At 73.0% G+C, this 55,703-nt stretch carries 52 protein-coding genes (2 of these 52 running past the window's edge); 28 read left to right on the top strand and 24 right to left on the bottom strand.

Features of this window, described 5'->3' with window-relative positions:
• The 7 genes from ACZ7JA_RS04310 to ACZ7JA_RS04280 form a co-directional block, all read left to right on the top strand.
• Positions 1–1,244, top strand: the 3' portion of a protein-coding gene (locus ACZ7JA_RS04310) for a glutamyl-tRNA reductase (protein WP_450743116.1). It extends 472 nt beyond the left edge of the window; 1,244 of the gene's 1,716 nt are visible here — the last part of the coding sequence; the start codon falls outside the window, past its left edge; the stop codon is at positions 1,242–1,244.
• Positions 1,241–2,200 (top strand): hydroxymethylbilane synthase, encoded by a 960-nt coding sequence (gene hemC / locus ACZ7JA_RS04305; RefSeq protein ID WP_389305185.1) that lies wholly within the window; start codon positions 1,241–1,243, stop codon positions 2,198–2,200. The genes ACZ7JA_RS04310 and hemC overlap by 4 nt, the downstream gene beginning before the upstream one ends.
• Positions 2,197–3,903, top strand: a complete 1,707-nt coding sequence (locus ACZ7JA_RS04300) for a bifunctional uroporphyrinogen-III C-methyltransferase/uroporphyrinogen-III synthase (protein WP_351667514.1) — start codon at positions 2,197–2,199, stop codon at positions 3,901–3,903. The genes hemC and ACZ7JA_RS04300 overlap by 4 nt, the downstream gene beginning before the upstream one ends.
• A gap of 103 nt (positions 3,904–4,006) precedes the next feature.
• Complete coding sequence (locus tag ACZ7JA_RS04295; protein ID WP_389305188.1) at positions 4,007–4,411, top strand: hypothetical protein; 405 nt, start codon at positions 4,007–4,009, stop codon at positions 4,409–4,411.
• Between the two features lie 207 nt (positions 4,412–4,618).
• On the top strand, positions 4,619–5,053 hold the full coding sequence (locus ACZ7JA_RS04290; protein ID WP_351667518.1) for a VOC family protein: 435 nt from the start codon (positions 4,619–4,621) through the stop codon (positions 5,051–5,053).
• Positions 5,054–5,126: 73 nt separating this feature from the next.
• Positions 5,127–6,119, top strand: a complete 993-nt coding sequence (gene hemB / locus ACZ7JA_RS04285; RefSeq protein ID WP_470807098.1) for a porphobilinogen synthase — start codon at positions 5,127–5,129, stop codon at positions 6,117–6,119.
• A gap of 278 nt (positions 6,120–6,397) precedes the next feature.
• Positions 6,398–6,763 (top strand): DUF805 domain-containing protein, encoded by a 366-nt coding sequence (locus ACZ7JA_RS04280; protein ID WP_351667522.1) that lies wholly within the window; start codon positions 6,398–6,400, stop codon positions 6,761–6,763.
• A gap of 123 nt (positions 6,764–6,886) precedes the next feature.
• On the opposite strand, the gene ACZ7JA_RS04275 is transcribed toward ACZ7JA_RS04280, so the two are convergent.
• Complete coding sequence (locus tag ACZ7JA_RS04275; RefSeq protein WP_470807096.1) at positions 6,887–7,729, bottom strand: DUF4253 domain-containing protein; 843 nt, start codon at positions 7,727–7,729, stop codon at positions 6,887–6,889.
• 62 nt (positions 7,730–7,791) lie between these two features.
• Positions 7,792–9,021 carry a GNAT family N-acetyltransferase gene (locus tag ACZ7JA_RS04270; protein ID WP_470807095.1) on the bottom strand — a complete coding sequence of 410 codons (1,230 nt, stop codon included), beginning with the start codon at positions 9,019–9,021 and terminating at the stop codon, positions 7,792–7,794.
• Between the two features lie 141 nt (positions 9,022–9,162).
• Here ACZ7JA_RS04270 and ACZ7JA_RS04265 point away from each other — a divergent pair, with 141 nt between their 5' ends.
• A complete protein-coding gene (locus tag ACZ7JA_RS04265) occupies positions 9,163–11,148 on the top strand; it encodes a P-loop ATPase, Sll1717 family (protein WP_470807093.1) in 1,986 nt (661 codons plus the stop codon).
• 13 nt (positions 11,149–11,161) lie between these two features.
• On the top strand, positions 11,162–12,790 hold the full coding sequence (locus ACZ7JA_RS04260; protein WP_450743108.1) for a serine/threonine-protein kinase: 1,629 nt from the start codon (positions 11,162–11,164) through the stop codon (positions 12,788–12,790).
• 30 nt (positions 12,791–12,820) lie between these two features.
• On the opposite strand, the gene argS is transcribed toward ACZ7JA_RS04260, so the two are convergent.
• A complete protein-coding gene (argS, locus tag ACZ7JA_RS04255) occupies positions 12,821–14,584 on the bottom strand; it encodes an arginine--tRNA ligase (RefSeq protein ID WP_351667530.1) in 1,764 nt (587 codons plus the stop codon).
• Between the two features lie 140 nt (positions 14,585–14,724).
• Between argS and lysS the strand changes: the two genes are divergently transcribed.
• Positions 14,725–16,467 carry a lysine--tRNA ligase gene (gene lysS / locus ACZ7JA_RS04250; RefSeq protein ID WP_351667532.1) on the top strand — a complete coding sequence of 581 codons (1,743 nt, stop codon included), beginning with the start codon at positions 14,725–14,727 and terminating at the stop codon, positions 16,465–16,467.
• 108 nt (positions 16,468–16,575) lie between these two features.
• Here the strand turns inward: lysS and ACZ7JA_RS04245 are convergent, their stop codons facing one another.
• The 3 genes from ACZ7JA_RS04245 to ACZ7JA_RS04235 form a co-directional block, all read right to left on the bottom strand.
• Positions 16,576–17,832, bottom strand: a complete 1,257-nt coding sequence (locus ACZ7JA_RS04245; RefSeq protein WP_351667534.1) for a DUF2637 domain-containing protein — start codon at positions 17,830–17,832, stop codon at positions 16,576–16,578.
• A gap of 99 nt (positions 17,833–17,931) precedes the next feature.
• Positions 17,932–18,834: a DUF3558 family protein gene (locus ACZ7JA_RS04240; protein WP_351667536.1), complete on the bottom strand. Its 903-nt coding sequence runs from the start codon at positions 18,832–18,834 to the stop codon at positions 17,932–17,934.
• A gap of 128 nt (positions 18,835–18,962) precedes the next feature.
• On the bottom strand, positions 18,963–19,787 hold the full coding sequence (locus ACZ7JA_RS04235; protein ID WP_404024682.1) for a DUF3558 domain-containing protein: 825 nt from the start codon (positions 19,785–19,787) through the stop codon (positions 18,963–18,965).
• A gap of 227 nt (positions 19,788–20,014) precedes the next feature.
• Between ACZ7JA_RS04235 and ACZ7JA_RS04230 the strand changes: the two genes are divergently transcribed.
• Complete coding sequence (locus ACZ7JA_RS04230) at positions 20,015–21,208, top strand: RtcB family protein (RefSeq protein WP_351667540.1); 1,194 nt, start codon at positions 20,015–20,017, stop codon at positions 21,206–21,208.
• A 43-nt stretch (positions 21,209–21,251) separates the two neighbouring features.
• Here ACZ7JA_RS04230 and ACZ7JA_RS04225 read toward each other — a convergent pair whose 3' ends face one another.
• From ACZ7JA_RS04225 to ACZ7JA_RS04205, 5 genes are all read right to left on the bottom strand, one after another.
• Positions 21,252–22,085, bottom strand: a complete 834-nt coding sequence (locus ACZ7JA_RS04225; RefSeq protein WP_470807090.1) for an LAGLIDADG family homing endonuclease — start codon at positions 22,083–22,085, stop codon at positions 21,252–21,254.
• Between the two features lie 223 nt (positions 22,086–22,308).
• Entirely contained in the window at positions 22,309–23,931 is a 1,623-nt protein-coding gene (locus tag ACZ7JA_RS04220; RefSeq protein ID WP_470807088.1) for an alpha/beta hydrolase, read from the bottom strand.
• Between the two features lie 158 nt (positions 23,932–24,089).
• Positions 24,090–24,236, bottom strand: a complete 147-nt coding sequence (locus ACZ7JA_RS04215; RefSeq protein WP_351667546.1) for a hypothetical protein — start codon at positions 24,234–24,236, stop codon at positions 24,090–24,092.
• Positions 24,236–25,012, bottom strand: coding sequence for an SDR family NAD(P)-dependent oxidoreductase (locus ACZ7JA_RS04210; protein WP_351667548.1), 777 nt, complete (start codon positions 25,010–25,012; stop codon positions 24,236–24,238). Before ACZ7JA_RS04210 ends, ACZ7JA_RS04215 begins: the two co-directional genes overlap by 1 nt.
• 52 nt (positions 25,013–25,064) lie before the next feature.
• Positions 25,065–25,403 carry a YnfA family protein gene (locus ACZ7JA_RS04205; protein WP_351667550.1) on the bottom strand — a complete coding sequence of 113 codons (339 nt, stop codon included), beginning with the start codon at positions 25,401–25,403 and terminating at the stop codon, positions 25,065–25,067.
• A 115-nt stretch (positions 25,404–25,518) separates the two neighbouring features.
• Between ACZ7JA_RS04205 and ACZ7JA_RS04200 the strand changes: the two genes are divergently transcribed.
• The 7 genes from ACZ7JA_RS04200 (at position 25,519) to ACZ7JA_RS04170 (ending at position 31,440) form a co-directional block, all read left to right on the top strand.
• Entirely contained in the window at positions 25,519–25,989 is a 471-nt protein-coding gene (locus ACZ7JA_RS04200; RefSeq protein ID WP_351667552.1) for a hypothetical protein, read from the top strand.
• 182 nt (positions 25,990–26,171) lie between these two features.
• The gene (locus ACZ7JA_RS04195; protein ID WP_351667554.1) at positions 26,172–26,651 is read left to right on the top strand and encodes a MarR family transcriptional regulator; all 480 of its coding nucleotides are present in this window, start codon (positions 26,172–26,174) and stop codon (positions 26,649–26,651) included.
• 93 nt (positions 26,652–26,744) lie between these two features.
• Entirely contained in the window at positions 26,745–27,830 is a 1,086-nt protein-coding gene (locus tag ACZ7JA_RS04190; protein WP_389305211.1) for an LLM class flavin-dependent oxidoreductase, read from the top strand.
• A gap of 8 nt (positions 27,831–27,838) precedes the next feature.
• A complete protein-coding gene (locus ACZ7JA_RS04185) occupies positions 27,839–28,435 on the top strand; it encodes a CE1759 family FMN reductase (RefSeq protein ID WP_389305406.1) in 597 nt (198 codons plus the stop codon).
• Positions 28,436–28,532: 97 nt separating this feature from the next.
• Complete coding sequence (locus ACZ7JA_RS04180; RefSeq protein ID WP_351667560.1) at positions 28,533–29,267, top strand: response regulator transcription factor; 735 nt, start codon at positions 28,533–28,535, stop codon at positions 29,265–29,267.
• Positions 29,267–30,700, top strand: coding sequence for a sensor histidine kinase (locus tag ACZ7JA_RS04175; RefSeq protein WP_351667562.1), 1,434 nt, complete (start codon positions 29,267–29,269; stop codon positions 30,698–30,700). Before ACZ7JA_RS04180 ends, ACZ7JA_RS04175 begins: the two co-directional genes overlap by 1 nt.
• A gap of 173 nt (positions 30,701–30,873) precedes the next feature.
• Complete coding sequence (locus ACZ7JA_RS04170) at positions 30,874–31,440, top strand: GNAT family N-acetyltransferase (protein ID WP_470807082.1); 567 nt, start codon at positions 30,874–30,876, stop codon at positions 31,438–31,440.
• On the opposite strand, the gene ACZ7JA_RS04165 is transcribed toward ACZ7JA_RS04170, so the two are convergent.
• The 3 genes from ACZ7JA_RS04165 to ACZ7JA_RS04155 form a co-directional block, all read right to left on the bottom strand.
• Entirely contained in the window at positions 31,424–33,202 is a 1,779-nt protein-coding gene (locus tag ACZ7JA_RS04165) for a phosphatidylglycerol lysyltransferase domain-containing protein (RefSeq protein WP_470807080.1), read from the bottom strand. The two genes, ACZ7JA_RS04170 and ACZ7JA_RS04165, sit on opposite strands and share 17 nt — an antisense overlap.
• 98 nt (positions 33,203–33,300) lie before the next feature.
• Positions 33,301–33,582, bottom strand: a complete 282-nt coding sequence (locus ACZ7JA_RS04160) for a hypothetical protein (protein WP_351667568.1) — start codon at positions 33,580–33,582, stop codon at positions 33,301–33,303.
• 135 nt (positions 33,583–33,717) lie between these two features.
• Positions 33,718–34,203, bottom strand: coding sequence for a hypothetical protein (locus ACZ7JA_RS04155; protein ID WP_351667570.1), 486 nt, complete (start codon positions 34,201–34,203; stop codon positions 33,718–33,720).
• A 215-nt stretch (positions 34,204–34,418) separates the two neighbouring features.
• On the opposite strand from ACZ7JA_RS04155, the gene ACZ7JA_RS04150 reads away from it, so the two are divergent.
• The 7 genes from ACZ7JA_RS04150 (at position 34,419) to ACZ7JA_RS04120 (ending at position 43,819) form a co-directional block, all read left to right on the top strand.
• Positions 34,419–35,852 (top strand): chloride channel protein, encoded by a 1,434-nt coding sequence (locus ACZ7JA_RS04150; RefSeq protein ID WP_470807078.1) that lies wholly within the window; start codon positions 34,419–34,421, stop codon positions 35,850–35,852.
• Complete coding sequence (locus ACZ7JA_RS04145; protein ID WP_470807076.1) at positions 35,849–36,814, top strand: cyclase family protein; 966 nt, start codon at positions 35,849–35,851, stop codon at positions 36,812–36,814. The genes ACZ7JA_RS04150 and ACZ7JA_RS04145 overlap by 4 nt, the downstream gene beginning before the upstream one ends.
• A gap of 112 nt (positions 36,815–36,926) precedes the next feature.
• Positions 36,927–38,507, top strand: a complete 1,581-nt coding sequence (locus ACZ7JA_RS04140) for a GMC oxidoreductase (protein ID WP_389445732.1) — start codon at positions 36,927–36,929, stop codon at positions 38,505–38,507.
• A gap of 174 nt (positions 38,508–38,681) precedes the next feature.
• Complete coding sequence (locus ACZ7JA_RS04135) at positions 38,682–39,521, top strand: SDR family oxidoreductase (protein ID WP_470807074.1); 840 nt, start codon at positions 38,682–38,684, stop codon at positions 39,519–39,521.
• Positions 39,522–39,557: 36 nt separating this feature from the next.
• The gene (locus tag ACZ7JA_RS04130) at positions 39,558–40,979 is read left to right on the top strand and encodes a cytochrome ubiquinol oxidase subunit I (RefSeq protein WP_470807072.1); all 1,422 of its coding nucleotides are present in this window, start codon (positions 39,558–39,560) and stop codon (positions 40,977–40,979) included.
• Positions 40,976–42,016: a cytochrome d ubiquinol oxidase subunit II gene (locus tag ACZ7JA_RS04125; protein ID WP_389445739.1), complete on the top strand. Its 1,041-nt coding sequence runs from the start codon at positions 40,976–40,978 to the stop codon at positions 42,014–42,016. Before ACZ7JA_RS04130 ends, ACZ7JA_RS04125 begins: the two co-directional genes overlap by 4 nt.
• Positions 42,017–42,052: 36 nt before the next feature.
• Positions 42,053–43,819 (top strand): cation:proton antiporter, encoded by a 1,767-nt coding sequence (locus ACZ7JA_RS04120; RefSeq protein ID WP_351667584.1) that lies wholly within the window; start codon positions 42,053–42,055, stop codon positions 43,817–43,819.
• A gap of 12 nt (positions 43,820–43,831) precedes the next feature.
• Here the strand turns inward: ACZ7JA_RS04120 and ACZ7JA_RS04115 are convergent, their stop codons facing one another.
• Both ACZ7JA_RS04115 and ACZ7JA_RS04110 read right to left on the bottom strand, forming a co-directional pair.
• Positions 43,832–45,670 carry a glycoside hydrolase family 15 protein gene (locus ACZ7JA_RS04115; RefSeq protein WP_470807070.1) on the bottom strand — a complete coding sequence of 613 codons (1,839 nt, stop codon included), beginning with the start codon at positions 45,668–45,670 and terminating at the stop codon, positions 43,832–43,834.
• Positions 45,671–45,783: 113 nt separating this feature from the next.
• A complete protein-coding gene (locus tag ACZ7JA_RS04110; protein ID WP_450743089.1) occupies positions 45,784–46,308 on the bottom strand; it encodes a gluconokinase in 525 nt (174 codons plus the stop codon).
• Positions 46,309–46,529: 221 nt separating this feature from the next.
• Here ACZ7JA_RS04110 and ACZ7JA_RS04105 point away from each other — a divergent pair, with 221 nt between their 5' ends.
• Positions 46,530–46,865, top strand: a complete 336-nt coding sequence (locus ACZ7JA_RS04105; protein ID WP_351667590.1) for a hypothetical protein — start codon at positions 46,530–46,532, stop codon at positions 46,863–46,865.
• Positions 46,866–46,891: 26 nt separating this feature from the next.
• On the opposite strand, the gene ACZ7JA_RS04100 is transcribed toward ACZ7JA_RS04105, so the two are convergent.
• The 8 genes from ACZ7JA_RS04100 to ACZ7JA_RS04065 form a co-directional block, all read right to left on the bottom strand.
• On the bottom strand, positions 46,892–47,881 hold the full coding sequence (locus ACZ7JA_RS04100) for a CorA family divalent cation transporter (protein ID WP_351667592.1): 990 nt from the start codon (positions 47,879–47,881) through the stop codon (positions 46,892–46,894).
• 139 nt (positions 47,882–48,020) lie between these two features.
• Complete coding sequence (locus tag ACZ7JA_RS04095; RefSeq protein ID WP_450748932.1) at positions 48,021–48,689, bottom strand: response regulator; 669 nt, start codon at positions 48,687–48,689, stop codon at positions 48,021–48,023.
• Entirely contained in the window at positions 48,686–49,981 is a 1,296-nt protein-coding gene (locus ACZ7JA_RS04090; protein ID WP_351667596.1) for a sensor histidine kinase, read from the bottom strand. Before ACZ7JA_RS04090 ends, ACZ7JA_RS04095 begins: the two co-directional genes overlap by 4 nt.
• 26 nt (positions 49,982–50,007) lie before the next feature.
• Complete coding sequence (locus ACZ7JA_RS04085) at positions 50,008–50,877, bottom strand: ABC transporter permease (RefSeq protein ID WP_389445751.1); 870 nt, start codon at positions 50,875–50,877, stop codon at positions 50,008–50,010.
• A complete protein-coding gene (locus ACZ7JA_RS04080; protein WP_401137548.1) occupies positions 50,874–51,812 on the bottom strand; it encodes an ABC transporter ATP-binding protein in 939 nt (312 codons plus the stop codon). The genes ACZ7JA_RS04085 and ACZ7JA_RS04080 overlap by 4 nt, the downstream gene beginning before the upstream one ends.
• Before the next feature lie 288 nt (positions 51,813–52,100).
• The gene (locus tag ACZ7JA_RS04075) at positions 52,101–52,802 is read right to left on the bottom strand and encodes a phosphatase PAP2 family protein (RefSeq protein WP_470807066.1); all 702 of its coding nucleotides are present in this window, start codon (positions 52,800–52,802) and stop codon (positions 52,101–52,103) included.
• Positions 52,799–53,407, bottom strand: coding sequence for a phosphatase PAP2 family protein (locus ACZ7JA_RS04070; RefSeq protein ID WP_351667604.1), 609 nt, complete (start codon positions 53,405–53,407; stop codon positions 52,799–52,801). Before ACZ7JA_RS04070 ends, ACZ7JA_RS04075 begins: the two co-directional genes overlap by 4 nt.
• Complete coding sequence (locus tag ACZ7JA_RS04065; RefSeq protein ID WP_470807063.1) at positions 53,404–54,075, bottom strand: DedA family protein; 672 nt, start codon at positions 54,073–54,075, stop codon at positions 53,404–53,406. The genes ACZ7JA_RS04070 and ACZ7JA_RS04065 overlap by 4 nt, the downstream gene beginning before the upstream one ends.
• A 148-nt stretch (positions 54,076–54,223) precedes the next feature.
• On the opposite strand from ACZ7JA_RS04065, the gene ACZ7JA_RS04060 reads away from it, so the two are divergent.
• Together ACZ7JA_RS04060 and ACZ7JA_RS04055 are read left to right on the top strand one after the other, a co-directional pair.
• Entirely contained in the window at positions 54,224–55,063 is an 840-nt protein-coding gene (locus tag ACZ7JA_RS04060) for a COG4705 family protein (RefSeq protein ID WP_470807062.1), read from the top strand.
• 157 nt (positions 55,064–55,220) lie between these two features.
• Positions 55,221–55,703, top strand: the 5' portion of a protein-coding gene (locus tag ACZ7JA_RS04055) for a COG4705 family protein (RefSeq protein ID WP_470807060.1). It continues 426 nt past the right edge of the window; 483 of the gene's 909 nt are visible here — the first part of the coding sequence; it begins with the start codon at positions 55,221–55,223; the stop codon falls past the right edge of the window.

Raw genomic sequence — 55,703 nt, 5'->3', positions numbered from 1 at the left:
TCGACCGGGCCGGCCAGTCGCTGGTCACCTTCGGCCTCGAACAGCTGGCCGCGGGCGGCGCCGTCGAGGAATGGGCCGCGGGACGCAGGGCGCTGGTCATCGGCGCCGGGTCGATGTCCTCGCTGGCCGCCGCCACGCTGGCCCGCGCCGGCGTCGGCGAGATCGTCGTCGCCAACCGCACCTTCGAGCGCGCCGAGCGCCTCGCCCGGATACTCACCGAGGGCGACGACACCGCGGTGTCCGCCCGCGCGGTGCGGATGGACGCCGTGCCGGGCGAGCTGACACGTGCCGACGTCGTCGTCTCCTGCACCGGGGCGACGGGCCTGGTGCTGACGGCGGACTCGGTCGCGCAGGCGGTCGAGGGCCGGGTCGTGGGCGGGACCGTCGACCCCGTGGCCGACGCCGCCGCCCGTCCGGCCGCGCGGACCGCTCCGGCGGCCGCCGCCTCCGGCACGGCCGCCGCCGAGGAGAACTGCCCGCTGGACCTGGCCGCCGTGCAGGGCTCGACCGGCTTCTCCGTGCACGGCGAGGCCGCCGTCGCCGGACTGGACGCGGCCACCCTGGAGCAGCACGGGGCCTGGGTCGCGGGCGGCACCGTGGACCGCCGGGACACCGCCCGGCGCAGCCCCGAGGCCGACGCCGAGCTGATCACCGCGCTCGCCGCGACCGCCGCCACCGTCGGCCGCATCCCCGAGCTCCGCAGGCCCGAACCGGTCGCCGTGATCCCGCGCCCGGCCCCGGCCCTGTTCCTCCTCGACCTCGCCATGCCCCGTGACATCGACGCGGCCGTGCACCGGCTGGCCGGGGTGCGCCTGGTGGACATCGAGTCCCTCGCCGAGGCCTCGGCCGACGCGCCGATGGCGGCCGACGTGGACCAGGTCCGGCGTATCGTCTCGGACGAGGTCGCGGCCTTCGGCGCGGCCCAGCGGGCGGCGCACATCACGCCTACCGTGGTCGCGCTGCGCACCATGGCCGCCGATGTCGTCGCCGGTGAGATCGCGCGGCTCGACGGCCGCCTGCCCGACCTGGACGAACGCCAGCGCGGCGAGATCCGGCAGGCCGTGCACCGGGTCGTCGACAAGCTGTTGCACGCGCCGACCGTCCGGGTCAAGCAGCTCGCGGCCGAGCCCGGCGGCGCCGGGTACGCGGACGCGCTGCGCACCCTGTTCGACCTCGACCCCGAGACGGTGGCCGCCGTCTCCCGGGCCGGGGACAGCACAGACAAGAAGGACCGACCGGCATGACAGAGAAGGCTTTGAGGCTGGGGACGCGGCGCAGCAAGCTCGCCATGGCCCAGTCCGGGCAGGTTGCGGACGCCGTCCGCCGGGTGACCGGGCGTCCCGTCGAGCTGGTCGAGATCACCACGCACGGCGACGTCTCCCGCGAGCACCTCACGCAGATCGGCGGCACCGGCGTGTTCGTCACGGCGCTGCGCGACGCCCTGGTCGGCGGCGAGGTGGACTTCGCGGTTCATTCGCTCAAGGACCTGCCGACCACGCAGCCCGGGGAACTGGCCCTGGCCGCCGTACCGGTGCGCGAGGACCCCCGTGACGTGATCGTCGCCCGGGACGCGCTGAAGTTCACCGACCTGCCGCGCGGCGCCCGCATCGGCACCGGGGCGCCGCGCCGCATGGCGCAGCTCAACGCGTACGCCCGCGCCCACGGACTGGACATAGAGACGGTCCCGATACGCGGCAACGTCGACACCCGGATCGGTTTCGTGCGGGACGGTGAGCTGGACGCGGTCGTCCTGGCCGCCGCCGGACTGAACCGCATCGGCCGGATCGACGAGGTGACCGACTTCCTGTCGGTCGACACGGTTCTGCCCGCCCCCGGCCAGGGGGCCCTGGCGATCGAGTGCACCGCGGACGCCGCGGACCTCGTCGCCGCACTCGGCGAGCTCGACGACCCGCTCACCCGGGCCGCCGTGACCGCCGAACGGTCCCTGCTCGCCGCCCTGGAGGCCGGTTGCAGCGCACCCGTGGGTGCGTTGGCCGACCTCGTGGCCGACGGGCAGATTGTCAAGGAAATGCGCCTGCGGGGCGTCGTCGGCACGACCGACGGCACCCGCATGGTGCAGCTGTCCACCACCGGTCCCGTGCCCCGAACGCACGACCAGGCGATGGCACTCGGACGCGAACTCGCGACCGAGATGCTGAACCAGGGCGCGGCCGGTCTGATGGGGGAGCGAGCACATTGAGCCCCACCACCCTTCCCACCGGCCTTGAACACGGGCACGTCACCTTCCTGGGTGCCGGACCCGGGGATCCGGGGCTGCTGACTCTGCGCGCCGTGGAGGCGCTGTCGAACGCGGATGTCCTGATCGCCGAGCACGACGTGCTCGATGTGATCCGGACGCACGCCCGGCAGGGCGTGTCCGTCGTGCCGATGGACGCGGACTCCTCGGTGTCACCGCCGGGCACGGGCGCGCCGCAGCTCACGGTCGTTGACGGCGCGTCAACACCCGCTGCGGTCCCGACTCCTGCCCGGGATGCCGCTCATCTTGTCATGGAGGCCACGCGGGGCGGCAGGCGGGTCGTCCGTGCGGTTGCCGGGGACCCGGGACTTGATACGTACGCGGCCGAGGAAATGCTCGCCTGCGCCGCCGCCGGTGTGCCCTTCGAGGTCGTACCGGGTGTGGCGGCCGCCGTCGGCGTCCCCGCGTACGCCGGTGTGCCGCTGCGCGACCCGCACGGCGCGGACGTCCGGTTCGTGGACGCCCGTACCGCCTCCGACCGCTGCTGGACGGAGGTGGGCGCCTCCGACGGCACGGTGGTGGTCTCCACGACGCTGGACTCGGTGGCCGCCGCGGCCGGCGAACTGGTGTCCTCGGGCCGCAAGCCGGACACCCCGCTGACCGTCACCGTCGCCGGCACGACGACCCGGCAGCGCACCTGGACGGCGACGCTCGGCACCATCGCGCAGACGCTGAAGCAGGCGAAGGTCCTGCCGTCCCCGGACGGCGGCCGGCCCGTGATAGCCGTGGTCGGCGAGCGAAGCGCGGCCGCCCAGCGCGACCAGCTGTCGTGGTTCGAGTCCAAGCCCCTGTTCGGCTGGAAGGTGCTCGTGCCGCGCACGAAGGAGCAGGCGGCTTCGCTCTCCGACCAGTTGCGGTCCTACGGCGCGGTGCCGCACGAGGTCCCCACGATCGCGGTGGAGCCCCCGCGCACCCCGCAGCAGATGGAACGCGCGGTCAAGGGCCTGGTCACCGGCCGGTACGAGTGGATCGCCTTCACGTCCGTCAACGCGGTCAAGGCGGTGCGCGAGAAGTTCGAGGAGTACGGCCTCGACGCCCGTGCCTTCGCGGGCATCAAGGTCGCCGCGGTGGGCGAGCAGACGGCCAGGGCGCTGATCGCCTTCGGTGTGAAGCCCGACCTGGTGCCGAGCGGTGAGCAGTCGGCGGCCGGCCTCCTGGAGGACTGGCCCCCGTACGACCCGGTCTTCGACCCGATCGACCGCGTCTTCCTGCCCCGGGCCGACATCGCCACCGAGACCCTGGTGGCCGGTCTGATCGAGCTGGGCTGGGAGGTCGACGACGTCACGGCCTACCGGACCGTGCGCGCCTCGCCGCCTCCGGCGGAGACCCGCGAGGCCATCAAGGGCGGTGGCTTCGACGCGGTGCTGTTCACGTCGTCCTCGACCGTCCGGAACCTGGTGGGCATCGCCGGCAAGCCGCACAACGTCACGGTGATCGCCTGCATCGGTCCGGCGACGGCGAAGACGGCCGAGGAACACGGTCTGCGCGTCGACGTGATGGCCCCCGAGCCCTCGGTCCACAAGCTGGCCGAGGCGCTGGCCGACTTCGGCATGAAGCGCCGGACGGCCGCCCTGGAGTCCGGCGACCCGGTGACCCGCCCGAGCGAGCGGCGCCCGGGGGCGCGCAGGCGTCGTTCGACGACGTGAGCGCGCGGAGACGATGAGGTGACGGGACGTGCCCTGCGGGCGCGTCCCGTCGCTGCGTGACGGCCCCTGCCTGGTGCGTTGTGTGCATGCCATGATCGGGTGCATGAGCGAGCACGCTGGATACGCGGGGATCGTCTACTGGCGGCGGAGTCTGTGGAACGGCGCGCGGTGCGTGCCCGTCGTCCTGAGCCTGACCCCGGAGGAACTGCGGGCTCAGGACCGGGACGGGCAGGTCGTCTTCCGGGGCGATCCCCGGAAGGTCGACGGGCGGCTGACCCGGCTCGGCACTCTGGTGGTCAACGTCGAGGGGAAGCGCTACGCGCTCGTCGGGCGGGGCAGTGACCTGTCGCCCGCGCCGACGTCCGGGCAGCACGCGGCCGTGAGCGGCTACCGGCCCCCGTCGGACGTGTCCGCCGGCGCGTTCGACCAGATCATGAACGGCGGCGCCATGGCGCGGATGCGCGGCTGGCACTCCTGGCTCGGCGCGGCCGGGGCGCGGCTGCGCTGACCGGCGCGTGGGGAATTCGGCCGATTCCGGCGTCCGCCGCATCCGGCAGCGGCCGAACGGGCGAATCACCGGTGGGTTCCCCGTTCTGTGACCTTCCCCGAGGCGGGACGGGGAGCCCGCCCGGCGCCGTCGTCCACGAGTCGCCCTCACCTTCAACGCTCGGGATAATCGGGTGAGTTGGTGATCGGCGGCTGTTAGGGTGCGCCGATGCCATCGATCAAGCAGTTCCAGGTCACCTTCGACTGTGCGGAACCCGAGCGCGTCGCCCGCTTCTGGTGCGAGGTGCTGGGGTACGTACTTCCACCGCCCCCGGAAGGGTTCGCCACCTGGGACGACTACGGCCGCTCGCTGCCGCCGGAGGAGCAGGGCTCGTGGGCCGCCTGCGTCGATCCCTCGGGTGCGGGCCCTCGGCTGTACTTCCAGCGCGTCCCCGAGGGCAAGGTCGCCAAGAACCGGGTGCATCTCGACGTGCGGGCGGGCACGGGACTCGTGGGGGACGAGCGGCTCGCCACGCTCCAGGCCGAGTGCGCACGGCTGGTCGCGCTCGGCGCGGTCTGCGTGCGGGTGCTGGTCGCCGACGAGCACAACGAGTCGTGCATCGTGATGCAGGACGTCGAGGGCAACGAGTTCTGTCTCGACTGAGCGCCCGGGCCGGCGGCCGGCGCCGACGGGCCGTCGGCAAAGGTGGTCCCAAGGCGGGCGTAGCGTAGAAGGCATGACGAAGTACGGATCTTTTCCCGGTACGCGTCCCCGGCGACTGCGGACCTCGCCCGTCATGCGGCGCATGGTCGCCGAGACGCGACTGCACCCCGCCGACTTCATCCTGCCGGCCTTCATCCGTGAGGGCGTCGGCGAGCCGGTGCCGATCTCGGCCATGCCGGGCGTCGTCCAGCACACCCGCGACAGCCTGAGGAAGGCCGCGGTGGAGGCGGCGGAGGCCGGGGTCTCCGGGATCATGCTGTTCGGGGTGCCGGAGGACGGCAAGAAGGACGCCCAGGGCACGGTCGGCACCGACCCGGACGGGATCCTCCAGGTCGCGCTGCGCGACGTACGGGCCGAGGTGGGCGACGATCTGCTCGTCATGTCCGACCTGTGCCTGGACGAGTTCACCGACCACGGCCACTGCGGGGTGCTGGACGCCGAGGGGCGGGTCGACAACGACGCCACGCTCGAGCGGTACGCCGAGATGGCCCAGGTGCAGGCCGACGCGGGCGCCCACGTCGTCGCGCCCAGCGGGATGATGGACGGGCAGATCGGTGTCGTCCGGGACGCGCTCGACCAGATCGGCCGCGAGGACGTCGCCATCCTCGCCTACACCGCCAAGTACTCCTCCGCCTTCTACGGCCCCTTCCGCGAGGCCGTCGCCTCCTCGCTCCAGGGCGACCGCAAGACGTACCAGCAGGATCCCGCCAACTGGCGCGAGTCCCTGCGGGAGCTGGAACTGGACCTCGCCGAGGGCGCCGACATGGTGATGGTCAAGCCGGCCGGACCGTACCTCGACATCCTCGCCCGGGTCGCCGACGCCGTGGACGTGCCCGTGGCCGCCTACCAGATCTCCGGCGAGTACTCGATGATCGAGGCCGCCGCCGAGAAGGGCTGGGTCGACCGGGACCGTGCCGTCCTCGAGACGCTGACCGGCATCAAGCGGGCCGGGGCGCGGACCATCCTCACCTACTGGGCGACCGAAGTGGCGCGAAAGCTGCGCTGACGGACACGGTTGGAGATCGTTCCGGTACCGAAACGGCGGCGGCCCGGCTGCGGTGTGCTGTCGTTTCGGCAACGGAACGAGTGCGATTTCGCGAACGTCCGGTGATGGTTCCGCGGGCAGCCCGTGATCATGGGTGTTTCTGTCCTGAAAACGATGTTTGAAGCCCGTCCGGACGCACGGTTCGACTGTGTATGACGCGCTCCTGCCAACCCCTTAATGTCTGCGCCTGGCCTGATCCACTCCGGGATGGGCTGAACGTCGATCCCTGGGGGGATGTCATGAGCTGGTTCCTCGCCGCTCTCAAGAAGTACGCCGTCTTCAGCGGCCGCGCGCGCCGCAAGGAGTTCTGGCTGTTCTCGCTGTTCGCGTACCTCATCTACATCGTGCTGGGCGGCATCGGCGCCGCGACCAAGACGCCGGCCCTGATCGCCGTCGCCGGCGTCGTCGTCCTCGCGCTCCTGCTGCCCGCCTGGGGTGTCACGGTGCGCCGCCTGCACGACACGGGCCGTTCCGGCTGGTGGATCCTCTTCGGTGTCATCCCGCTCGCCGGCCCCATCACCCTGCTGGTCTTCTACTGCCTGGACAGCGAGGCCGGCGACAACAAGTACGGCCCGAACCCGAAGGCGGCCCCGGCGCTCGTCTGACGCCCGGCCCGCGGCACCCGTGCCGCGCCCTTCGGCACACGCCGTCCCGAGGCCGCCCGGCCAGCGTCGTCCGGGCGGCCTCGGGCATGTACGGGCGCGCTCACCGGTGAGCGGCGCCGGGGCTCAGTCCCACCAGAAGGTCCAGATCTGCTCGTCGACGAGCTTCTCGGCGTAGGCGCGCAGGCCGCCCGGCTCGCCCTGGGCGACGTTGTCCGGGCAGAAGGCGCAGTGCTCCGCCGCCAGGGCCTCGGCGTCGGCCAGGGTGCTCGGCGGGGCGGCCACCGACACCACCAGGACGTCGAAGCCGAGGGCCACCACGCGTATGCCGAAGCGGTCCTCCCACGAGCGCAGGACCGCGCACAGCCGCGCCACGTCGTTCTCGTGGTTGAGCGGTCCGGTCCAGCCGATCGCGGCCGGGATGTCGGCGGAGCGACGGGACGGGACGAGGGCCAGGCGCGCGTCCTTCAGCCACGTCGCCCCGGCCAGGGAGTCGGCCACCCGCGCCGCCCGCGTCCCGGGGTCGGCGGTGAGCGCGCCGGCCGGCGCGAGGCCCGGCCACGCGGCCCCGAACGGCTCGAGCGGCTCGGCCGGTTCCCCGTCGGACCCGGCCTCGGCGCCGGGTTCGTCCTCGGCCCCTTCGTCGCCCCAGTACTCCGCGAGGACCTCCTCCGGGTCGTGGTCCCCGGGGTAGGACATCTCACCGGGCAGCAACTCCCAGTTCTCCGGGCCGCCCTGGGATCCGCCCAGCTCCACGAGGACCGGCAGCAGCCCGGCCCGGGCGGCGGGCGCGCCCAGGGCGGCCCAGGTGCCGGGCGCGGCCTGCTTGTCCGCGTGCCACAGCAGGGGCTCGTGCCAGGGGCCGTCGTCCGTCGCGTCGACGAGCCTGCCGGGCGGGAGCCGCAGACCGAGGGAACGTCCGCTGGGGTCGGTCGCCAGAGAGGGCAGCGGGTTGGGAAGAGTCGCCATGCCGGTGACTGTAAGGGCCGCCACTGACAACGCCGTTGGCGGCCGGGCCGCCACCCGCGCGGTCAGAACCAGTGCAGGCAGTGCGGGGTGCGGTCGGAGCGGAAGAGGGTGTCGGCGAGGGCGGCCGCGTCCGGACGGTGGGCTTGGACGTGGCCGGCGCGCACCAGTGTGCTCGGGGCGGTGCCGCCGAGGTAGACGGAGCCCAGGTCGCGCACGTCCAGGGACAGGTCGGGCGCCCGGTCCGTCGGGACGCACTCGGCCCTGCCGTCCCGGACGGTGAGCAGATGGCGGGCGTGCTCGCCGAGGAACGGGTCCTCGACGTCGAGGACGAGCTCGCCGTCCGCGAACCAGCCGCGCGCGGTCAGCGCGCGCGGGACGTCCAGCAGCCGCACCCAGAGCCAGTCCGTGTCGCCGCTCACCTCGCCGGCGCGGAAGTCCGCGAACCGCCAGCGCAGCGGATGTCCGGGCGGGACGTGCTTGAACACGACCTGGGAGACCAGGTCGTGTCCGAGTGCGAACCGGGCCAGCGCCGTGAAGGCGGCGTCGTCGCCGGCGACGGTCTCGTCGACCGTCAGGGTGCCGGCGTCCAGCGAGTAGCTCGCGTACCCGTCCGGGACGCCGTCGGCGTCCCGGTGGACGGCCACATGGCGCGGCGCCGGCGAGATCGGGGGCTGCCCCGCGCGCAGGGCCCACCACCGGTGCGGCCGGGACAGCGCGCCGGGCTGGGCGCGGCGGTACCGGTCGTAGACCTCTTCCAGGATCTCGCCGCACTCGGCCCGGCGCAGCACCTCGATGGAGCCGCCGTCCGAGCCGTCCGCCGGCGCCCGGTCCCCGCCGCGCGCTCGGGGCACGGCGAGGGCGGCCCGGTGGCGCGGCACCGTCAGCCGCGTCGTGTAGGTCGCCGGTCCGTAGCCGTACCTGCCGTAGATCGGAGCCTCGGAGGCCAGCAGCACGGAGAGGAACTCCCCGCGGGCGCGCAGTTCGCCGAGCTGATGCCGCATCATCGCGCTGAGCACGCCCTGACGCCGGTGCGAGGGCAGCACGCCGACGGCGGTCACCCCGGCGGCCGGGACGAGGGTCTCACCGGGCAGGGTGAGCTCGAAGGAGTAGGCGCCGGCGGTGCCGACGGGCCGCCCGTCCGCCGTCACGGCGAGCACGCAACGGTCCGTCTCGAGCGCCGACCACCAGAGTCCGCCGCCCTCGACCGGGGTCTCCGGGAAGCGCCCGAAGGCGGAGTGGACCGTGTCGACGAAGACGTCGAGATCCCTGTCGGTCGTGGGACGTATCTCCATCGCTGCCGCTGCCTCCTCGGGACACCGGCACCACGGCTCGTGGTGCCCGGACACAGTGGAGCGCCCACCTCCGGCCTGGGCAAACGAATTACGGCTCCGGCGGGAGGGGGTCACGGCACGCTAAACCGGAAAACTCCTGGGGTGCGAGTTCCCGCTCTGCCGGGGCGTCTCCCTCGCTACCGTGTCCTCAGCAAGACGGGGGCGGACTTCTGGGGGGACGAGATGGCCGACGAGCCGTTACTCGCGCGTGTGCACTTCGGGCGTGAGGACGCCGAGCGGGACGTGCAGGACGGGCTGCTCCTGCGCGGCGGCTTCCTGCCCAACGCGGCGTACCGGGCCGCCGTCGACGGGCGGAAGATGCTGATCATCGGCCGCAAGGGATCGGGCAAGAGCGCCATCTGCATGCAGCTCATGGCGGACGGGGGTGAGGACGACTATCCGGGGAAGGCGCTGGTCACCCCGGACGAGACCGCGGGGGAGGAGATCCGGCGGTTCGAGCTCGCGGGGCTGCCGGGCGACTCGGCCAAGGCGCTGATCTGGCGGTACGTGTTCGCCGTGCACGCGGCACGGCATCTGGTGGCCCACGCCAAGGACGCGCACGGCTACAAGCCGGAGTCCGTGAGGACGCTCGCCAAGTTCCTGAAGCAGAACGGCGAACTGGAGGGCAACCGGCTGGCGCAGTGGGTGACGGGGCTGCGGACCTCCCTGTCCCTGGAGGCGTTCGGCGTCAAGGCGGGCCTGGACCTCGGGAGGGCGTCGTCGGAAGGCGCGCTGGCCGCACGGCAGTTGGAGCTCGTCGAGCGGGGCGTGGCCGAGGCCTTCACCGACCTCGACTGCGCCACCGAGCACAAGCCGCTGCTCCTCATGGTCGACCAGCTGGAACGCGTGTGGTCGGCCGAGCGGGACAGCAACTCGATGGTGATCGGGCTGCTGCTGGCGGCCACCCACGCGTCGGGCCTGTACGGACTGTCCGTACGGCTCCTGCTGTTCCTGCGCGCGGACATCTACGACTCCCTGTCGTTCGGCGAGGGGGACAAGATCCACGGGGACGAGCTGCGGATCACCTGGTCGCAGACGGCCCTGCGGGACCTCGCGCTGGCACGCGCGCGGGCGTCCGCGGGCGGCCGGCTCACCGCCGAGCAGCTGTGGACCGAGGTCTTCCCGGCGTCCGTGGGGAACGAGGAGACGGGCGCCTACCTGTTCCGCCGCTGTCTGCCCCGGCCGCGCGACGCCATCCAGTTCCTGAACCTCTGTCAGGAGACGGCCTGGCTGACCCACGGCCGCGACCGGATCACCCCGGAGGACGTCCGCCAGGCGGAGCTGCAGTTCTCGGCGTGGAAACTCAAGGACCTGTCCCTGGAGTACCTGGTCGGGCACCCCTTCCTCAAGCACCTGTTCCCGCTCTTCCAGAACGCCGGCTACCTGGTCTCCCGCGCGGCGCTGCAGAGCCGCTTCGAGGCGGCCGAGAAGTCCCTGCACCGGCTGTTCCCCGCCTACGCCGACGCGCTGACCCTGAGCGGCGTCATCGACGTCCTCTACGACGTGGGCTTCCTCGGCGTGCGGCGCGGCAACGACGTCGTCTTCGCCGGAGGCAACGACCTCCCCGTGCAGCCGCACGAGACCGAGTTCCACATCCACCCCTGCTTCCGGGCGGCGCTGGGCGCGACGAGCGCGATCGACCTGCGCCGGTACGAGCCCGGCGTGGCGGGGGACCGCCTGGTGCAGGGCAACGTCTTCGGCTTCCAGTCGGTGACGGTCAGCTTCCAGAACCGGGACACCCGGCTGCTCGGCGAGGTCGCCCGTTCCTGCCACTCGATCATCGCCCAGGCCGAACGGGCCGTCGCGCTCACCCCGGACGCCCGGGACGAGATAGTCGGCGCGATCAACCGCGTCCTGGACGACACCGACGGCGGCATCCCGCGGTTCGCCGGAAACCTCGACTTGGACGACCGGCTGTTCTACACGGCGCACTACTTCGACTCGCTCGCCGCCCAGCTCACGGCCAGCGGCCTCGCCGACGGCGCGAGCGGCGCGGCGGAGGTCGTGCGCCGCCTGGAGGACGAGGCGCGGCGGCTGCGCCGGCTGGCGGGCGGCTCGTACGGCACGTCCGGCGACGCCGAGCGCTGAGGGGGAGGCACGGGTGCAGGGCGCGGTCCTCGACGAGCGCTTCAGAATCGGAGAGCTGCTCGGCTACGGCGCCGTGGGCGAGGTGTGGGCCGCGCAGGACGAGCGGCTGCAGCGCGAGGTGGCGGTGAAGCTCGTCAACGGCATGTTCGGGGCGGGGGAGGCCGAACGGCAGGCCAGGTTCCGGCGTGAGGTGCGGCTCGCCGCGCGGCTCTCCCATCCCAACATCGTCACCGTCCACGACTGGGGGGACGGGACGGTGGGCGGCCGCCACGTCTTCTACCTGGTGATGGAGCGCGTCCAGGGGCAGTCGCTGCAACGGCGGTTGCAGACGTCCCCGGGGACGACGCCGTGGCGGACGGCCGCGGGCTGGGCCGTGCAGATCGCGCAGGCGCTGGTGGCCGCGCACGCGCACGGCGTCATCCACCGGGACATCAAGCCCGCCAACGTCCTGTTGACCCCCGAGGGCGCCGCCAAGGTCCTCGACTTCGGAGTCGCCAAGTTCGTTGGCGAGGCGATGAGCGTGCACTACCTCACCGCGACCGGCACCCCGCTCGGCTCACCGCCGTACATGTCGCCCGAACAGGCCGAGGGCGTACGGGAACTGGACCACCGCAGCGACCTGTACTCGCTCGGGTGCCTGCTGTACCACGCGGTGACCGGCCGGCCGCCGTTCGTCAGCGAGAGCCAGATCGCCGTGCTCCGCATGCAGCTGGACGACGTCCCGGTACCGCCGGACGCTCTCGTCGAAGGCCTGCCCGGGGCGTTGAACGATCTCATCGTCGGTCTGCTGGCGAAGAGCCCCGCCGATCGCCCCGGGGACGCCGCCGCGGTCGCCGACGCCCTGGTCACCCTGCTCATAGACGGCCCGCTGCCGTCCGGCGGCGACACACCGGACCTCGCGGGTCTGGGCCCGGCCGGCTCGGCCGCCGGGCGGCTGATCGACAAGGTGTGGGAGATGCGGCTGCGGGCGGAGGCGGACTGCGCGGCCCTGCGCAAGGTGGCCCGCCAGGAGGCCGCCCGGGAGGCCGAGCTGATCCGGTCCCGCGCGGAGAGCGACGCCGCGCTGATCCAGGCACAGGCCCAGTACGAGGCGCACCGGCTGCGCGAGGAGGCCCGCGAGGAGGCGGAGCGGATCCTGGCCGAGACGAGGGAGGAGGCGGTGCAGGGCAACGGCGCCGTACGCGAGCGACGGCCCGGCGAGCGGGTGCTGCCGCGCTTCGACGAGGAGCCGTACGGATACGAGCCCGCCGAGGTGGCACAGCGGCTCAAGGCCGCGCTGGCCGGTCTCGACCGGATGTGGGACCGCATGGCGGTCCTGGTGCAGCGGATCCGGGAGATCACCGAGCTGCTCGACGAGGGCCGGGACCTCGACGTCCGCTGGCGGCGCGTCTCGGAACTGGCCGTCAGGGCGGCGGAGCAGGCCAGGCAGCGCAGCTACCACATGCCCCGCGGACGCGGCCCGGAGTTCTCCGCGCTGTTCCCCGCCGCCGCGCAGTACGGCCACAACCGGGCCCAGGTGAACGAGTACTTCGACATGCTCCAGGGCCAGCAGGCGGCGTGGCGGAAGGTGCTCACGACCCTGGAGAAGACCGTCGACGACGGCGAACGGCTGCTGCACGGGGACGGCCCGCCCCCGAAGTGAGGACGGGCCGTCACGGCGCGGGCGCCGCCGTCAGAGCTTCTCGGGCGTCCTGATGCCCAGCAGGGCCATGCCCTGGTGCAGGGTGCGGGCCGTCACGTCGCACAGGAAGAGGCGGTTCTCCACCAGCTGCGGCGTCTCGGCCTTCAGCACGGGGCACTTGTCGTAGAACGACGTGTAGTGCGAGGCGAGCTGGTACAGGTACGCGGCCAGCTTGTGCGGGGCGTACTCCGCGGCCGCCTCCCGCACCGTCTCCGCGAACGCGTCCACGTGCAGGCCCAGCGCGCGCTCGGCCTCCGCCAGCTCCAGCCCGGGGTGCGCGGCCGGGCGGACCTCGCCGGCCTTGCGCAGGATGGACTGGATACGGGCGTACGCGTACTGCAGGTACACGCTGGTGTCGCCGTTGAGCGAGACCATCTGGTCCAGGTCGAACTTGTAGTCCCGGATCGCCGACGTCGACAGGTCCGCGTACTTCACCGCGCCGATGCCCACCTGGGCGCCGCGCTCGGCGATCTCCCGCTCGGACAGGTCCTGGGCCTTCTCGCGGACCACGGCCGACGCGCGCTCGATCGCCTCGTCCAGCAGGTCGACCAGGCGGACCGTCTCGCCCTCACGCGTCTTGAACGGCTTGCCGTCCTTGCCGAGGACCGTGCCGAACGCGAGCTGCTGCGCCTTGACGTCCTCGTTCAGCCAGCCGGCCCGGCGGGCGGTCTCGAAGACCATCCGGAAGTGCAGCGCCTGACGGGCGTCGACGACGTACAGCAGCGTGTTCGCCTTCAGGTTGAACACGCGGTCGCGGATCGCGGAGAGGTCGGTCGCCGCGTAGCCGTAGCCGCCGTCCGACTTCTGGACGATCAGCGGGACCGGGTTGCCGTCCGGGCCCTTGACGTCGTCGAAGAAGACGCACAGCGCGCCCTCGGACCGCACCGCGACGCCGGACTCCTCCAGGAGCCGGCAGGTCTCGGCGAGCATGTCGTTGTAACCGGACTCGCCGACGATGTCGGCATCCCGGATCTCCATGTCCAGCTTCTCGAAGACGGAGAAGAAGTAGATCTTCGACTCGTCCACGAACTTCTGCCACATGGCGAGGGTCTTCGGGTCGCCCGCCTGCAGGTCGACCACCCGGCGCCGGGCCCGCGTCTTGAACTCCTCGTCGGAGTCGAACAGCCTGCGCGCGGCCTTGTAGAGGCGGTCGAGGTTCGACATCGCCTGCTCGCCGGTCACCTGGGCGTCCTTGTGGTCCAGCTCGTGCGGGTGCTCGTCCAGGTACTGGATGAGCATGCCGAACTGGGTGCCCCAGTCGCCGATGTGGTGGCGCCGCACCACGTTCTCGCCGGTGAACTCCAGGAGCTGGACGACCGAGTCGCCGATCACCGCGGAGCGCAGGTGGCCGACGTGCATCTCCTTCGCCACGTTCGGCTGGGCGTAGTCGATCACCGTCGTGCCGGGGTTCGCGGCGTGCGGCACGCCGAGGCGGCCGGTGTCGTCCGCGTACCGCGCGGCCAGGTTCGCCACGATCGCCCGGTCGGAGACCGTGATGTTCAGGAAGCCGGGTCCGGAGACCTCGATGTCCTCGATCACGTCGCCCGAGTCGACCCCGGCGACGACCCGGGTCGCCAGCTCCCGCGGGTTGGACCCGGCCTTCTTGGCGAGCGCCAGGATCCCGTTGGCCTGGAAGTCCGCCCGGTCGCTTCGTCGCAGCAGCGGGTCCGCGCCGGCGGCCTCCGGCAGGGTGGCCGAGAGGGCGGACGCGAGGCGCTGCTGGACGGAATCGCTGAGGGACGTGACCGAGGCCATAGGAAGGGGTGCCGTTCTCCTCGTGGGGATGGATAGACCCGGCCAGTATCCCATGGGGCACAAAGGCGTTTTCCCGGCCGCCGGGCGGTCTGGGAGAATGGGAAGGTCACCCCGTTCAAGAAGCGTTCAGAAAGAAGGACGTGCCGATCGTGGCTCAGAGCACCGAGACCGCCGACTGGGTCTCCCGTTTCGCGGATGACGTCATCGAGGAGTCGGAGCGACGGGCCCCCGGCAAACCGGTGGTCGTCGCGTCCGGTCTTTCCCCGTCCGGCCCGATCCACCTCGGCAACCTGCGCGAGGTCATGACCCCGCACCTGGTCGCCGACGAGATCCGCCGCCGCGGCCGGCAGGTCCGGCACCTGATCTCCTGGGACGACTACGACCGGTACCGCAAGGTCCCGGAGGGCATCGCGGGCGTCGACAAGTCCTGGGCCGAGCACATCGGCAAGCCGCTCACCTCGGTGCCGGCGCCGAAGGGATCGGCGTACCCGAACTGGGCGGAGCACTTCAAGGCCGCGATGATCGCCTCGCTGGCCGAGCTGGGCGTGGAGTTCGACGGGATCAGCCAGACGGAGCAGTACACCTCCGGTGTCTACCGCGAGCAGATCCTGCACGCCATGAAGCACCGGGGCGACATCGACGCGATCCTCGCCCAGTACCGGACGAAGAAGGCCCCGGCCAAGAAGCAGCAGCAGAAGCCGGTGGACGAGGCCGAGCTGGAGGCCGAGGAGGGCTCGGGCGCCGCCGCCGAGGACGACGGCAGCTCCGGCGCCGCCGGCTACTTCCCGTACAAGCCGTACTGCGGCAACTGCGGGAAGGACCTGACGACCGTCACCTCCTACGACGACGACACCACCGAGCTGGCGTACACCTGCACCGCCTGCGGCTTCACCGAGACGGTCCGGCTGAGCGAGTTCAACCGCGGCAAGCTGGTCTGGAAGGTCGACTGGCCGATGCGCTGGGCGTACGAGGGCGTGGTCTTCGAGCCGAGCGGCGTCGACCACTCCTCCCCGGGGTCCAGCTTCCAGGTGGGCGGGCAGATCGTCGGGATCTTCGGCGGCAAGCAGCCCATCGGCCCGATGTACGCCTTCGTCGGCATCTCCGGCATGGCGAAGATGTCGTCCTCGCGCGGTGGCGTGCCCACCCCGGGCGACGCGCTGAAGATCATGGAGCCGCAGCTCCTGCGCTGGCTGTACGCCCGGCGCCGGCCGAACCAGTCCTTCAAGATCGCCTTCGACCAGGAGATCCAGCGGCTCTACGACGAGTGGGACAAGCTCGCGGGCAAGGTCGCCGACGGCTCCGCGCTCCCGGGCGACGTCGCCGCGTACACGCGGGCCGTGGGCACGGCCGCCGCCGAGCTGCCGCGGACCGCGCGTCCGCTGCCGTACCGCACGCTCGCGTCCGTCGCCGACATCACCGCCGGCCACGAGGACCAGGCGCTGCGCATCCTCAGCGAGCTGGACCCCGAGCAGCCGCTCGGCTCGCTCGACGAGGCGCGGCCCCGGTACGACAAGGCGGAGGCGTGGATCAACACCCACGTCCCCGCCGACCAGCGCACCATCGTCCGCGACGAGCCCGACGCCGAGCTGCTCAAGTCCCTCGACGAGGCCTCCCAGCAGTCGGTGCGGCTGCTGCTCGACGGGCTCGCCGAGCACTGGTCGCTGGACGGGCTGACGCACCTCGTCTACGGCGTCCCCAAGGTCCAGGCCGGATTCGCGGCCGACGCCACGCCCAAGGAGCTGCCGCCGGAGATCAAGACGGCCCAGCGGTCGTTCTTCGCCCTGCTGTACCACCTGCTGGTCGGCCGGGACACCGGGCCGCGGCTGCCCACCCTGCTGCTCGCCGTGGGCCAGGAGCGGGTGCGGGCCCTGCTCGGGGAGTAGGGCGCGCGAGCGCACACGAAAGAGGGGCCCTCGTGACCGAGGGCCCCTCTTTCGTGTCTCCTCACGCGTGCGATCGCGTGCGACCGCCTGCGTCCTCGTGCGCCGCCGCTAGGCGATGTGGTCCTCCTCCATCTCCGCCGTGTGGCGCTGCTGGAAGCGTTCCGCGAGCTCCTTCAGGGTGCTGGGGCTCAGCGTGTTGCCGTACGTCGCCTCGATGTTGTCACCGAGCACGCGGGGCGTCGGGTAGCTGCCGTCGATCGACTGGCGGAAGACCTGGTAGTACGCGTCCTCGTCCGGCTCCGGGGGGCCGCCGCCCTCGCCCAGCTCGCGGGTGCGGTTGGGACCCACCGGAATCGGGAAGCTGCCGGTCTCCTCGGGGGAGGGCTGCTGGAACTGCTCCACCGGCTGCTCGTCGTACCAGCCCTCGTACTCCTCCTCCGGGACGTACTGGGGGTCCGGGACGGGGTTGTACGCCGGGTCGTAGCCGCCGTGGTAGTCCACCTCGCGCGGAGTGTGGAACCAGGGGCTCTCCTCGTCCACGGGCGGCTCGGCGCCCCGCTGCCCGGCGGGCGCCGCCTGCTGCGGGACCACCGCCTGCTGCGGGACGGGCGCCGTCGCGGCGGCCGGGCCGCCCGCGGCCGCCGTGGCCCCGGGAGCGGTCAGCTGCGGCTGCGGCTGCGGAGCCGGCGGCAGCAGCAGCGGTTCGATGCCCGCCGCCGCCAGGCCCGCCGGGGCCGTCTCCGCGAGGGGGACGCCGTAACGGGCCAGCCGCAGCGGCATCAGGGACTCGACCGGGGCCTTGCGGCGCCAGGCCCGGCCGAAGCGGGAACGCAGCCGCGCCTGGTAGACCAGGCGCTCCTGCTCCAGCTTGATCACCTGGTCGTAGGAGCGCAGCTCCCACAGCTTCATTCGGCGCCACAGCAGGAACGTGGGCAGCGGGGAGAGCAGCCAGCGCGTGATGCGGACGCCCTCCATGTGCTTGTCCGCCGTGATGTCCGCGATCCGGCCGATGGCGTGCCGGGCCGCCTCCACGGCGACCACGAACAGCACCGGGATCACCGCGTGCATGCCCGTGCCCAGCGGGTCCGGCCAGGCGGCGGCGCCGTTGAACGCGATCGTCGCCGCCGTCAGCAGCCACGCCGTCTGGCGCAGCAGCGGGAAGGGGATGCGGATCCAGGTCAGCAGCAGGTCCAGGGCGAGCAGGACGCAGATGCCCGCGTCGATGCCGATCGGGAACACGTAGGAGAAGTTCCCGAAGCCCTTCTTGAGGGCCAGTTCACGGACTGCCGCGTAGGAACCGGCGAAGCCGATGCCGGCGATGATCAGCGCGCCGGAGACGACCACGCCGATGAGTATGCGGTGCATCCGAGTCAGCTGCATTGGCGCGGCCACTCGTCATCCCCTCCCATTGCGTGTTGTTGCGCGCAACAGAGTGGCACACGTGTGCGGCGCACGTGACCCGGGTCAGTCCTTCTTCGCGGCCGACTTGGACGGAGAAGCGCTGGATGAGGGCGACTTGGACGCCTGCTTCGACGGGGACTTCGAGGCGGACCCGGACGGGGACGCGCTCCCGCCCGCCGACGCGCCGGAACCGGAACCCCCGTTGTTGGCCGACGAGACGGACGCGACCGCCTCCTTGACGGCCTTCTGCGCGTCCTTCGCCAGGTCGTCCGCGCTCGGCGTCTTCTCGCCCGCCAGACCGGCGCCGTTGTAGTCGAGCGTGACGACGACGTTCTCGACCCGGGCGACCACCGTCTGCTGCTTGAAGGTGCCTTCCTTCTTCTTCAGGTCGTAGCGCACCAGCGTCGCCTCGGCGCCCGTCCCGGAGACCGGCTCCGTCCTGGTGTTCTTCGCACCGGAGACGCTCTTGGCGTCCTCCACCTGGTGCGTGAGGTAGGCGTGGGCCTGGTCGTCGCCGGAGCCGCGGGCGGCGTCGGAGTCGAACCGCAGCATCGAGACGTTCAGCCAGCGGAACTGCGAGCCCTTGACCCCGTTGTTGTCCAGGCTGTTCCACGAGCAGGAGGAGCGGGTGGCGGTGTCGTCGCTGCTGCCCTCCTTGCCCGCCTTGGCGCCCTTCGGCACCAGATCGGTCAGCGTCTTCTTCGACAGCACCGAGCACGCCTCGGGCAGCTTGCGGTACGCGGCGGCCCGCACGGTCGGGGACGCGCTCGCGGACGGCTTCGCCGAACCGCTGCCCGCGGTCGGCCGCGCGCTCTCGCCGCCCTTGTCCGCGGAATCGCCGGAGTCGGAGGAGCAGGCGGCGGTGATCAGCACCGCGGGAACGGCCGCCGCGCAGACAAGGGCGCGGCGCAGACGCTTGGCTCGCTGGTCATGGGCACGGTCGTTTCGCTGAGCTGCTCGCTGCATGGTTCCTTCACTCGTGACACTCGGTGTTCGTGCGGGTTCCTGCGGGGCCCCACGGTACGCGGTGAGACAGCTGTGCGGATTCCCTTCACGCGCTTTGCGGGGGACGCCGCGGCAGCCCGCGGAAGCCGTCATCCGCCCAGCGCGTCGGCCAGTTGAGAAGCCAGTTTCCGGGCCCTGTCCTGCAGTTCCCTGCTGTCGGGAACCGCTCCCGTCGCCATCGGCTGCTCCTCGTACTCGATGGTGACGACGACGTTGGACGTGCGGAACACCACAGTCACGGTCCGCTGTTCGGCCGTCGAGCCGGAGGTGGCGAGCTGGTCGTCCAGATACGCCTCGTCACCGAGATCGGCCAGCACCCGGGGCTGCAGTTCGGCCGACGGGGCGCCGGCGGCGCCGGCGGAGGACTCCGTGGCGGAGCCGGACGGGGACTGCGAGGCGGACGGGGAGGCGTCGTCGTCCGCGCTCGCCGTGGGGGTGGGGGTGGCGGAGGCGGGGGCGCTCGGCTCGGGCAGGTCGGCGGCCGTCTCCTGTTCCAGGAACAGCTTCTGCGCCTGGTCGTCGTCGCTGACCGCGTTGTCGTACGACACCACGCGCTCGAAGTCGACCGCGAGCCGGTCGGTGGCGGCGCCGGACGACGCCTTCCAACGGCAGCCCACCCTGCGGTCGGTGTTGTAGGTGAGCGCCGCCTCGCCCTGGTAGGCCTTCTCCCGCTGGTCCGGGTCGGTGATCTGCCCGATGCCCGGCAGCATCGTGTCGAGGGCGTCGTGGTCCACCGCCCCGCAGGCCTCGGGAAGGCTGCGGTACTTGCCGGGCTGGGCGGCGGGCGTGGCCGTGCCGGCGGTGCCCGGGTTGGCGTTGTCGGTGGGGCCCTCGTCCCCGGAACCGCTCGTGCAGCCGGCCAGCAGCGCCACGAGGAGGGCGGCGGTGCCGGTCACATACGCCTTCCGCTGCACGGTCGGGCTCCTCTCGACGGTCTTCGCTCGCTGGGTGATCCGCTGGACGGTCCGGGGTCCCCGCTGGTTAATCGCTTGCCGCCGCGGGGCGCTCCCTGGAGACAATGTGTACCGCACGCACTGCCGTGAACGACGGTCCCCTGTCCCTTTTCATAGACCTTGTCGCCGCTTTTGCGTTTTGCTGCTCCTAAGCCTTTTGTTGTTGTTTCCGGGGGAATGAGGAACTCATGTCGTACGTCGAGATGCCGGGCGCGAAGGTGCCGATCCGGATGTGGACCGACCCCGCGACGGTGGAGGACGTGGCCCTGCGCCAGCTCCAGAACGTCGCCACCCTGCCGTGGATCAAGGGCCTGGCCGTGATGCCGGACGTCCACTACGGCAAGGGCGCGACCGTCGGCTCGGTCATCGCGATGCGGGGCGCGGTCTGCCCGGCCGCGGTGGGCGTGGACATCGGGTGCGGCATGTCGGCCGTACGGACCTCCCTGACCGCGAACGACCTGCCGGGCGACCTGTCCCGCCTGCGCTCGAAGATCGAGCAGGCGATTCCGGTGGGACGGGGCATGCACGACGAGCCGGTGGAGCCGGGGGACTTCCATGGACTTGCCACCGCGGGCTGGGACGAGTTCTGGGGACGGTTCGAAGGGATCGCGGAGGCGGTGCGCTTCCGGCAGGAGCGAGCGGTCAAGCAGATGGGAACGCTTGGCGGAGGCAACCACTATGTCGAACTTCTGCTCGATTCGGACGGTGTCGTCTGGCTGACGCTCCACTCCGGCTCCCGCAACATCGGCAAGGAACTCGCCGAGCACCACATCGGCGTGGCCCAGCGGCTGTCGCACAACCAGGGCCTGGTCGACCGGGACCTCGCCGTCTTCGTCTCGGACACCCCGCAGATGGCGGCGTACCGCAACGACCTGTTCTGGGCGCAGGAGTACGCGAAGTACAACCGCACGCTGATGATGGCGCTCCTGAAGGACGTGGTCCGCAGGGAGTTCAAGAAGGCGAAGCCGGTCTTCGAGCCGGAGATCTCCTGCCACCACAACTACGTGGCGGAGGAGCGGTACGAGGGCATGGACCTGCTGGTCACCCGCAAGGGAGCGATCCGGGCCGGCTCCGGCGAGTACGGGATCATCCCGGGATCGATGGGCACCAGTTCGTACATCGTTGAAGGCCTCGGCAACGAGCAGGCCTTCAACTCCGCCTCGCACGGGGCCGGCAGGCGTATGAGCCGCAATGCCGCCAAGCGGCATTTCACCTTGGGGGATCTGGAGGCGCAGACGAAGGGCGTGGAGTGCCGTAAGGATTCCGGCGTGCTGGACGAGATTCCGGGTGCCTACAAGAACATCGACCAGGTGATGGAGCAGCAGCGCGACCTTGTCCGAGTCGTCGCGAAGCTCAAGCAGTTCCTGTGCGTGAAGGGCTGACACGAGAGCCGCCCCCGGCGGATGCCGGGGGCGTTCACAGGGCTCACTGATCGATCGGTCCGGAGGCTCGGCCTGTGCGGAGGCGCCAGAGGCGGAGGCCGCAACTCCTGGACGTCCTGCCGAGTACCTCGGCGGCCGTCCTGGGGTCGCCGAGTTCCAGCAGAAGCCGGTCCTCGCGCTCGGTCCAGCGACGCCGTGTAGCCGCCCTCCTCATGTCTGCGGGACGCGCCCAGGCCGCGAGCGCTCCGGCGGCTGTGCGTTTGCGCTCCAGGGCTGGGCAGTCGGGGTAGTAGAGGTCGGCGGCCAGGCGCTGAGCGGCCTCCATCGTGTACAGAATGTTGTAGATGCCGTCGCGAGTGTTGCGTTTGAGGCTGCGCTCGGCCCCGGTGACGTCCCTGCCGTGGTCGCGAATGAAGGACGCTACGGCACTGCTGGCTGTGGCCAGCGAAACGAACGGAAGTCCCTTGCTCGTAAAGCCGACTGAGCCGTCTGCGTCGATCAGGCCGCGTAGATAGTCACGGTGGGAGAACTTGCCCCTCGGGGGAGCGATCGTCCTCGACTTGCGCCCATACGGCAGGCCCAGTTCGTTGATGGTGGTTCTGGCTTCCAGGGAACAGACCGTCCAGACCACCGAGGTGTGAGTAGCGGCGAAGTTGGTGGAACGGGTCCGTTCGGAGATGTTGCTGTAGTACGGCGTGAGCTTTTGGAACCCGCGGAGCAGGCCGACATCCCGAACGCAGAGTTCAACGGTCAGTCTGCCCTTTTGCCCGAGGCCTTGGGACAGATGTCCGTCCGCCTGCAAGAACCCGAACATGTGGGCATATTCGGGTGTCGTCAGATCCATAAACCCCTGCATGCTGGGCTTCAACTCGGCCACGGCCCCCCGACTTCCGTCCCGCTCGGACTCTTGGTTGCGCTGCATCCCTGACGAGCGCCCCGTGATTGATCGTGCGGCGCGAGCCTAGATCGGATGTTCGTGGGGCGATCGGGGGAGCGAGCCGATTCCCCCGAGCGAGTGAGTGTGCACCTTCGTCCGGGGCAGCACCTCGCCCCCTGTTCGAAAGGGCCGCCCGGATATCGACACGGCCACTGACGCCCGCTCAGGAGCGGTGTCGGGCCAGTGCTCCGCCGCCGGTGGCGATGCTGCCTACCGGGGTGGGGGCGGGGAACGGGGCTGTGTCCTGGTGGCAGGTGGTGCCGGGTGGGGGGAGGGTGCCGTCGATCAGGTAGCGGCTCTCGTATCGGGCGACGCATGCGCTGGGGTTGATCAGCGCGGTGTGGCCGTAGCCGTCGAGGGTGAGCAGCCGGGCGTCGGCCAGTTCGCCGGCCAGGGCGCGCGCGCCCGCGTAGGGGGTGGCGGGGTCGTGGCGGGTGCCGACCAGCAGCAGCGGGGCCGTCGGGCGGTTCCAGGGGCCGCTGTAGCGGTCGGCCGCGACGGCGGGCCAGGCGAAGCAGCCGACGGCGGCCCAGGTCCAGACGCGTCCGGCGTCGCCCGCCCGGGCGGCCGCCTGCTCCTCCAGCGCGGGATAGGCGCCGGGGGTGCGCGGGTTGGGGCTCTCGCCGCAGAGCACCGCGGCGGCCTGCTCGTCGCCGAGGTACGGATCGGGGTGCGGGACCGGCGGCGCGGCCGGGCGCTGTGCCTGCTCCGGGGCGCGGCCCTGCCAGAGGCGCTGGAGGGCGCGGGCGACGTCGGTCCATCCGGGGTCGACGACGTAGAGGCCGCTCACCACCTGCGCGGCGGTGCGGCCGTAGGTCCAGTCGCCCACGGGGTGCGTGCGCAGCCGACGCATCAGTTCGTCGAACTTCTCCCGGGTGGCCCGGGCGTCGCCCGCCGAGAAGGCGCAGCGGGCGGTGGTGGTGCTGCCGCACAGGGTGAGGAACCGTTCCAGCACCTCCGCCGCGCTGCGGTCCGAACCGAGCCGCAGGAACGTCGTGAGCGGGGCGTCGCCGAGGGCGCCGTCCGCGTACGCCCGTGCGTCCACGTTGCTGTCGAGGGTCATGGCGCGGACCCTGCCGGGGAAGAGGTTGGCGTAGGTGGCGCCCAGGAACGTGCCGTAGGAGATGCCGAAGTAGGTCAGCCGCGGGTCGCCCACCGCCTGCCGCAGCAGGTCCAGGTCACGGGCGGAGTCGGCGGTGGACACGTGGCGCAGCAGTTCGGGGTCGCGGCGCTCGCAGCGCCGGGCCAGGTCGCGGTAGGCGGCGAAGGTGTCCGCCTGCTGCTTCGCGCCCACCGGGATGCCGGCCGGTTTGGTCCCCGTCCACGCGGTGGCCTCCTGAGGGGTGGCGAAGCAGTCGACGGCGGTGCTGCTGCCGATGCCGCGCGGGTCCCAGCTCACGATGTCGAACCGCTCCCGCACCTCGCGCGGGAAGAACGGGTAGAGCTGCGGCATCTGCACGGTGCCGGGGCCGCCGGGTCCGCCCGGGTTGAAGAACAGGGTGCCGACGCGCCGGCCGGGGCCGGTGGCCCGGTGCCGGACGACGGCCAGGCCGACGGTGCGGCCGCCGGGGTCGTCGTGGTCCAGCGGCACCGTCGCGGTCGCGCAGTCGAACGGGCCGCCCGGGACGCAGGGGCGCCAGTCCAGGCGCGGTACGGGCGCCGTGGGGGCCGGCGGTCCGCCCGCCGTCGCGTGGTCCGTTCCGGTCAGGATGGTCGAACAGGCCATCATCACCGCGACGGCCGCGGTCCAGCACCCGCGCCCCGATATGACCCCGGCCTTGCCCATGCCGTTCTCCCTTCGCGGCCGGGCGTCCGGTGCCGCCCACGCGGCGGACTCCGGGCGCCGGCGGCCGTCCGGACCACGACATCGCGGGGCACGGGTGTGGGCCAGCCGGACGCGTCCGAATGGCGGAACCCGGAGCGGTGAGGATAGGGAGGCGCGGGCTACTTCGCGTGGCGCACGGCGTAGATCATGACGAACGCCACGAAGTGGATGCCGAAGAGGAAGTAGGCGAGGAAGTACCAGACCTGGCGTTCGTTCCTCGTCTCCTCGGCCAGCCGGCGCTTCTCCAGCGAGTCCTGGTCGGGCATCACGACTCCCGGTGCACCTTGGTGTTGGAGGCCTGGGCGCGCGGGCGCAGCACGAGGAGGTCGACGTTGACGTGGCTGGGGCGGGTGACCGCCCAGGCGATCGTCTCCGCCACGTCGTCGGCGGTGAGGGGTTCGGCCACGCCCTCGTAGACCTTCGCGGCCCGGTCGGCGTCGCCGCCGAAGCGGGTCAGGGCGAACTCCTCCGTCTTCACCATGCCGGGCGCGATCTCCACGACGCGGACCGGCTTGCCGACGATCTCCAGGCGGAGGGTCTCGGCGAGGACGTGGGCGCCGTGCTTGGCGGCGACGTAGCCCGCGCCGCCCTCGTAGGTGCCGTGGCCGGCGGTGGAGGAGACGACGACCACCACTCCGTCGCCGCTCGCCTCCAGCCTGGGCAGCAGCGCCTGGGTGACGTTGAGGGTGCCGATGACGTTGGTCTCGTACATCGTGCGCCAGTCGGCCGGGTCGCCGCTGGCCACCGGGTCGGCGCCGAGGGCGCCGCCGGCGTTGTTGACCAGCACGCCGATCGTCCGGAAGGCCGAGGCGAACTCGTCGACGGCCGCGCGGTCGGTGACGTCGAGCTGGTAGGCGGCCGCCGAGTGGCCGGCCGTGTTCAGCTCCTCGGCCAGCGCCTCGATGCGGTCCTTGCGCCGGGCGGTGAGGACGACGCGGTAGCCGGCCCGGGCGAGCTGCCGGGCCGTGGCGGCGCCGATGCCGCTGCTCGCACCGGTGACGACGGCGATGCGGGAGGCGGCGGACGGGGCTGCGGTGGCCATGGGCTGCTCCTGGGACTGCGTCGGGTCGGTTCGGTCCAGCCTAAGTGAGCCCTCAGGCGCCGTTCCGGGGCGCCCACATGATGACCGCCATGCCGGCCAGGCAGATCAGGGCGCCGGCGATGTCCCAGCGGTCGGGGCGGTAGCCGTCGGCGACGACGCCCCACAGCAGGGAGCCGGCCACGAAGATCCCGCCGTAGGCGGCGAGGATGCGGCCGAAGTGGGCGTCGGGCTGGAAGGTGGCGACGAACCCGTAGGCGCCGAGGGCGAGGACCCCGCCGGTGATCCAGAGCCAGCCGCGGTGTTCGCGGACCCCCTGCCAGACCAGCCAGGCGCCGCCGATCTCGAAGAGGGCGGCGACGACGAAGAGGGCGGCGGAGCGGAGGACCGGCATGCGGGCAGCTTCGCACGCGGGCGCGGTGTCACCTGTTGGAGGGCGCCTGCCGGACGGATTGGCGTGGCATACATCCGTACGGCGGACACGGACGGCGAGCGCGAGGTGGGACGGCATGCGGACGAGGTCGTGGGTGCTGGGTGCGTGCGGCGCCCTGCTGGTGGCCGGGGGCGGGGCCGGGCCGGCCGGGGCGGTTCCGGTGCCCGAGGCCGATCTGGCGCTGCACGGGAGCGCGGTCATGACCGGGGACCGGGTGGAGGTCGCCCTCACCCCGCGCAACGACGGGCCCGCCGCGGCGCCCGACGCGAGCGTGCTGCTGCGCTGGTCGGTGCCGCTGGCGGAGGTACAGCGGCTGCCCCAGGGGTGTGCGCGAACGGACGAGCGGACGGTGGTGTGCGGGATCGGCGCGCTGGCGCCGGACGCGGTGGGGGAGCGGCTCACGGTGGCGGTGCTGCTCAAGGAGCACCCGACCGAGGTGACGCTGGAGGTGGACACCGCCTGGCTCGGCGGCGCCGTCGACCGGGACCGCACGAACGACCGGCTGAAGGTGCTGGTCCTCGACACCGGGGACGCGTACGCCTTCTGATCCAGGGGACGCGTACGCCCTCTGATCCCGGGGAGGCGTACGCCTTGTGACGCCCGGGGACGCGTACGCCCTCCGGCACTGGGGGGCGTCCGTCCTTCGGCGTCGGCGAGGCGTTCGCCCGCCGGGCGTCCGGGGCCGTGGTCGTACGATCACTGCACGACGCGGACGAAGGGGAGTGCGGCATGGCCGGGAAGGGGACGGGGCGGTCCGGGCTGCTGGCGGAGCTGTCCGTGGTGTCCCGGCGGTACATGGCGTCCTACGCCCTGTTCAACCAGGCCGTGGCCGACCGGATCGGGCTGCACCCGACCGATCTGCAGTGCCTGAACCTGCTCACGCTCGAGGAGGCGCCGGTCACCACGGGCCGGGTGGCGGAGCTGACCGGGCTGACCACGGGGTCGGCGACGCGGCTGGTGGACCGCCTGGAGCGGGCGGGCTACGTCGTGCGGCGGCGGGACGAGGTGGACCGGCGGCGGGTCCTGGTGGCGACCGTGCCGGAGCGGATCGCCGAGTTCGGGCGGCTGTGGGACTCACTAGCCGGTGACTGGTTCTCCCTCTTCGACGAGCTGGACGACACCGAGCTCGCGGTGATCGTGCGGCACATGGAGCGCACCGTGGACTTCGGCCGTGAGCAGGTCGCCCGGCTGCGCGCGCGGCGCGGCTGAGCCGGCCGGGCGGCCGCGGGGGCGGGGGAATAGCGGCGGGTCGGGGACGGTTCCAGGGCTATAGTTGAACGGTCAACAACCTGGAGGGTGGCCATGCAGTTCGGGATCTTCACCGTCGGCGACGTCACGCCGGACCCCACCACGGGGCGGACGCCGACCGAGCGCGAGCGGATCAAGGCCATGGTCGCCATCGCGCTCAAGGCCGAGGAGGTCGGCCTCGACGTCTTCGCCACCGGCGAGCACCACAACCCGCCCTTCGTGCCGTCGTCCCCGACGACGATGCTCGGCTACATAGCCGCGCGGACCGAGCGGCTCGTCCTCTCCACCTCCACCACCCTGATCACCACCAACGACCCGGTGAAGATCGCGGAGGACTTCGCGATGCTCCAGCACCTGGCCGACGGGCGCGTGGACCTGATGATGGGGCGCGGCAACACCGGACCGGTGTACCCGTGGTTCGGCAAGGACATCCGGCAGGGCATCGACCTCGCCATCGAGAACTACGCCCTGCTGCACCGGCTCTGGCGCCAGGACGTCGTCGACTGGGAGGGCAAGTTCCGCACCCCGCTGCAGGGCTTCACCTCCACGCCGCGGCCCCTGGACGGCGTGGCGCCGTTCGTCTGGCACGGCTCGATCCGCTCGCCTGAGATCGCCGAGCAGGCGGCCTACTACGGCGACGGCTTCTTCCACAACAACATCTTCTGGCCCGCGGACCACACCAAGCGGATGGTCGAGCTGTACCGCAAGCGGTACGCCCACTACGGGCACGGCACCCCCGAGCAGGCGATCGTCGGCCTCGGCGGCCAGGTGTTCATGCGCCGCAACTCGCAGGAGGCGGTGCGGGAGTTCCGGCCGTACTTCGACAACGCGCCGGTGTACGGGCACGGCCCGTCGCTGGAGGACTTCACCGAGCAGACCCCGCTGACGGTGGGCTCGCCGCAGCAGGTGATCGAGAAGACGCTGTCGTTCCGCGAGTACGCCGGTGACTACCAGCGCCAGCTCTTCCTGATGGACCACGCGGGACTGCCGCTGAAGACGGTCCTGGAGCAGCTCGACATGCTGGGCGAGGAGGTCGTGCCCGTGCTGCGCGAGGAGTTCGCGAAGGGGCGCCCGGCGGACGTGCCCGAGGCGCCGACCCACCAGTCCCTGCTGACCGCGAAGGAGGCGGCAACGGTATGAGCGATCACCTGAAGCTCGTCGTCGTGTCGGCGGGACTGGGCGTGCCCTCCTCCACCCGGCTGCTGGCCGACCGGCTGGCCGCCGCGGTGGACCGGCGGAGGCCGGTGGACGTCCAGGTCGTCGAGGTGCGGGACCTCGCGGTCGAGATCGCGCACAACTTCACCAACGGGTTCGCCGGCAAGGCCCTGGCCGCCGCCCAGGAGGCGGTGGCGGGGGCCGACGGGCTGATCGTCGTCACGCCGGTGTTCAGCGCCTCGTACAGCGGGCTGTTCAAGTCCTTCTTCGACGTGCTGGACAAGGACGCGCTGACCGGCAAGCCGGTGCTGATCGCCGCCACCGGGGGCACCGGCCGGCACTCCCTGGTGCTGGAGCACGCGCTGCGGCCGCTGTTCGCGTACCTGCGGGCCGTGGTGGCGCCCACCGGCGTCTACGCCGCCTCGGAGGACTGGGGGGCCGAGGGGCTGGCCGAGCGGATCGAGCGGGCGGCGGGGGAGCTGGCCGGGCTCATGGCGGGCCTGTCCGCCGCCGGGACGGCGTCCGTGGCCGCGCCGCGGGTCGTGCCGTTCGAGGAACAGCTCGCGCGGCTCGGCGCCGCCGGCGCCTGACGCGGCCCGCCGCTGTGACGGTGAGAGCGCGGTAAAAAGGGTGATCGTCGGCCTGCGGGCCCGGCGGAACCGCCCGGGGCCTTGGCAGACTGGGGACGTGCCCCAGACTGTGCTGCTCGCCGAAGACGACCGTGCCATCCGTCATGCCCTCGAGCGTGCCCTGACGCTCGAGGGCTACGAGGTGACGGCCGTCGCCGACGGGGTCGAGGCGCTGGCCCAGGCGCACCGGACCCCGCCGGACGTCCTGGTGCTGGACGTGATGATGCCGGGCATCGACGGGCTCCAGGTCTGCCGGGTGCTGCGGGCCGAGGGCGACAGCACCCCGATCCTCATGCTCACCGCCCTGGTGGAGACCGCCGACCGCATCGCCGGCCTGGACGCCGGCGCCGACGACTACGTGGTGAAGCCCTTCGACGTGGAGGAGGTCTTCGCCCGGCTGCGGGCGCTGCTGCGCCGCACCAGCCCGGTGCCGGCGGGCGGGGCCGGCGCGCCGCCCGCCGGTGACGGCGGCCGGGACGCGCAGGCCTCCGACCGGCAGGTGGGCGCCGCGAACATCCGGATGGACCTGCAGGCCCGCCGCGCCTGGCGGGGCGGCCGCGAGCTGGAGCTGACCCGCACCGAGTTCGAGCTGCTGGAACTGCTGGTCCGCAACGCCGGGATCGTGCTCGACCACTCCACGATCTACGACCGGATCTGGGGCTACGACTTCGGCCCCGGCTCCAAGAACCTCGCCGTCTACGTCGGCTACCTGCGCCGCAAGCTGGACGAGCCCGGCGCCCCGCAGCTGATCCACACCGTGCGGGGCGTGGGTTACGTGCTGCGGGAGGACTAGTGGGGCGCGGCCGGCGGCCCGGCGCCGGGCCCCGGCCCCGGCTGGTCTCCCTGCGGACCACCTTCGCGGTGTCCTTCGCGGCCGTCACCGCCGCCGTGACCATCCTCGTCGGCATCCTGTCCTACAGCTCCGCCGCCCGGCTGGTCCGGGTCGACCAGCAGTCGGTGTTCACGCAGGTGGTGTCCGACGTGCGGGACGAGGTGCGGCAGCACGAGATGGTCCCCGAGGACTTCTCCTCCTCCCGGCCCGGCCACGACCTGGTCCGGCCGGCCCGCACCGATGTGCAGGTGCTGGGCGCGCGGGGCGAGATCGTCGACCACGGCAGCCCGGTGCTGCCGGTCACCGCCCGGGACCGGACCGTGTCCGGGGCGCGGACGGCCGGCCGGGTGGTCGAGCACAAGGACGTCCGGGTCGGCGAGGACCTGTTCCGCATCGCCACGGTCTCGCTCGGCGACGGCAAGGGCGCGGTGCAGGTCGCCCAGGAGTTCAGCGACACCGAGGACCTGCTGCGGGCGCTGCAGCAGCGGACGCTGATCCTGATGTCGGCGGTCGTGGTCGCCGCGGGCCTGTTCGGCTGGTGGCTGGCCCGCCGGATCACCCGGCGCCTGATCATCCTCACCTCCGCCGCCGAGGACGTGGCCCGCACCCGCCGGCTGGGCATCCAGGTGCCCGTGACCGGACTGGACGAGGTGGGCCGGCTCGGCCGCGCCTTCGACCGCATGCTGGGCCGCCTCGCCCAGTCCGAGGAGGACCAGCGGCGGCTGGTCCAGGACGCGGGGCACGAGCTGCGGACGCCGCTCACCTCGCTGCGCACGAACATCTCGCTGCTGCGCAGGATCGACGAGCTGCCGCCCGACAGCCGGGAGGAGCTGGTCGCCGACCTCACCCAGGAGGCCCGGGAGCTGACCGACCTGGTCAACGAGCTGGTGGACCTCGCGGCCGGGCAGTCCGACAGCGAGCCGCCGCAGCAGGTGGACCTCGCCGACATCGCCGAGGACGTGCTGGGGCTGGCCAAGCGCCGTACCGGCCGGGAGATCGTGCTGCGCGCGAGCGGTGACACGCGCACCGACGGGCGGCCCGGGATGCTCCAGCGGGCGCTGTCCAACCTGGTCGAGAACGCGGCCAAGTTCGACCGGGGCGGCCAGGAGCCGATCGAGATCGCCGTGACCGGTCCGGCGCGCCCGGGAACGGTCCGGGTCGAGGTGCTCGACCGGGGGCCCGGCATCGCCGAGGGCGACCTCATCCGCATCTTCGACCGCTTCTACCGGGCCGCCGACGCGCGCTCCCTGCCGGGCTCGGGCCTGGGCCTGTCCATCGTCCGCGAGGTCGCCATGGCCCACGGCGGGGCGCCCTTCGCCTACCGGCGGGAGGGCGGCGGAGCGGTCATCGGGTTCACCGTCGGGGGCGGGATCGTGGCCGACGGGAGCGCCTGAGGCGCCCTGGGCGCGGGGGACGCCGGTCGCGCACGGCGCGCGAGTGCGTGTGCCCGCGTGAGGTGACCGGGGTGGTCCGGGCGTCGGTGCCCACCGCGCTGCGGGCGGCGGGGATGCGGTGAGCGCGGCGTACGCCCGGCCCGCTGCCGGGGGCGCGCGATAGGTTGCCGGCCATGCCCCGACTCCCGTACGCGGCCTGGCCGCCCGCTCCGATCAGGACCGAGCGGCTCGTGCTCCGCACGCCCGAGGCCCGGGACCGTCCGGCGTTCGTCGAGCTGTTCGCGTCGCCGGAGGTGGGCGCCTTCACCGGCGGCGCGCAGCCGCGTGACGAGCTGGAACGCCGGATGCCCGAGACGCCCCAGCGGCGCCCCGGCCGCTTCGTGGTCGAGCTCGACGGAGCGATGATCGGCATGGTCGAGCTCAAACCGCACGACGCGGCAGGTTCGGCCCACGCCCGTCCGGACGTCGGGGAGACCGAGATGGGCTACCTGTTCCTGCCGCGGGCCTGGGGACGCGGGTACGCCGCCGAGGCGTGCGCGGCGGCGCTCGGCTGGTTCGCCGGCGTGCTTCCCGGCACGCCGGTGGTGGTCGCCACCCAGACCGCCAACGACCGCTCGATGCGCCTCGCGGCGAGGCTCGGGTTCACCGAGGTGCAGCGGTTCGAGGAGTGGGGGGCCGAGCAGTGGCTGGGCGTGTGGTCCCCGGACGTGGGGCCGGCCGGCGCTACGACCGGCCCCTGAGCACCGGCAGGGTCAGGAAGCCCTCCGCGCGGGCGCTGGCCAGGCCGATACGGGGGATGTCGCTGCTCTTGGCGAACAGCAGGAAGCGGGGTTCCCACAGCGGGCGGTACTTGGCGTTGGCGCGGTAGAGGGACTCGATCTGCCACCAGCGGGAGAAGAAGGTGAGGACCGAGCGCCACAGGCGCAGCACCGGTCCGGCGCCGAGGCGAGAGCCGCGTTCGAAGACCGAGCGGAACATGGCGAAGTTCAGGGACACCCGCTGGACGCCCGACTCCTCGGCGCGCAGCAGCAGTTCCACCACCATGAACTCCATCAGGCCGTTCTCGCAGCCGCGGTCCCGGCGCATCAGGTCCAGCGACAGGCCGTGCTCGCCCCAGGGGACGAAGCTGAGCAGCGCCCGGGGGACGCCGTCCGCGTCCCGGCACTCCAGCATCACGCAGCGGCCGTCGCCGGGGTCGCCGAGCCGGCCCAGGGCCATGGAGAAGCCGCGCTCGGTGGCGCCGTCGCGCCAGTGGTCGGCGCGGTCGACGAGGAGGGCCATCTCGTCCTCGGGGATGTCCTCGTGGCGGCGGACGCGGACGGTGTAACCGGCCCGGCGGACCCGCTTGTGGGCCTGGCGGACCGCCCGCATGGCGCGGCCCTCCAGGGTGAAGTCGGCCAGCTCGACGATCGCCTCGTCACCCAGTTCGAGGGCGTCCATGCCGTGCCGCGAGTAGACGGTGCCGGCGTCCTCGCTGGCGCCCATGACGGCCGGCGTCCAGGCGTGCCGGCGGGCCTCGGCGAGCCAGGCGTCGATGGCGCCGGGCCAGGCCTCGGGGTCGCCGATGGGGTCGCCGGAGGCGAGGCTGACCCCGCCGACGACGCGGTAGGTGACGGCCGCCTTGCCGCTCGGCGAGAAGATGGCCGCCTTGTCCCGGCGCAGCGCGAAGTAGCCGAGGGAGTCGCGCTCGCCGTGGCCGGCGAGCAGTGCGCGCAGCCGCCGCTCGTCCTCCTCGCCGAGCAGGCACGCCCCGCGCGGGGCGCGGAAGCAGGCGTAGAGGACGAGGAGGAAGGTCGCCGCCATCAGCACGTTGACGGTCATGTCCGCCCAGCGGGGGGCGTCCACGGTGTCCACGCGGTCGGCGAGCGGGCCGACGCTGATGCCGCGCAGCAGGGTGTAGGAGATCTCCTCCTTGAGGGTGGCGCCGGGGATCCGGTTCGTCTCGCGCACCAGCAGCGTGCCCAGCGTGGCGCTGACCAGGGCGCCGCCGGCGCCGACGGCGAGGGCGAGGCGCGGGTTGGAGCGGTCGCCGATGGCGTCGAACTCGCGCCGGCCGAGCAGCAGGGCGGCCACGAACAGGCCGGTCAGGGCGGCGGAGAGCCAGTTGAAGAGGTGCTCGCGGTAGGGGGCGCGGGTGAGCGCGAGGACGTAGAGGCCGAAGAGCGGTCCGGCCAGGAGCAGGTTGAAGACCCAGGCGGCTCGTTTGCGGCGGCGCATCACCACGGCGAGGAAGAGGGCGAGGAACGCTGAGACCAGGCCGGCGGTGGCCAGGTAGGGCGTGAAGAACGACCCGACGTTGTGCTCGTGCACCTCCTCGCGGAAGGGCAGGGAGAGCACCGCGAGGATGTTGAGCGCGGCCTGCAGCCGCAGGTACCAGACGGTGGCCGCCGCCGCGCGCCTGCGCAGCAGGCCGTCGCCGGCCGGCGGGGTGGGCGCGCCGGGGCGGGGCGCGTACTGGGCGGGAGCCGGTGGGGAGACCAGGCTCGGCTGTCGTGCGGGCATGGTGACGGGCACCTTGGGGGAGGGGACGGGGCGAGCCCGACCCTACAGCTCGTAGGGTAACGCGAGTGCAAAGGTGCGCACATGCGGTGCACAGGTTCTCATCCGGACTTGTCTACCCCGCGCCGGGCCACCGCCAGCGTCCAGGCCAGGTTGCCCACCGCGGCCCCGGCCGCCACCGCGGCGACGATCACCCCGCCGGTGGCCAGGCCGTCGCTGAACAGGTGCGGACGCCGGTCGAGGCTGTGCAGGCCGAAACCGCACAGCTCGTAGACGCCGACGGCGGCGACCACGAGGCTGACGACCAGCACCGTCAGCGTCGGGGCGAGTCGGTGTACGGCGATCCGCGCGGCCGGGACCGGCTCCGTGTGTGTGTCCCGCATGGTGTCCCCCCGATGAACAGACGTGTGACCGTGGACGCTCGGGCATCCACGATATGGCCGGGAACGCCGCCACCGTCGCACCAGGCGTGCCGGCCCCGTCCCGTCGGTGCGGGTCCGGGCGGGGTGCGGGCGGTGTCAGTAGCGCACCGCCGCGTTGACGGTCGCGTGCACGTCGCCGGTCAGCTTGCGGTGGCTCTGCGCGGTGGCGTCGCCGGTGGCGCCGGCCGCCACGTCCTTGACCGTCACCACGGTGACGTCCAGCAGATTGCCGTGCGCGTCGGCGAAGTTGACCTGGACGGCGAAGGACTTGGCCGAGGACGCCGTGTTCCTGGCGCTCACCTTGACGGTGGCCTTGCCGTCGCTTCCCGTCGCCGTGGTGCCGAGCGTGACGTCGTCCTTCGCCTTCACCCCGTTCTTGACCCCGTCGAGTTTCTGCTTGGCCTCCGCCGAGGCCGAGGCCAGCGCGTCGCCGCCCTTGGAGGCGAGCGAGGAGGCCGCCGAGGCCGCCTTGCTGGCGGCGCCGGACGTGTCGCCGCCGGTGTCGGAGCAGCCCGCCGCCGCGGCCGCGACGGCCCCGGCGAGGACCAGGCCCGCCGCTCCCCTTGTCCATCTGCCGGTCATGGCCGCCTCCAGAGGATTCCCGAAACGGGCTGTCCTCCCAGTGAAGGGGCCGTCGTCGCGGACTGCATCCCGAACGGGGCCCCGAGGCCCGTGGCGCGGCGACGTTGGGAGTGCGGGGCCTGCGGGCGGATGCTGCAATGGCTGGAGGGAGGGGGCGCTGCCGGGCACGGGTCCGTGAGCGCGACATCCCCGGCCGACACGGGAGGAACGGTGCCGTGACGCCGCCGCCGGACACGTCCGCCGCCCCCGCCGCCGGCACCCAGCCGGAAGAGGCCGACCGGCTGCGCGAGTTGCTGCGTTCCCGCCCGTACCAGAAGGCGCTGGTGCTGTCGGCCGCCGTCGGCGTCCCGGTCTCGCTGGCCGCCTTCTTCTTCCTCGCCGGACTCCACGAACTCGAACACCTGCTGTGGGCCGAGCTGCCCGCCGGGTTCGGCTGGAGCGTCCCCCCGTGGTGGTGGCCGCTGCCCCTGCTGACGGTCGCCGGACTGGTCGTCGGCCTCGTCGTCACTCGTCTGCCGGGCGCCGGCGGACACATCCCCGCCGGCGGCCTGCACACGGCGGGGATGGCACCGGCCGCCCTTCCCGGGGTGATCCTCGCGGCCGCGGCGAGCCTGCCGCTCGGCGCCACCCTCGGCCCCGAGGCCCCGCTGATCGCGCTCGGCGGCGGCCTCGCGCTGTGGTTCCGGAACCTGGCCCGGGCCCCGGGCACCCCGCAGAGCACGGCCCTGCTCGGCGCGGCCGGCGCCGCCGCCGCCCTGGCCACGATCTTCGGCAACCCGCTGATCGCCGCCGTCATCCTGATCGAGGTGGCCGGGGTGGGCGGCCCGCAGCTCTTCGCGGTCATGCTGCCCGCGCTGCTCTCCAGCGGGATCGGGTCGCTGGTGTTCACCGGTTTCGGCCGCTGGACCGGCTTCGCCACCGGCTCCCTCTCGGTGAAGGTGGGCGTCCCCTTCCCCCGGCTCGACGCGGGGGACGTGATCTGGTCGGTGCTGATGGCCGTCGCCGTGGCCGTCGCCGTCCACCTGACGCTGTCCACCGGCCGGCGGGCCGCGGTCTTCGTCGCAGCGGGCCGGCCGGTCGTCCACACCACGCTGTGCGCCCTCGCCGCCGGCGTGTGCGCCGCCGTGTACGCGCTGACCGTGCACCGGTCCCCGGGCGACGTGGCCTCGTCCGGTCAGGCCGTCCTGGCCCGGCTGGCCGCCGACCCGTACGCCTGGGGCGCCGGCGCCCTGGTCGCCGTGCTGCTGTGCAAGGGCCTCGCCTACGCGCTGTGCCTGGGCAGCCTGCGCGGCGGGCCCATCTTCCCCTCGCTGTTCCTCGGCGCGGCGGCGGGCGTCCTGCTCGCCCCGCTGCCCGGCCTCGGCGTCGTGCCCGGCATGGCGGCGGGCATGGCGGCCGCGTCGGCGGCCGCGCTGCGGCTGCCGGTCAGCAGCGTGCTCCTGGTCGTCCTGGTGCTCGGCAGCGCCGCGATGATCCCCGTGGTGATCCTCGCCGCCGTCGTCGCCTTCGTGACCGTCGAGCTGCTGCCGCCCGGCCGCCCCGTGCCTCCGGTGGGCAGGCCGGCCGGTCCGCCCGCCGCCCGGCCCGCCGCCACCTGGGACGACGGCGCGGAGCACGGCGCCGGGCCGAAGCGGAGGACCACGCGATGACCTCGGAGGAACCGGCCGCCCCCGCGCCCCCGGCGACCCCGGGCACCCTGACCGACGAGGCCTTCCGGGACCTGTACCGCTCCCTGCGGCAGCAGGCCGCGGAGGCGGCGGGGCGGGGCCGGGGCGCGCTGGACCGGCTCACCCCCGAGCGGGTGGCGGCGGCCGCCGCCGGGGTGCGGTCCGGACGCACCGTGTCGCTGGCCGCGCCCGTCGAGACCGCGACCGCCCCGGACAGCCCCGAGCCCGCCACCCACCGGATGACCGCGCCGGGCCGGCGGGAGCGCGACGAACCCGGACTGCACTTCGCCCGCGACCGGTTCGCCATGAACGTGCACGGCGACGTCGACAGCCACCTCGACGCGCTGTGCCACGTGATCTTCGACGGGGAGCTGTACGGCGGCGTCCCGGCGAGCACCGTGACTCCGGACGGCGCCGGGGCGCTCACCCTGGACCTGGTGCGCGACGGCCTGGTCGGCCGCGGTGTCCTGCTGGACATCCCGCGCCTGCGCGGCGTGCCGTGGCTGGAGCCGGGCGAACAGGTCACGGCCGAGGACCTGGCCGCGGCCGAGGCCGCCCAGGCGGTGCGGGCCGGGCCGGGCGACGTGCTGCTGGTCCGGGTCGGTCACCGGCTGCGCCGCCGCGACCTCGGCGCCTGGGACGTGACCCGGGCCAGGGCGGGACTGCACCCGCGGGCCATGAGCTTCCTGGCCGAGCGGCAGGTGTCCGTCCTGGGCTCGGACGGCAACAGCGACGCGGCGCCCAGCGCGGTGGCCTCGGTCCCCTTCCCCGTGCACGTCCTCGCCGTCAACGCCATGGGGCTGCACCTGCTCGACTGGCTCGACCTGGAGGAACTGGCCACGGCGTGCGAGGAGAGGGGCCGCCGGGACTTCCTGTGCGTGGTCGCCCCGCTCCGGCTCCCCGCGGCCACCGGTTCACCGGTGAACCCGATCGCCGTGCTCTGACCGGACGGCCGGCGCGCGTCCGCTCCGGGTGCCGCCTTCCCTCCTGGCGCGTACGTTCGAAGAGGCGGAGCCCGCAACGGCCGCGGACCGGAAGACGAGGACGGTGGTTGCCGTGGACGGCCAGAACTCCTACGACGTCATCGTCATCGGCACCGGTGCCGGCGGCGGCACGATCGCCCACCGGCTCGCCCCCTCGGGCAAACGCGTGCTGATCCTCGAACGCGGCGACTACCTGCGGCGCGAGCGCGACAACTGGGACTCCACGGCCGTCTTCGTCAAGGCCAAGTACCGGGCCCCGGAGTTCTGGCTCGACCGGCACGGCGACGAGTTCCCGCCCGAGGTCAACTACTACGTCGGCGGCAACACCAAGTTCTACGGCGCCGCCCTGTTCCGGCTGCGCACGGAGGACTTCGGCGAGCTGCGCCACCACGACGGCGTCTCGCCCGCCTGGCCCCTCGGTTACGACGACCTGGAGCCGTACTACACCCAGGCCGAGCACCTCTATCTGGTGCACGGCCGGCACGGCGAGGACCCCTTCGAAGGGCCGAGCAGCGCCCAGTACGCCTACCCGCCGGTCGAACACGAGCCGCGCATCGAGCAGTTGAGCCACGATCTGGAGAAGCAGGGGCTGCACCCCTTCCACCTGCCGATCGGGGTGAACCTCACCCAGGACGAGTACGGCCGCGCCACGCACGGCAGCGCCTGCATCCGCTGCGACCGGGTGGACGGCTTCCCCTGCCTGGTGCGCGGCAAGTCCGACGCCCAGGTGATCTGTGTTGAGCCGGCCCTCGCCCATCCCAACGTCGCGATGGTCACCAACGCCCGGGTGACCAGGCTCGAGACGAGCCCCGACGGGCGCAGCGTCACCACCGTCGTCGCCCGGCTGCCCGGCGAGGAGGAGGCCCGGTTCTCGGCCGACGTGGTGGTCGTGGCCTGCGGGGCCGTCAACTCCGCCGCCCTGCTGCTCGCCTCGGCGAACGACCGGCACCCGCGCGGCCTGGCGAACAGCTCGGACGTGGTCGGCCGGTACTACATGCGCCACAACAACCTGGCCCTGATGGCGATCTCCAAGGAGCCCAACGACACCCGGTTCCAGAAGACCCTCGCGCTGCACGACTGGTACCTGGGCGCGGACGACTTCGAGTTCCCGCTGGGCGGGATCCAGATGCTCGGCAAGTCGGACGCCGAGCAGATCCACGGTCAGGCCCCGCGCTGGGCCGGGGCGGTGTCCCCGGACATGCCCTTCGAGGTGCTGGCCCACCACGCCGTCGACTTCTGGCTGTGCGGCGAGGACCTCCCGCAGCCGGACAACCGGGTCACCCTGGAGAGCGACGGCCAAATCCGGCTCACCCTCGACGAGTCCAACAACGTGGCCGGCCTGAAGCACCTGCGGCACAAGCTGCAGCACATGCTCGGCCGGCTCGGTATGCACGAGCACAAGCTGCTGTCCCGCAGCATCTACCTGCACAAGGGCATGCCGATCGGGGCCACCGCCCACCAGGCGGGCACGGTGCGCTTCGGCACCGACCCGGCGTCCTCGGCGCTGGACCTGAACTGCAGGGCCCACGACCTGGACAACCTGTACGTCGTCGACACGAGCTTCTTCCCGAGCATCGGCGCCGTCAACCCGTCCCTGACGGCCATGGCGAACGCCCTCCGGGTGGGCGACCACCTGCTGGAGCGGCTGGGCTGACCTACCCGAACCCGCCGGCCGAGTCGGGCGTCCGACCGGGCGAAGATCCTCGGCCGCGCAGCGCAACGCGGTCCGTCCCGGCGTGCCGGCCGGGCGCACCGGTGCTTGGCTGACGGGGAATCCCCGGGCTCACGGCCCGGCCGGTCCGGGCACGCAGGCAAGGAGCAGGGCATCGTGAGTTCCACCGAGGGCGCACCGCGGGGTGTGATCCCCGCACATCTGCTGAAGGGCCAGAAGGCGCTGGTCACCGGCGCGAACTCCGGGATCGGCAGGGCGACGGCCGTCGCCATGGGCCGGGCCGGGGCCGACGTCGTGGTGAACTACGTGGCCGGCCGCGAGGAGGCCGAGCAGGTGGTGGAGGAGATCACCGCCTTCGGGGTCAAGGCCGCCGCGTACGAGGCGGACGTCTCCAAGGAGGACCAGGTCGTCGCCATGGTCGACCGGATGGTCCAGGAGTTCGGCACGATCGACATCCTGGTCGCCAACGCGGGCCTGCAACGGGACGCCCACCTCACCGACATGACCCTCGCCCAGTGGCAGAAGGTCCTCGACGTCAACCTCACCGGGCAGTTCCTCTGCGCCCGCGAGGCGACCAGGGAGTTCCTGCGCCGCGGTGTGGTCCCCGAGGTGTCCCGGGCGGCCGGGAAGATCATCTGCATGAGCTCCGTGCACCAGCTCATCCCCTGGTCCGGGCACGTGAACTACGCCTCCTCCAAGGGCGGCGTGCAGATGATGATGGCGACCCTCGCGCAGGAGCTGGCCCCGAATAAGATCCGGGTGAACGCGGTCGCCCCGGGCGCCATCAAGACCCCCATCAACCGCGGCGCCTGGGAGACCCCGGAGGCCGAGCAGGACCTCCTGCGGCTGATCCCCTACAACCGGGTCGGCGACCCCGAGGACATCGCCAACGCCGTCGTGGGCCTCGCCTCCGACCTCATGGACTACGTCGTCGGGACCACGCTGTACGTCGACGGCGGTATGACCCTGTTCCCGGGCTTCGCCACCGGCGGCTGACCCGCACCACCCGCGTCGGCTTCCGGAAAGGCGCGCATGCACACGGTCCTGTCCCTGGCGGACGTGCCCCCGCAGACCCTCCCGGCCCGCTCGATGATGGCCTTCACGCTGGCCTCCCACATCATCCTGGTGCCGCTGGGCGTCGCACTCCCGCTGATCACGCTCATCATGCACGGCTACGGGCTGCGCCGGAACGACGAGACCGCGCTGCTGCTGGCCCGGCGCTGGTCGGCCGTCATGGCCGTCCAGTTCGCCATCGGCGTCGTCACCGGCACCGTGCTGTCCTTCGAGTTCGGGCTGCTCTGGCCGGGCATGCTCGGCCGGTGGGGCGACGTCTTCGGCATCGGGTTCGGCGTCGAGGCCTGGGCCTTCTTCCTGGAGGCCGTGCTCATCGCCGTCTACCTGTACGGCTGGCGCAGGCTGCCCTCCCGCACCCACTTCCTGCTCGGGCTGCCGCTGCCCTTCGTGGCCCTGCTCGGCGCCTTCGGCATCCTGGCCGCCAACTCCTGGATGAACACCCCGCGCGGCTTCACCCTCGACGCGGCCGGCGACCCCGTGGACGTGAGCGTCTGGAAGGCCGTCTTCACGCCCATGTTCGGGCCGCAGTACTGGCACTTCGTCGTCGCGATGTTCGTGACGGCCGGCTACGTGGTGGCCGGCGTCTACGCGACCGGCTGGCTGCGCGGCCGCCGGGACCGCTACCACCGGCTCGGCTTCACGATCCCCTTCACGGTCGCCGCCGTCTTCACGCCGGTGCAGTTCGTGCTCGGCGACTCCATCGCCCGGCAGGTCTTCCACAAGCAGCCGGTGAAGTTCGCCGCCATGGAGATCGTCTGGAACACCGACACGCACCAGGCGGAGTACCTCTACGGCCGGCTGCGCCCCGACGGCAGCGTCGCCGGCGGCATCCGCATCCCCCAGCTCGACTCGATCCTCGCCGGCTTCCGGCCGGACACGAAGGTCACCGGTCTCACCTCGGTGCCGGCCGCCGACCGGCCGACCCCCGCCGAGGCGACCATCGCCCACTTCGCCTTCGACACCATGGTCTTCATCGGCTCGCTGCTGATCCTGCTCGCCCTCTGGTACGCCCTCGTGTGGCTGCGCCGCCGCCGGCTGCCGGCCTCCCCGTGGTTCTACCGGGTCGCCGCGTGCGCCGGCGTGGCCTCCGTGGTCGCCGTCGAGTGCGGCTGGATCACCACGGAGGTGGGCCGCCAGCCGTGGATCGTGTACCAGAACATGCGCGTCGCCGAGGCGGTGACGTCGACCCGCGCCGGCGCCCTGTGGCTGATGTTCGCCCTGGTGATCGTCGTGTACGTCTTCGTCTTCGGATCGTTCCTGGTGGTCCTGCTGAAGATGCGCTCCCGCTGGCGGAAGCCGGACACCGCCGGCGGACCGCCGCCCCCGACGCCGGAGACCGACACGCCGTACGGGCCGCGCTCCGCCGGGAGGTTCCTGTGATCGCCGGGGTCATCGCCGTCGTCCTGCTGCTCGCCGTGGCGGCCTACGCCTGCGGCGGCGGCACCGACTACGGCGCCGGGTTCTGGGACCTGACGGCGGGCGGAGCCGAGCGCGGCGAGCGTCCGCGGCGGCTGATCGACCACGCGATGGCCCCCGTCTGGGAGGTCAACAACGTCTGGCTGATCTTCGTGCTGGTCATCATGTGGACGGGGTTCCCCGCCTTCTTCCAGCGGGTGTTCGTCTCGATGTGGCTGCCGCTGGCGCTGGCCGCCCTGGGGACCGTGCTGCGCGGCGCCGGTTTCGCCCTGCGCAAGCCGGTCCGCAGGCTGGCCGGACGGCGCCTGTACGGGGCCATGTTCGCCGTCGCCTCGCTCCTGACGCCGTTCTTCCTCGGCGCCGCCGCCGGGGGCGTCGCCTCGGGCCGGGTGACCTCGACGACCACCGCGTCGACGGACGCCTGGGCCAACCCCACCTCGCTGCTGTTCGGGCTGCTCGCCATCGCGGCCACGGCGTCGCTCGGCGCCGTCTTCCTCGCCGCCGACGCCCGGCGCTTCGCCGCGCCGGACCTGGACGGCTACTTCCGGCGGCGGGCCCTGGGCGCGCTGGCCGCCCTCGCCGTGCTCGCCGTGATCACCCTCGTCGTCACGCACGGGGACGCCCCGCACGTGTGGCACGGGCTCACGCACGGCGTCGGGCTCTTCTTCGTCGTCGTCGCGGCGGTGTGCACCGCGGCCACCGGCCTTCTGCTGACCCGCCCGTCCGGGGCCTGGTCGCGGGTGACCGCGGTCGCCGCGGTCGCCTCGGCCGTGCTCGCCTGGGGCATGGCGCAACGTCCCTACCTCGTACCGACCTCGCTGACCGTCGCCGAGGGCGCGGGCGCACACACCACGCTGCGCTGGCTGGGCCTCGTCATCCTCGTCGCCCTGGTGCTCGTGGTCCCCGCGGTCGCCCTGCTGTACTGGCTGGACACCCACGGCGAGCTGGAGGGCCTCACCGAGGCGGACCTGCGGAGCGCCGGCACCGGTGACGAGGCCTGATCCGGTGGCCGGTTCGCGGCCGGGGGCGCGGGCCGGGTGAGCGAGGACGACATCCTGCTGGGCTTCGGGCTGACCGTGGCCCTGGCCGTCGGATGCCAGATCCTCGCGAGCCGGCTGCGGATCCCGGCCCTGATCCTGCTGCTGCCCGCCGGGTTCGCCGCCGGCGCCCTCACCGACGACGTCCGCCCCGACCTGCTGCTGGGCCCGGCGTTCTCCCCGCTCGTGTCCCTGTCCGTGGCGATCATTCTGTACGACGCCGGGCTGGGCCTCGACCTGCGCCATCTCAAGGGCGCCACCCGCTCCGTCGTCGTCCGCCTGATGGTGCTCGGCGTGGCGCTCACCTGGGGGACCGTGGTGGGCACGGCGCCCGCCCTGTTCGGGGTGCCGGTGGCCGTGGCCAGCATGATCGGGGTCATCCTCGTGGTGTCCGGGCCGACCGTCGTGGGGCCCCTGCTGGAGCACGTCCGGCCCTCGGACGGGGTGCGCCGCGTCCTGATGTGGGAGGGCTCGCTGATCGACCCCGTCGGCGGCATCCTCGGCGCGGTCGTCTTCCACTCCATCGTCTCCGGCGGGCTGCGCAGCGGGCACTTCCGCTTCGGAGCGTTCTTCGCGGGCATCACCCTCGGACTCGTCGGCGGGGCGGTCGGCGCCGCGCTGCTCTGGTTCGCCCTCCGGCGGCTCCGGCTGGGCGAGACGCTGGGCACCCTGGCCCAGCTCGCCACCGTCGTCGCGGTGGCCGCGGGCTGCGACATGGCCTACGACGACACCGGCCTCATCGCCGCGATCGTCATCGGGCTGACCGTCGCGAACCTGCCCGGACTCGACATGCCCGCACGCCGGCCGTTCTTCGAGACGCTCGTGCAGCTCATCATCGGCCTGCTGTTCGTCTCCATCTCGGCCACCGTGACGCCGAAGTCCGTCGTCCCGGTGCTGCTGCCCACGCTCGGGCTGGTCGCCCTGCTCGTGCTCGTGGTCAGGCCGCTGGTCGCCCTGCTGTCCACCGTCCGCACGCGGCTCCGGGCGGGCGAGCGGGCCTTCGTCGGCTGGATGGCGCCGCGCGGCATCGTGGCCGCGTCCACCGCCACCACCTTCTCCGCCTCGCTCACGGCCGCGGGACTGCGCGGCGCCGGCAAGATCCTCCCCGTCACCTTCCTGGTGATCGTGGGAACCGTCCTGGTCTACGCGGTCACGGCGAAGCCCTTCGCCCGCGGGCTCGGCGTCAGCCGTCCGGCGCGGGCCCGCCCGCTGCTGGTGGGCGGCGATCCGTGGGTCGTCGACCTCGCCCGGGCGCTGCGCGCCGCCGGCGCCGACGTGCTGATGTGGGCGGGCGGCGCCGACGAGCGCGAGCGGATCGAGGCGGCGGGGCTCGAACTGGTCGCCGGGGAGCTGATGGCCACGGCCACCGACCCGCGGGCCCGGCTGGAGGGCATCACCTCGGTCTACCTGCTCACGGCCGACGACGACTTCAACGCCCTCGCCGCCATCGTCATGGAGGACAGCGTCGACGGCCCGGTCCACCGGCTCGGGCCGCCGCCCGGCGGCGAGGGCGTGGTCGCCCCCTACACGGCCGGCCGCACCCTCTTCGGCGGACGGCTGGTCCGGCACACCGTCGCCGACCGCCACGAGCGGGGCGCCCGCTTCCACGTCCAGCCGGCGTCCGCGCCCCGGCCGCCCGGGTCCGACGCCCTGTTCGTCGTGCGGCGCGGCGGCGCACTGGAACCCGTCACCGGGGCGGCGCCGCTCGCCGGCACGGCGCCGGACGACACCCTCGTGCTGCTCGGCCCCGTGCCGCCGGCGGGCTGAACCCGGGCCCGGCTAGCGGGGCGTCAGGGCGTCGTTCAGGGTGAGCGCCGCGTCGATGAGCGCGAGATGGGTGAACGCCTGCGGGAAGTTTCCCAGTTGACGGCCCGTCGGATCGATCTCTTCCGAGTACAGGCCCAGGTGGTTGGCGTACCCCATCATCTTCTCGAACACCAGCCGGGCCCGGGTGGTGCGTCCGGCCCGCGCCAGCGCGTCGACGTACATGAAGGTGCACAGCGAGAAGGTGCCCTCCGAACCGCGCAGGCCGTCCGGCGAGGCCTCGGGGTTGTAGCGGTAGACCAGGCTGTCGCTGACCAGTTCCTGCTCCATCGCGTCGAGCGCCGACGTCCACAGCGGGTCCTCGGGGGTGATGAACCCGACCGTCGACATGCGCAGCAGCGAGGAGTCGAGCACGTCGCTGCCGTAGTGCTGCACGAAGGCCCGGCGCTTCCCGCTCCACCCCCGGCTCATGACCTGCTCGTAGATCGCGTCGCGTTCGCTGCTCCAGCGGGCGGTCGGGCCCGGCCGGCCGTGCGACTCGGCGAGCCGCAGCGCGCGGTCGAACGCCACCCACGACATGACCCGGCCGTAGGTGAAGTTCTGGCGTCCGCCCCGGGTCTCCCACAGGCCCTCTCCGGCCTGGTCCCAGTGGTCGACCAGCCACTCGAGGTTGGTCAGCAGCGAGGTCCAGCCCTGGTGCCCCAGCCTGATCCCGTGCCGGTGCGCGAAATAGATGCTGTCCAGCGCCTCGCCGTAGATGTCGAGCTGGAGCTGGGTCGCGGCGCCGTTGCCGATCCGCACCGGGGCGGAGCCGGCGTAGCCCTCCCAGTGCTCCAGCAGTTCCTCCTTCAGGTCGGAGGACCCGTCGACCCGGTACATGATGTTGAGCGGACCCGAGTCCCCGTCGCTGCCCGCCCGTTCCCGCACCCGGTCGCCCAGCCAGTTGATGAACGCCCTCGCCTCCTCGGTGAACCCCAGCCCCAGCAGGGCGTACACGGAGAAGGAGGCGTCACGGATCCAGGTGAACCGGTAGTCCCAGTTGCGCTCGCCGCCCAGTTGCTCGGGGAGCGCCGCCGTCGGGGCGGCCACCAGGGCGCCGCTCGGGGCGTACGTCATGAGCTTCAGGGTGATCGCCGAGCGTTCCACCGTCTCCCGCCAGCGCCCCGAGTACTGGGACTGGCCGAGCCAGGTGCGCCAGTACCTGATGGTCTCGTCGAACAGCTCCTGGTACTGCGCGAGCCGGAGCTGCCGGGGCGGTCCGTCTGCGGCCGACTCCAGCATCAGACCGCGCTGCTGGCCCGCCGCCAGGCTGAGCGTGAAGTGCAGGTCGTTCCCCCGGTCCGTGAGGACGTCCACGAGCCGCTCGTCCTCCGGCTCGCGGATGGGGTGCACGGTGAGCACCGCGCCGTTCTCCGCCGCGAACAGGGCGCCGTGCTCGGTGATGTGCAGCCGGTGCGCCGTCCGGCCGTAGTCGAACCGGGGCGCGATCTCGACGTCGAACGTCATGGCGCCGCGTACGCAGCGCACCAGGCGGACCAGCCGGTGGCAGTCGGTGGCCGCCCTTCCGGTCACCGGCATGAAGTCCAGGACCTCGCCCGCGCCCGCCTCGGTCATGAAGCGGGTCACCAGGACCGCCGTGTCGGGGAGGTAGAGCTGCTTGGTCGCGTACATCGCGTGCGTCGGCCGCACCGTGCAGTGGCCGCCCCTGTCCTTGTCCAGCAGGGCGCCGAAGACGCTGGGCGAGTCGAACCGGGGGAGGCAGAGCCAGTCGACCGTTCCGTCCGTGGTGACCAGGGCCGCCGTCTGCAGATCGCCGAGCAGGCCGTGGTTCTCGATCAGGGGGTAGTCGTCCATCGGGGCACCCCTTCCGGCAAGCGATTCACCCGAACGGCCCCCCTCGGTCAGCCTAGGACGGACCGTCCGCGCCCGCGCTCCGGCCGGCGGGCCGCGCGGTGCGGAGGCGCGCGTCAGCGGTCCGGCCCGCACACGGAACGCAGCGCGGCCCGCACGACCTGGTCCGTGTCCCGGGACGCGTCGATGGTGACGCCCTGCTCGTCGGGGTGCAGCGGATCGAGGGTGGCGTACTGGCTGTCGAGCAGCGCCGGCGGCATGAAGTGCCCCTTGCGGTGCGCGATACGGTCCGCGGCGACCGCTCGGTCGAGCGCCAGGTACACGAACCACAGGTCCGCTCCGGTGCGGCGGAACTGGTCGCGGTACGCGCGCTTGAGCGCGGAACAGGAGGCGACGCCCCCCTGCCCGCCGGACGCGGTGCGGATCCACTCCGTGAGCGCCGCCAGCCAGGGCCGCCGGTCGGCGTCGTCGAGGGGGTGTCCCGACGCCATCTTGGCGCGGTTGGCGGCCGGGTGGAGGTCGTCGCCCTCCAGGAACGGAACGCCGAGCCGCTGCGCGAGCCGTGCTCCGACGGTGGACTTCCCGGACGCGGACACGCCCATCACGACCACCACCCGCGATCCCCGGTCCGGTCCGGCCAACGGGGCCTCCTCGGGGGCGCGGTGCGGAACTGCCGGTACGTCACCACTATCGCCCGGCGCAGGACGGACTGCCCGCGTGCAGGGCCCTGCACGGCCGCCCAGCGGCCGGGGCCGCCGCACTCGCCAGGCGGGTCCGCCCGCTGTGGCGGATAGTGGTGGTGGGGCGGGACCACCTTCCAGCCGGCTCTCCGTACACGCTCTCCGTACACACAGGAGGACCGATGCGTGTTTCACGTCCGCTGGCCGCGCTCGCCTGCGTCGCGACGGCCGGGGTGGGACTGGCCGCCTGCCAGGACCAGGCGTCCGGCACGATCACCGGGCACAACGGCGTCAGACCGGTGCAGTCCTTCACCAACCCGTCGATCGAGGGGTGCCACCGCTTCAGGGCGGACGTCACCCGCGTCGACAACTTCACCCAGAACAGCATCCTGCTGTTCAAGACGCCCGACTGCACCGCGCCGAAGGGCAAGGAGAGCATCTACCTGAACATGCAGGGCTCGGACGTGGTGGTCAGGGCCACCGGTCCGTGGCGCAGCTTCTCCTTCGCCCCCGAGTGACCCCGGGCGGCCCCGGGGCGCCGCGCTCACACGTCCCGTATCCCCTCGTCGTCCCGGAGCCTGCGCCAGATGTGGGTGCGGTGCAGCACGTACAGGGCGCCGCCCAGGACCGCCGCCTGCAGGGCCACGGCGAGCAGCCAGAACACGGCCCGGCTCTCCATCTCGTCCGTGAGGTAGCTGAAGTTCATCCCGAAGTAGCCGGTCAGGAACGTCAGCGGCAGGAAGATCGTGGAGACGATGGCCAGCCGGTTGATCACCCCGTTCTGCTCGCCCGAGACCAGCGAGGAGTAGCTGGCGAAGGCGCGGCGGGTGGCCTCCTGCAGGGACTGGATGTCGGTGAGCACCAGCCGGCCGGTGTGCTGGAACTCCCGGGCGAGGCGCTGGCGCTCCTCGGGGAAGTCCCGGTTGAGCATCCTGCGCATGATCAGCTCGTCCGTCGCCTGGAGGTAGGGCAGCAGGTAGTGGTGCAGGAGCGCGGCGCGCCGCCGCAGCCGCGCCAGGCGGTAGACCTGGTCGGGACGCCGGCGGTCGAACATCTCGTCCTCGAGGTCCTCCACCACCAGCAGGTCCGCCACCGCGGCCCGCCGGAACGTGTCCAGGGCCTCCTGCAGCAGCAGGAACAGCAGGGCCACGGTGTCGGGCGGGTTCTCCTCGGCGAGCCGGGAGAGGAGGGCCTCCAGCGTCCGGGCCGGCCCCCGGTGCAGGGTGACCAGGTGCCGCTCCGTCGCCATGACGTGGACGTGGATGACCCGGCCGCCCTGGACGACGGGGACCACGAAGCCGGCCCGGTCGCCGAGGAACTGGGCCCGCACCGGCTCCTCCGCCCTGCCGAACCAGGGCGGGCACTCGGACTCCAGGCCGAGCGCGCCGACGATCCCGGCCTCGTCGGGCTCCGGCTCGCCCGCGAGCTGGACGTCGACCAGCAGGAAGGAGGAGGCGGCCAGCAGTTCCCGTGCCTCCGCCGGGCCCGTACGCGTGGTGGCCCCTCCGGGCATCGACACCACCGATACGATCATCTGTCCTCACCGTGATCCCGGTTCCGTAGGTCCCACGGTGCGCACACTCGCCCGCCGCCGGCCGCGGACACACGCGGGTGCGGCGGCGGATACCCCGTACGGATGAGCGGGAAGGGCCCTCCGTCCGGCCGGACCGGGGCTAGCCGGCCTGCGGCCGGGCCAGGCCGTGGTCGTAGGCGAAGATCACCGCCTGGACGCGGTCCCGGGCGCCGATCTTGGACAGGACGCGGCCGACGTGCGTCTTCACCGTGGACTCCGAGAGCACGAACCGCGTGGCGATCTCGCTGTTGGTCCAGCCCTTGCCGATGGCGACCAGGATCTCGCGTTCGCGGTCGGTGAGGGCGCTCAGGCGCGGGTCCCCGCCGGAGCCCTCGCCGCCGGCCGGCACGAGACGGGCGAACTCGTGCAGCAGGCGGCGGGTGAGCGCGGGCGCGATCACCGCGTCTCCGGCGGCCACGGCGCGGATGCCCGAGAGGAGTTCCTCGGGACGGGCGTCCTTGAGCAGGAAGCCGCTGGCCCCGGCGCGCAGGGCCGCGTGGACGTACTCGTCGAGGTCGAAGGTGGTCAGGACGAGGACCCGGGAACGGCCGCCCGCGGCGACGATACGGCGGGTGGCCTCGATGCCGTCCATGCCCGGCATCCGCACGTCCATCAGGACGACGTCGGGGCGCAGTTCGGCGGCCTTGCGCACGGCCTCGGTCCCGTGCGCGGCCTCGCCGACCACCTCCGTCCCGGGCACGGAGTCCAGCAGTATCCGGAAGCCGTACCGCTGGAGCGGCTGGTCGTCCACGACGAGCACGGTGGTCACCCGGCGGCACCGCCCTGGGGAGCGAGGTCGAGGGCGGCGCGCACCGTCCACCCCGGGCCGAGGGGGCCGGCGCTGACGTGTCCGCCGTAGAGAGCGGCTCGTTCCCGCATGCCCACCAGTCCGTGTCCCTCCTCGTTCGCCGTGCCGGGACGGCCGGCCGGGACGGGCGGGCCGGAGTCCTGGACGGCGATCGTCAGCCGCGCGTCCTCCACGACGATCGCCAGGTTCGCGCGGGCGCCGGCCCCGGCGTGCTTCAGGGTGTTCGTGAGGGCCTCCTGCACGATGCGGTAGACCGTGAGCTGCACCCCGCTGTCCAGGGCGTCGACGTCACCGGCCGTACGGTAGACGACCTCCAGGCCCGCGGCGCGCACCCCCTCGCACAGCGCGTCGATGTCCGCGAGGCCCGGCTGCGGGCTCAGCTCCGGCCCGGCGCGCGGGCCGTCGCCCTCGCGCAGCACGCCGAGCACCCGGCGCAGCTCGCTCAGGGCCTGCCGGCCGGTGTCACCGATCAGGCGCAGGGCCTCCTCGCCCCGCTCCGGGCAGGCGGCGGTGGCGTAGGCGCCGGCGTCGGCGAGGGTGATGATGACGGACAGGTTGTGGCCGACGATGTCGTGCATCTCGCGGGCCACCCGGGCCCGTTCGGCCGCGACGGCCAGCCTGCCGCGCTGGTCGCGTTCGGTCTCCAGCCGGGCCGCGCGGTCCCGCAGCCCGGCCAGCTGGGCCCGCCGGATGCGGATCATCAGGCCGAGCGCGAGGGCCGCGGTGGCCGTGCTGAGCAGGAAGAAGAGCGCGTCCGAGACCGGCACCGCCGCCGAGACCCGCGCCGCGACCAGGCCCAGCGCACCCGCCAGGACCGCGCAGGCCCAGGGCAGCTGCCGCAGCCGCCCGTGCAGGGCCAGGCTGTACAGGGCCACGAACAGCGCGACGTCCGCGCGGAGCGCGGCGCCGAGCGACCACTGGAGGACGAACACGACCGTGACGGCGCCGAAGGCGACGGCGGGCGCCCGGCGCCGCCACAGCAGCGGCAGCACCAGACCGGCCTGCACGGCCGCCATGCCCGCCAGAGGCAGCCGGGTGAACGCCACGCGGAAACGGCGCGGCCCGTCGCCGTCCCCGCCGATCGCGTGCAGCAGGTCCGGCAGGCAGAACACCGAGAGCACCAGGCACACGACGGCGGCGTCCAGCACCCACGGACGGGCCCGGTCGGCGTGCCGGAGCCGCTGGCCGGCCCGGCCGAGCCGGGCGACCAGCGGACCCATCGCGCCGAGGTCCTCGGCGGTCGCGGAGGTCATCGGCCCATCATGCGGCCGGCCGCCGCTCACACGTCGCTGCGCAACAGCCGGTACGCCGCTCCGGCCAGCGCCAGCACCGTCCAGCCGAGGAAGACCAGGAGTCCGGCACCCGGCGACAGGGTGGCCGAGTCGCGCGTCAGGGCGAAGAGCGACTGGCCCGCGTGGCTCGGCAGGTAGGGGCTGATGTCGCCCTGCCACGAACTCGGCAGCAGGGAGACCAGTCCGGGTACGAGCATGAGGGCGGCCACGAGTACCGAGATGCCGCCCGCCACCGACCGCAGCAGCGCGCCCAGTGCGGTGCCGATCACGCCGACCAGGCCGAGGTAGAGCCCGGCCCCCAGCAGGGCGCGTACGACTCCGGCGTGGCCGAGGCCCATGGCGACGGGCGTCCCGGCGACGATCCGGCTGCCGGCCAGGAAGGCGGCGAACGCGCCGGCGGTCGCGACCACCAGTGCGACCAGCCCGTACACCGCCGCCTTGGACCACAGCACGGGCAGCCGGCGCGGCACCGCGGCCATGGTCGAGCGGATCATCCCGGTGGAGTATTCGCCCGCCGTGACCAGCACGCCGAGCACACCGAGGGCCAGCTGGGCGAAGTTCGTGCCGAACAGCGACAGGCTCACGGCCGTCGCGTTCGCGAAGTCGCGCTCGGGGGGCCGGCCCGAGCCGAGCCCCGACTTGTAGTGGCTCGCGGCGATGACGCCGAAGGCGACGAGGAACAGCAGGCCCAGGCCGAGGGTGATCCAGGTGGAGCGCAGCGACCAGAGCTTGGCCCACTCGGAGGACAGCACGCGCCGGCCGGTCACCCGGTAGGCGGGGCGGCTCTCGGCGGCCGGCGCGGTCCCGGGGGTCTCAGGGGTCTCGGGGGTCTCGGATGTCGCGGTGAGGGTGCTCATGCCACGCTCCCGGAGGTCTCGGCGCCCGTCGTGCCGCCGTGGTACTCCACGGCGTCCCGGGTCAGTTCCATGAACGCCTCCTCCAGCGACACCGCCTTCGAGGTCAGCTCGAACAGGGCGATCCCGTGCTCGGCGGCCTTCAGGCCGATCTCGCGTGCGGACACCCCGGTCACCTGCAGTTCCTCGGAGCCGATGCGGCCGGTGATCTCCACACCGGGACCGGCCAGCACGTCCCGCAGCCGCGCGGGGTCGGCCGTCGCGACCCGCACGCTGTCGCCGCCCGCCGCGCGGACCAGCTCCCGCACGGTGGTGTCGGCCAGCAGCCGGCCCCGGCCGACGACGATCAGATGGTCCGCCACCAGCGACACCTCGCTCATCAGGTGCGAGGAGACGAAGACCGTGCGCCCCTCGGCGGCGAGGGAGGTGAGCAGGTTCCGGATCCAGCGCACCCCCTCGGGGTCCAGGCCGTTGACGGGCTCGTCCAGCATCACCGTCTGCGGGTCGCCCAGCAGCGCGGCGGCGATGCCCAGGCGCTGGCCCATGCCGAGGGAGAAGGCGCCGGCGCGCTTCGTCGCGACGCTGCCGATACCGGCCAGTTCGACGACCTCGTCGACCCGGCGGCGCGGAATGCCGTGGGTGAGCGCGAGGGCCCTGAGGTGGCCGCGGGCCGAGCGCCCCGGGTGCACCGACTTCGCCTCCAGCAGCGCGCCGACCTCCTGCAGCGGCGCCCGGTGGCGGGCGTAGCGCCGCCCGTTCACCGTGACGGAGCCGCTGGTCGGCGCGTCGAGCCCGACGACCATGCGCATCGTCGTGGACTTGCCCGCGCCGTTGGGCCCCAGGAAACCGGTCACCGTCCCCGGTCGTACCGTGAAGCCCAGACCGTCGACGGCGGTCTTCTCCCCGTACCTCTTGGTGAGCTGCTCTGCCTCGATCATGCGCGTACTCCCTCGTCCGGGGACCGCGGCGCCGGGCCGGCCCGCGCCTCCTCCGCAACGCTAGGGCCGGAATGTCCGGATTCGGTGGTACCGCGGACCGAAGCCCGCGGGGCGGGTGGTACCGCGGTACTACGCCCCGGCGCCGTACGCGCGGCCGTCCGGGGGAGGGCGGGGCGGCATCCGGTCAGGTGGCGGGAGGGGAGCCGGGCGCCGAGCCGGTCCCCGGCCCAGGGGACGAGAACCACTCCGCACGTGCAGTGCCAGTGGTGGACGGGATCCGGGCGGGCCTCAGTGCGGGCGCGCCGGGTCTTCCGCCGGCTCCGCGGGCGGTTCCGCCCGGCGGGTGAGGGACGAGGCCGCCGGCACGTGGGCGGCCACGCACAGGCACGTCCCCAGCCAGCCGGCGGCGAACAGCCAGCCGCCCAGGACGTCGGTGAACCAGTGCACGCCGAGGTAGCAGCGGGTCAGCCCCACCAGCAGACCCCAGCAGGCGAGGGCGATCCGCAGTGCGGTGCCGCCGTGCGGGGCGCGCAGGGTCAGCGCGACGATCAGTATCCCGGCGGTGAGGGCGGCCGTGGTGGTGTGCCCGGAGGGGAACGCCCAGCCGCTCGCGTGCGTCGCCCAGTCCCCGTGCGGCGGGCGCGGCCGGTGGACCAGCTCCATCGCGCCGTACCGCAGCGCCTGCCCCGTACCGAGGCAGGCGAGGCAGAGCGCGGCCGCGAGCAGCCGCTGCCGCGTGTTGCGTCCCGCCACGGCGCCGGCCACGGCCGCCAGGACGTAGGGAACCACCCCCGTACCGGTGCTGGTCACGCCCCGTGCCACCGCCACGGCCACGCCGGGGCGGTGGCCGGCCGCCCAGCCGAGGAAGCCGTGGTCCAGCCAGAGCGGTGAACCGCCCCGGCCGGTGACGACCATGGTCAGCACGGCGAACGCCGCCCACGCGCCGAGACCGGCGCTGCCGGCCAGCTCGGCGGTGTCCTTCCGGTTCACGAGGCCGACAGCAGCGGACGGAGCGGGGCCGCCGAGGTCAGCAGGTGGGCCAGCGCGGCGGACCGGCGCCGGACCAGGGACATCGCGGCGAGCGCGACGAGCCCGCCCACCACCATTCCGGTCACGACGTCATGGGGGTAGTGCACGCCGATCCAGACCCGGGAGGCCGCCATGGCGACCGCCGCACCGCAGGCGACCGCGCCCAGCCGCCGCGAGACGAACAGCAGCGCCACCGCGGCGGCCGCCGCGATCGCCGCGTGGTTGCTGGGGAACGACCAGTCGCCGTGCGCCGGGCACGCCTCCAGGGTCGTCACCCGCAGGCTCTGGCAGGGCCGGTCCTCGCGCACGGCGAGCTTGAGCACGGCGTTGACGCCGTACGCCAGGACCACCACCGCCGGCACGGCCAGCGCGGTCACCGCCGCGGCCGCCCCGGACCCCCGGGCCCGCCACCAGCCGAGGGCCATGAGCAGGGCGAACACCGCGAGCCCGTAGTCCGACCACACCGCCACCGCGGAGTCCAGCCAGGCCGGCGCGTGCTGGGCGAGCACCGTCACGTCCCGGTAGGCGGAGCCGTCGATCGGCGCCCCGTCGAATGCCAGGATCATCCCCGGACCGCCTTCTCCTCGGCGCGCCCGCGGCGGCCCCGGTACAGCTCGGCGGCGAGCGGGAGCAGCGACACCACGACGATCAGCGCGACCAGCGGGAGCAGATAGCGGTCCACGTTCGGGATCGAGGAGCCCAGCGCGTAGCCCGCCAGGGTCAGGCCGAGGCTCCACACCAGGCCGCCGGCCACCTGCCACACGGTGAACGCCCGGACCGGCACCTCCAGCGCCCCGGCCAGCGGGTTCAGCACCGTCCGCACCACCGGCACGAACCTCGCCAGGAAGATCGCCTTGGCGTGGCCGTAGCGCGCGAGCAGGTGCTCCGCTCGCTCCGCGCCCTCGCGCAGCCGCGCCGAGCGGCTGCGCGCCAGCAGGGCGCCGCCGGCCCGGCGTCCGATCAGATAACCGAACTGGGCGCCGGCCAGCGCGCCGATCGCCGCCGCGGCCAGCAGCGGACCGAGCGACAGATGCACGCCGTGCCGGCCGGTGCCGGTGCACAGCAGGCCGGCCGTGAACAGCAGGGAGTCGCCCGGCAGGAAGAACCCGATCAGCAGGCCCGTCTCGGCGAACATCACGACACCCACCCCGAGCACGCCGAAGGCGGCCAGCAGCGACTGGGCGTCGAGCGGGTTCACCGCGAGCTGCGACGACAGAACCACGGACGTGGTCATCGGCATGAGTCCTCTCCGGGCGCACGGCACCCCAGCCGTCTACATTTCCGTAGACCGTCTACGTTACTGTAGACGATGATCGAGGGCGGACCGTTCCCGTACGAGCGGTCAGGATGCGTTCAGGCGTCCGATGGCACGGTCGTCGGCCATGACCCACGAGACGTCCAAGACATCCCCGCCGCCAGCGGCCGCGGGCCCCGCCGCCCCGGCGCGGCACCGGCCGGGCCGGAACAAGGTGCCCGAGGTAACCGCCTACTTCTGGATCATCAAGGTGCTGTGCACGACGGTCGGAGAGACCGCGGCCGACCTGCTGAACGAGAAGGCCGGCCTGGGCCTGACCGGTGTGTCGCTGCTGATGAGCGCACTGCTCGCCGTGGTCCTGGTGGCGCAGTTCCGCACCGCGGCCTACCGGGCCGGCGTGTACTGGCCCGCGGTGGCCCTGATCAGCGTCGTCGGCACGCTGATCAGCGACAACCTCACCGACCACATGGGCGTGCCGCTGGAGACGAGCACGACGGTGTTCGCCGTCGTCCTCGCGATCGTGTTCGCCGTCTGGTACCGGCGTGAGCGGACGCTGTCCATCCACAGCATCGACAGCACCGGCCGCGAGTCCTTCTACTGGCTCGCGGTCCTGTTCACCTTCGCCCTCGGCACCGCGGCGGGGGACCTGGTCTCCGAGCGCATGGACCTCGGGTACTGGCTGTCCGGCGTCCTGTTCGCGGCGGCCATCGCCGCCGTGGCCGTCGCGCGCTTCGCGCTGGGCCTGGACGCGGTGTGGAGCTTCTGGATCGCCTACGTCCTCACCCGCCCCCTCGGCGCCTCGGTCGGCGACTACCTCTCCCAGCCCACCGCGGACGGCGGCCTGGGCGTGGGCACCGTGATCACCAGCGCGCTGTTCCTGGCGGTCATCCTCGGCCTGGTCGTGTACCTGGGCGTGACGCGCAAGGACGTCACCGAGCCCGGCCCGGCCGCCCGGCACACGGCCTGAGCTGCCGCGCGGCACGCGTTCAGGATGCGTTCAGGCACTTCGTGCCACGGTCGGGGAGCACGGTCGCCGCCGGCGGCCGGCTCGATCTCACACAGGGCGCTCGTCCCGTTCCCCGGGGGCGAGCGCCCTGTCGTTTCGACCGGAAGGGAGAACCGCATTGGAGCAACCGGAGGTCCTCACCGACCTCGACGTGGCGAGCGCGTCGAACACGACCAAGTCGGTGATGAAGAAGCTGCCCGAGGTCACCCTGGCGTTCTGGATCATGAAGATCGCCGCGACGACCCTGGGCGAGACGGCGGGCGACCTCTTCGCGCAGACCCTGAAGCTGGGCTACTTCCTCACGACGATCGCGCTGTTCCTGGTCTTCGTGGTGACGCTGGTGGTCCAGCTCCGGTCCAGCCGCTACAACCCGTTCTTCTACTGGACGGTGATCCTGTCGACCAGCATGGCCGGCACCACGATGTCCGACTTCATGAACCGCGACGCCGGCGCCGAGTACCTCTCGGCCGACACGACCAGGCTCGGCTGGGGCCCTCAGGGGCTCGGTCTGGGCTATCCCGCCGGGGCCGCCGTCCTGATCTCCGTCCTGCTGGCGGTCTTCGCCGTCTGGAAGCTGAGCGGGATGACGTTCCGGATCCGC

Source organism: Streptomyces sp. NPDC038135 (assembly GCF_055601245.1).
Note: the sequence above shows the minus strand (reverse complement) of the source record. Positions and strands in the feature narration are given on the sequence as shown.

What these genes read in the sequence shown, in the direction of transcription:
- hemC (WP_389305185.1), top strand. Translation starts at nt 1,241, where the DNA reads ATGACAGAGAAGGCTTTGAGGCTGGGGACGCGGCGCAGCAAGCTCGCC.
- ACZ7JA_RS04295 (WP_389305188.1), top strand. Translation starts at nt 4,007, where the DNA reads ATGAGCGAGCACGCTGGATACGCGGGGATCGTCTACTGGCGGCGGAGT.
- ACZ7JA_RS04290 (WP_351667518.1), top strand. Translation starts at nt 4,619, where the DNA reads ATGCCATCGATCAAGCAGTTCCAGGTCACCTTCGACTGTGCGGAACCC.
- hemB (WP_470807098.1), top strand. Translation starts at nt 5,127, where the DNA reads ATGACGAAGTACGGATCTTTTCCCGGTACGCGTCCCCGGCGACTGCGG.
- ACZ7JA_RS04280 (WP_351667522.1), top strand. Translation starts at nt 6,398, where the DNA reads ATGAGCTGGTTCCTCGCCGCTCTCAAGAAGTACGCCGTCTTCAGCGGC.
- ACZ7JA_RS04275 (WP_470807096.1), bottom strand. Translation starts at nt 7,729, where the DNA reads ATGGCGACTCTTCCCAACCCGCTGCCCTCTCTGGCGACCGACCCCAGC.
- ACZ7JA_RS04270 (WP_470807095.1), bottom strand. Translation starts at nt 9,021, where the DNA reads ATGGAGATACGTCCCACGACCGACAGGGATCTCGACGTCTTCGTCGAC.
- argS (WP_351667530.1), bottom strand. Translation starts at nt 14,584, where the DNA reads ATGGCCTCGGTCACGTCCCTCAGCGATTCCGTCCAGCAGCGCCTCGCG.
- ACZ7JA_RS04245 (WP_351667534.1), bottom strand. Translation starts at nt 17,832, where the DNA reads ATGCACCGCATACTCATCGGCGTGGTCGTCTCCGGCGCGCTGATCATC.
- ACZ7JA_RS04240 (WP_351667536.1), bottom strand. Translation starts at nt 18,834, where the DNA reads ATGCAGCGAGCAGCTCAGCGAAACGACCGTGCCCATGACCAGCGAGCC.
- ACZ7JA_RS04230 (WP_351667540.1), top strand. Translation starts at nt 20,015, where the DNA reads ATGTCGTACGTCGAGATGCCGGGCGCGAAGGTGCCGATCCGGATGTGG.
- ACZ7JA_RS04220 (WP_470807088.1), bottom strand. Translation starts at nt 23,931, where the DNA reads ATGGGCAAGGCCGGGGTCATATCGGGGCGCGGGTGCTGGACCGCGGCC.
- ACZ7JA_RS04215 (WP_351667546.1), bottom strand. Translation starts at nt 24,236, where the DNA reads ATGCCCGACCAGGACTCGCTGGAGAAGCGCCGGCTGGCCGAGGAGACG.
- ACZ7JA_RS04210 (WP_351667548.1), bottom strand. Translation starts at nt 25,012, where the DNA reads ATGGCCACCGCAGCCCCGTCCGCCGCCTCCCGCATCGCCGTCGTCACC.
- ACZ7JA_RS04205 (WP_351667550.1), bottom strand. Translation starts at nt 25,403, where the DNA reads ATGCCGGTCCTCCGCTCCGCCGCCCTCTTCGTCGTCGCCGCCCTCTTC.
- ACZ7JA_RS04200 (WP_351667552.1), top strand. Translation starts at nt 25,519, where the DNA reads ATGCGGACGAGGTCGTGGGTGCTGGGTGCGTGCGGCGCCCTGCTGGTG.
- ACZ7JA_RS04195 (WP_351667554.1), top strand. Translation starts at nt 26,172, where the DNA reads ATGGCCGGGAAGGGGACGGGGCGGTCCGGGCTGCTGGCGGAGCTGTCC.
- ACZ7JA_RS04190 (WP_389305211.1), top strand. Translation starts at nt 26,745, where the DNA reads ATGCAGTTCGGGATCTTCACCGTCGGCGACGTCACGCCGGACCCCACC.
- ACZ7JA_RS04170 (WP_470807082.1), top strand. Translation starts at nt 30,874, where the DNA reads ATGCCCCGACTCCCGTACGCGGCCTGGCCGCCCGCTCCGATCAGGACC.
- ACZ7JA_RS04165 (WP_470807080.1), bottom strand. Translation starts at nt 33,202, where the DNA reads ATGCCCGCACGACAGCCGAGCCTGGTCTCCCCACCGGCTCCCGCCCAG.
- ACZ7JA_RS04160 (WP_351667568.1), bottom strand. Translation starts at nt 33,582, where the DNA reads ATGCGGGACACACACACGGAGCCGGTCCCGGCCGCGCGGATCGCCGTA.
- ACZ7JA_RS04155 (WP_351667570.1), bottom strand. Translation starts at nt 34,203, where the DNA reads ATGACCGGCAGATGGACAAGGGGAGCGGCGGGCCTGGTCCTCGCCGGG.
- ACZ7JA_RS04145 (WP_470807076.1), top strand. Translation starts at nt 35,849, where the DNA reads ATGACCTCGGAGGAACCGGCCGCCCCCGCGCCCCCGGCGACCCCGGGC.
- ACZ7JA_RS04130 (WP_470807072.1), top strand. Translation starts at nt 39,558, where the DNA reads ATGCACACGGTCCTGTCCCTGGCGGACGTGCCCCCGCAGACCCTCCCG.
- ACZ7JA_RS04115 (WP_470807070.1), bottom strand. Translation starts at nt 45,670, where the DNA reads ATGGACGACTACCCCCTGATCGAGAACCACGGCCTGCTCGGCGATCTG.
- ACZ7JA_RS04105 (WP_351667590.1), top strand. Translation starts at nt 46,530, where the DNA reads ATGCGTGTTTCACGTCCGCTGGCCGCGCTCGCCTGCGTCGCGACGGCC.
- ACZ7JA_RS04100 (WP_351667592.1), bottom strand. Translation starts at nt 47,881, where the DNA reads ATGATCGTATCGGTGGTGTCGATGCCCGGAGGGGCCACCACGCGTACG.
- ACZ7JA_RS04090 (WP_351667596.1), bottom strand. Translation starts at nt 49,981, where the DNA reads ATGACCTCCGCGACCGCCGAGGACCTCGGCGCGATGGGTCCGCTGGTC.
- ACZ7JA_RS04085 (WP_389445751.1), bottom strand. Translation starts at nt 50,877, where the DNA reads ATGAGCACCCTCACCGCGACATCCGAGACCCCCGAGACCCCTGAGACC.
- ACZ7JA_RS04080 (WP_401137548.1), bottom strand. Translation starts at nt 51,812, where the DNA reads ATGATCGAGGCAGAGCAGCTCACCAAGAGGTACGGGGAGAAGACCGCC.
- ACZ7JA_RS04070 (WP_351667604.1), bottom strand. Translation starts at nt 53,407, where the DNA reads ATGATCCTGGCATTCGACGGGGCGCCGATCGACGGCTCCGCCTACCGG.
- ACZ7JA_RS04065 (WP_470807063.1), bottom strand. Translation starts at nt 54,075, where the DNA reads ATGACCACGTCCGTGGTTCTGTCGTCGCAGCTCGCGGTGAACCCGCTC.
- ACZ7JA_RS04060 (WP_470807062.1), top strand. Translation starts at nt 54,224, where the DNA reads ATGACCCACGAGACGTCCAAGACATCCCCGCCGCCAGCGGCCGCGGGC.